This is a genomic window from Frigoribacterium faeni (genome assembly GCF_007988805.1).
Lineage (GTDB): Bacteria > Actinomycetota > Actinomycetes > Actinomycetales > Microbacteriaceae > Frigoribacterium > Frigoribacterium faeni.
In genome coordinates this window covers 113,131-162,566 of the sequence record NZ_BJUV01000003.1, presented here as the reverse complement: position 1 = coordinate 162,566, position 49,436 = coordinate 113,131, and the positions used below count along the sequence as shown (strand labels likewise).

Annotated in this window: 52 protein-coding genes and 1 pseudogene (1 of these 53 running past the window's edge); 24 read left to right on the top strand and 29 right to left on the bottom strand. The window is 73.3% G+C overall.

Annotated features, from left to right (window positions below):
* Positions 1-57: 57 nt before the first annotated feature.
* Both FFA01_RS02690 and FFA01_RS02685 read right to left on the bottom strand, forming a co-directional pair.
* The gene (locus FFA01_RS02690) at positions 58-672 is read right to left on the bottom strand and encodes a cysteine dioxygenase (RefSeq protein ID WP_146852704.1); all 615 of its coding nucleotides are present in this window, start codon (positions 670-672) and stop codon (positions 58-60) included.
* Positions 669-1,667 carry an amidohydrolase family protein gene (locus tag FFA01_RS02685; protein WP_244289664.1) on the bottom strand — a complete coding sequence of 333 codons (999 nt, stop codon included), beginning with the start codon at positions 1,665-1,667 and terminating at the stop codon, positions 669-671. The genes FFA01_RS02690 and FFA01_RS02685 overlap by 4 nt, the downstream gene beginning before the upstream one ends.
* Before the next feature lie 107 nt (positions 1,668-1,774).
* Between FFA01_RS02685 and FFA01_RS02680 the strand changes: the two genes are divergently transcribed.
* Both FFA01_RS02680 and FFA01_RS02675 read left to right on the top strand, forming a co-directional pair.
* Complete coding sequence (locus FFA01_RS02680) at positions 1,775-2,776, top strand: LacI family DNA-binding transcriptional regulator (RefSeq protein ID WP_146852702.1); 1,002 nt, start codon at positions 1,775-1,777, stop codon at positions 2,774-2,776.
* 74 nt (positions 2,777-2,850) lie between these two features.
* A complete protein-coding gene (locus tag FFA01_RS02675; protein ID WP_146852700.1) occupies positions 2,851-4,152 on the top strand; it encodes a PP2C family protein-serine/threonine phosphatase in 1,302 nt (433 codons plus the stop codon).
* 66 nt (positions 4,153-4,218) lie between these two features.
* Here FFA01_RS02675 and kdpC read toward each other — a convergent pair whose 3' ends face one another.
* The 6 genes from kdpC to FFA01_RS02645 all read right to left on the bottom strand — a co-directional run bounded on the left by kdpC (position 4,219) and on the right by FFA01_RS02645 (position 10,395).
* Positions 4,219-4,824, bottom strand: coding sequence for a K(+)-transporting ATPase subunit C (kdpC, locus tag FFA01_RS02670; protein ID WP_146852698.1), 606 nt, complete (start codon positions 4,822-4,824; stop codon positions 4,219-4,221).
* Between the two features lie 66 nt (positions 4,825-4,890).
* On the bottom strand, positions 4,891-7,038 hold the full coding sequence (gene kdpB / locus FFA01_RS02665; protein WP_146852696.1) for a potassium-transporting ATPase subunit KdpB: 2,148 nt from the start codon (positions 7,036-7,038) through the stop codon (positions 4,891-4,893).
* Between the two features lie 3 nt (positions 7,039-7,041).
* Positions 7,042-8,769, bottom strand: a complete 1,728-nt coding sequence (kdpA, locus tag FFA01_RS02660) for a potassium-transporting ATPase subunit KdpA (protein WP_146852694.1) — start codon at positions 8,767-8,769, stop codon at positions 7,042-7,044.
* Positions 8,769-8,858: a K(+)-transporting ATPase subunit F gene (kdpF, locus tag FFA01_RS02655; RefSeq protein ID WP_146852692.1), complete on the bottom strand. Its 90-nt coding sequence runs from the start codon at positions 8,856-8,858 to the stop codon at positions 8,769-8,771. Before kdpF ends, kdpA begins: the two co-directional genes overlap by 1 nt.
* Before the next feature lie 360 nt (positions 8,859-9,218).
* Positions 9,219-9,482 carry a hypothetical protein gene (locus FFA01_RS02650; RefSeq protein ID WP_146852690.1) on the bottom strand — a complete coding sequence of 88 codons (264 nt, stop codon included), beginning with the start codon at positions 9,480-9,482 and terminating at the stop codon, positions 9,219-9,221.
* A gap of 28 nt (positions 9,483-9,510) precedes the next feature.
* Positions 9,511-10,395, bottom strand: a complete 885-nt coding sequence (locus tag FFA01_RS02645) for an SDR family oxidoreductase (protein WP_146852688.1) — start codon at positions 10,393-10,395, stop codon at positions 9,511-9,513.
* A gap of 171 nt (positions 10,396-10,566) precedes the next feature.
* Between FFA01_RS02645 and FFA01_RS02640 the strand changes: the two genes are divergently transcribed.
* Together FFA01_RS02640 and FFA01_RS02635 are read left to right on the top strand one after the other, a co-directional pair.
* The gene (locus FFA01_RS02640; protein WP_146852686.1) at positions 10,567-11,808 is read left to right on the top strand and encodes a multidrug effflux MFS transporter; all 1,242 of its coding nucleotides are present in this window, start codon (positions 10,567-10,569) and stop codon (positions 11,806-11,808) included.
* 64 nt (positions 11,809-11,872) lie between these two features.
* Entirely contained in the window at positions 11,873-12,868 is a 996-nt protein-coding gene (locus FFA01_RS02635) for an NADP-dependent oxidoreductase (protein ID WP_146852684.1), read from the top strand.
* A 14-nt stretch (positions 12,869-12,882) separates the two neighbouring features.
* Here FFA01_RS02635 and FFA01_RS02630 read toward each other — a convergent pair whose 3' ends face one another.
* From FFA01_RS02630 to FFA01_RS02615, 4 genes are all read right to left on the bottom strand, one after another.
* Complete coding sequence (locus FFA01_RS02630) at positions 12,883-14,214, bottom strand: Y-family DNA polymerase (RefSeq protein ID WP_146852682.1); 1,332 nt, start codon at positions 14,212-14,214, stop codon at positions 12,883-12,885.
* Positions 14,207-14,638, bottom strand: coding sequence for a LexA family protein (locus FFA01_RS02625; protein ID WP_146852680.1), 432 nt, complete (start codon positions 14,636-14,638; stop codon positions 14,207-14,209). The genes FFA01_RS02630 and FFA01_RS02625 overlap by 8 nt, the downstream gene beginning before the upstream one ends.
* A 144-nt stretch (positions 14,639-14,782) precedes the next feature.
* A complete protein-coding gene (locus tag FFA01_RS02620; protein WP_208720837.1) occupies positions 14,783-16,360 on the bottom strand; it encodes an aromatic amino acid ammonia-lyase in 1,578 nt (525 codons plus the stop codon).
* Position 16,361: 1 nt separating this feature from the next.
* Positions 16,362-17,387 carry an ornithine cyclodeaminase family protein gene (locus FFA01_RS02615; RefSeq protein ID WP_208720836.1) on the bottom strand — a complete coding sequence of 342 codons (1,026 nt, stop codon included), beginning with the start codon at positions 17,385-17,387 and terminating at the stop codon, positions 16,362-16,364.
* Between the two features lie 154 nt (positions 17,388-17,541).
* Between FFA01_RS02615 and FFA01_RS02610 the strand changes: the two genes are divergently transcribed.
* On the top strand, positions 17,542-18,411 hold the full coding sequence (locus tag FFA01_RS02610) for a MurR/RpiR family transcriptional regulator (RefSeq protein ID WP_146852738.1): 870 nt from the start codon (positions 17,542-17,544) through the stop codon (positions 18,409-18,411).
* Positions 18,412-18,560: 149 nt separating this feature from the next.
* Here FFA01_RS02610 and FFA01_RS02605 read toward each other — a convergent pair whose 3' ends face one another.
* The 3 genes from FFA01_RS02605 to FFA01_RS02595 are packed head-to-tail and all read right to left on the bottom strand — an operon-like array spanning position 18,561 to position 20,260.
* Positions 18,561-19,121, bottom strand: a complete 561-nt coding sequence (locus FFA01_RS02605; RefSeq protein ID WP_146852678.1) for a TetR/AcrR family transcriptional regulator — start codon at positions 19,119-19,121, stop codon at positions 18,561-18,563.
* On the bottom strand, positions 19,118-19,771 hold the full coding sequence (locus FFA01_RS02600) for a sugar O-acetyltransferase (RefSeq protein ID WP_208720834.1): 654 nt from the start codon (positions 19,769-19,771) through the stop codon (positions 19,118-19,120). The genes FFA01_RS02605 and FFA01_RS02600 overlap by 4 nt, the downstream gene beginning before the upstream one ends.
* 57 nt (positions 19,772-19,828) lie before the next feature.
* Entirely contained in the window at positions 19,829-20,260 is a 432-nt protein-coding gene (locus FFA01_RS02595) for an Lrp/AsnC family transcriptional regulator (RefSeq protein ID WP_146852676.1), read from the bottom strand.
* A 150-nt stretch (positions 20,261-20,410) separates the two neighbouring features.
* Here FFA01_RS02595 and ocd point away from each other — a divergent pair, with 150 nt between their 5' ends.
* From ocd to FFA01_RS02580, 3 genes are all read left to right on the top strand, one after another.
* The gene (gene ocd, locus FFA01_RS02590; RefSeq protein WP_146852674.1) at positions 20,411-21,442 is read left to right on the top strand and encodes an ornithine cyclodeaminase; all 1,032 of its coding nucleotides are present in this window, start codon (positions 20,411-20,413) and stop codon (positions 21,440-21,442) included.
* An 8-nt stretch (positions 21,443-21,450) separates the two neighbouring features.
* Positions 21,451-22,476 carry a citrulline utilization hydrolase CtlX gene (ctlX, locus tag FFA01_RS02585; RefSeq protein WP_208720832.1) on the top strand — a complete coding sequence of 342 codons (1,026 nt, stop codon included), beginning with the start codon at positions 21,451-21,453 and terminating at the stop codon, positions 22,474-22,476.
* A gap of 64 nt (positions 22,477-22,540) precedes the next feature.
* A complete protein-coding gene (locus FFA01_RS02580) occupies positions 22,541-23,920 on the top strand; it encodes a hemolysin family protein (protein WP_146852672.1) in 1,380 nt (459 codons plus the stop codon).
* On the opposite strand, the gene FFA01_RS02575 is transcribed toward FFA01_RS02580, so the two are convergent.
* The 6 genes from FFA01_RS02575 to FFA01_RS02550 form a co-directional block, all read right to left on the bottom strand.
* The gene (locus tag FFA01_RS02575) at positions 23,885-25,003 is read right to left on the bottom strand and encodes a signal peptidase I (protein ID WP_146852670.1); all 1,119 of its coding nucleotides are present in this window, start codon (positions 25,001-25,003) and stop codon (positions 23,885-23,887) included. The two genes, FFA01_RS02580 and FFA01_RS02575, sit on opposite strands and share 36 nt — an antisense overlap.
* A 34-nt stretch (positions 25,004-25,037) precedes the next feature.
* Positions 25,038-25,646 carry a hypothetical protein gene (locus FFA01_RS02570; RefSeq protein ID WP_146852668.1) on the bottom strand — a complete coding sequence of 203 codons (609 nt, stop codon included), beginning with the start codon at positions 25,644-25,646 and terminating at the stop codon, positions 25,038-25,040.
* A gap of 203 nt (positions 25,647-25,849) precedes the next feature.
* Complete coding sequence (locus FFA01_RS02565; RefSeq protein ID WP_146852666.1) at positions 25,850-26,599, bottom strand: hypothetical protein; 750 nt, start codon at positions 26,597-26,599, stop codon at positions 25,850-25,852.
* On the bottom strand, positions 26,592-27,110 hold the full coding sequence (locus tag FFA01_RS02560) for a sigma-70 family RNA polymerase sigma factor (RefSeq protein WP_146852664.1): 519 nt from the start codon (positions 27,108-27,110) through the stop codon (positions 26,592-26,594). The genes FFA01_RS02565 and FFA01_RS02560 overlap by 8 nt, the downstream gene beginning before the upstream one ends.
* Before the next feature lie 282 nt (positions 27,111-27,392).
* Positions 27,393-29,189: a hypothetical protein gene (locus FFA01_RS02555; protein WP_146852662.1), complete on the bottom strand. Its 1,797-nt coding sequence runs from the start codon at positions 29,187-29,189 to the stop codon at positions 27,393-27,395.
* A 255-nt stretch (positions 29,190-29,444) separates the two neighbouring features.
* A complete protein-coding gene (locus FFA01_RS02550) occupies positions 29,445-29,735 on the bottom strand; it encodes a PLDc N-terminal domain-containing protein (protein ID WP_208720830.1) in 291 nt (96 codons plus the stop codon).
* 35 nt (positions 29,736-29,770) lie between these two features.
* Here FFA01_RS02550 and FFA01_RS02545 point away from each other — a divergent pair, with 35 nt between their 5' ends.
* The 5 genes from FFA01_RS02545 (at position 29,771) to FFA01_RS02525 (ending at position 32,005) form a co-directional block, all read left to right on the top strand.
* Positions 29,771-29,968, top strand: a complete 198-nt coding sequence (locus tag FFA01_RS02545; protein WP_146852660.1) for a hypothetical protein — start codon at positions 29,771-29,773, stop codon at positions 29,966-29,968.
* Between the two features lie 223 nt (positions 29,969-30,191).
* On the top strand, positions 30,192-30,620 hold the full coding sequence (locus tag FFA01_RS02540; RefSeq protein ID WP_146852658.1) for a hypothetical protein: 429 nt from the start codon (positions 30,192-30,194) through the stop codon (positions 30,618-30,620).
* Positions 30,621-30,694: 74 nt separating this feature from the next.
* Positions 30,695-31,231 carry a hypothetical protein gene (locus tag FFA01_RS02535; RefSeq protein ID WP_146852656.1) on the top strand — a complete coding sequence of 179 codons (537 nt, stop codon included), beginning with the start codon at positions 30,695-30,697 and terminating at the stop codon, positions 31,229-31,231.
* A gap of 74 nt (positions 31,232-31,305) precedes the next feature.
* Positions 31,306-31,731 carry a hypothetical protein gene (locus tag FFA01_RS02530; protein WP_146852654.1) on the top strand — a complete coding sequence of 142 codons (426 nt, stop codon included), beginning with the start codon at positions 31,306-31,308 and terminating at the stop codon, positions 31,729-31,731.
* A gap of 34 nt (positions 31,732-31,765) precedes the next feature.
* On the top strand, positions 31,766-32,005 hold the full coding sequence (locus FFA01_RS02525) for a hypothetical protein (RefSeq protein WP_146852652.1): 240 nt from the start codon (positions 31,766-31,768) through the stop codon (positions 32,003-32,005).
* On the opposite strand, the gene FFA01_RS02520 is transcribed toward FFA01_RS02525, so the two are convergent.
* On the bottom strand, positions 31,977-32,897 hold the full coding sequence (locus tag FFA01_RS02520) for a hypothetical protein (RefSeq protein ID WP_146852650.1): 921 nt from the start codon (positions 32,895-32,897) through the stop codon (positions 31,977-31,979). The genes FFA01_RS02525 and FFA01_RS02520 overlap by 29 nt on opposite strands.
* Positions 32,898-33,479: 582 nt before the next feature.
* Between FFA01_RS02520 and FFA01_RS02515 the strand changes: the two genes are divergently transcribed.
* Entirely contained in the window at positions 33,480-33,671 is a 192-nt protein-coding gene (locus FFA01_RS02515) for a hypothetical protein (protein ID WP_146852648.1), read from the top strand.
* A gap of 303 nt (positions 33,672-33,974) precedes the next feature.
* Here the strand turns inward: FFA01_RS02515 and FFA01_RS02510 are convergent, their stop codons facing one another.
* On the bottom strand, positions 33,975-34,397 hold the full coding sequence (locus tag FFA01_RS02510) for a hypothetical protein (RefSeq protein WP_146852647.1): 423 nt from the start codon (positions 34,395-34,397) through the stop codon (positions 33,975-33,977).
* 91 nt (positions 34,398-34,488) lie between these two features.
* Here FFA01_RS02510 and FFA01_RS16200 point away from each other — a divergent pair, with 91 nt between their 5' ends.
* A complete protein-coding gene (locus FFA01_RS16200; RefSeq protein ID WP_146852645.1) occupies positions 34,489-35,715 on the top strand; it encodes an NAD-dependent epimerase/dehydratase family protein in 1,227 nt (408 codons plus the stop codon).
* A 139-nt stretch (positions 35,716-35,854) separates the two neighbouring features.
* On the opposite strand, the gene FFA01_RS02500 is transcribed toward FFA01_RS16200, so the two are convergent.
* Positions 35,855-36,586: an alpha/beta fold hydrolase gene (locus FFA01_RS02500; protein WP_146852643.1), complete on the bottom strand. Its 732-nt coding sequence runs from the start codon at positions 36,584-36,586 to the stop codon at positions 35,855-35,857.
* Positions 36,587-36,863: 277 nt separating this feature from the next.
* Between FFA01_RS02500 and FFA01_RS02495 the strand changes: the two genes are divergently transcribed.
* A complete protein-coding gene (locus FFA01_RS02495; RefSeq protein ID WP_146852639.1) occupies positions 36,864-37,238 on the top strand; it encodes a hypothetical protein in 375 nt (124 codons plus the stop codon).
* A 122-nt stretch (positions 37,239-37,360) separates the two neighbouring features.
* On the opposite strand, the gene FFA01_RS02490 is transcribed toward FFA01_RS02495, so the two are convergent.
* The gene (locus FFA01_RS02490) at positions 37,361-38,017 is read right to left on the bottom strand and encodes a TetR/AcrR family transcriptional regulator (protein WP_244289663.1); all 657 of its coding nucleotides are present in this window, start codon (positions 38,015-38,017) and stop codon (positions 37,361-37,363) included.
* Positions 38,018-38,050: 33 nt separating this feature from the next.
* On the opposite strand from FFA01_RS02490, the gene FFA01_RS02485 reads away from it, so the two are divergent.
* The 7 genes and pseudogenes from FFA01_RS02485 (at position 38,051) to FFA01_RS02460 (ending at position 44,269) form a co-directional block, all read left to right on the top strand.
* Entirely contained in the window at positions 38,051-39,166 is a 1,116-nt protein-coding gene (locus FFA01_RS02485; protein ID WP_146852637.1) for a DMT family transporter, read from the top strand.
* A complete protein-coding gene (locus FFA01_RS02480; protein WP_244289662.1) occupies positions 39,163-39,879 on the top strand; it encodes a CHRD domain-containing protein in 717 nt (238 codons plus the stop codon). The genes FFA01_RS02485 and FFA01_RS02480 overlap by 4 nt, the downstream gene beginning before the upstream one ends.
* A 143-nt stretch (positions 39,880-40,022) precedes the next feature.
* Complete coding sequence (locus FFA01_RS02475) at positions 40,023-40,550, top strand: class F sortase (protein WP_244289661.1); 528 nt, start codon at positions 40,023-40,025, stop codon at positions 40,548-40,550.
* Between the two features lie 196 nt (positions 40,551-40,746).
* The gene (locus FFA01_RS02470) at positions 40,747-41,157 is read left to right on the top strand and encodes a TOBE domain-containing protein (RefSeq protein WP_146852631.1); all 411 of its coding nucleotides are present in this window, start codon (positions 40,747-40,749) and stop codon (positions 41,155-41,157) included.
* Positions 41,154-42,032 (top strand): molybdate ABC transporter substrate-binding protein, encoded by an 879-nt coding sequence (gene modA, locus FFA01_RS02465; protein WP_146852629.1) that lies wholly within the window; start codon positions 41,154-41,156, stop codon positions 42,030-42,032. Before FFA01_RS02470 ends, modA begins: the two co-directional genes overlap by 4 nt.
* Positions 42,033-42,169: 137 nt before the next feature.
* A pseudogene (locus tag FFA01_RS16195) lies at positions 42,170-42,931 on the top strand (ABC transporter permease); the annotation flags it as partial.
* Positions 42,908-44,269 carry a sulfate/molybdate ABC transporter ATP-binding protein gene (locus FFA01_RS02460; protein ID WP_244289667.1) on the top strand — a complete coding sequence of 454 codons (1,362 nt, stop codon included), beginning with the start codon at positions 42,908-42,910 and terminating at the stop codon, positions 44,267-44,269. The pseudogene FFA01_RS16195 and the gene FFA01_RS02460, both read left to right, overlap by 24 nt.
* A gap of 917 nt (positions 44,270-45,186) precedes the next feature.
* Here FFA01_RS02460 and FFA01_RS02450 read toward each other — a convergent pair.
* The 4 genes from FFA01_RS02450 to FFA01_RS02435 all read right to left on the bottom strand — a co-directional run bounded on the left by FFA01_RS02450 (position 45,187) and on the right by FFA01_RS02435 (position 49,091).
* Entirely contained in the window at positions 45,187-45,585 is a 399-nt protein-coding gene (locus FFA01_RS02450) for a fluoride efflux transporter FluC (protein ID WP_146852623.1), read from the bottom strand.
* Positions 45,582-46,076, bottom strand: coding sequence for a fluoride efflux transporter FluC (locus FFA01_RS02445; protein ID WP_244289660.1), 495 nt, complete (start codon positions 46,074-46,076; stop codon positions 45,582-45,584). The genes FFA01_RS02450 and FFA01_RS02445 overlap by 4 nt, the downstream gene beginning before the upstream one ends.
* Positions 46,077-46,246: 170 nt before the next feature.
* Positions 46,247-47,626: an SLC13 family permease gene (locus FFA01_RS02440; RefSeq protein ID WP_146852621.1), complete on the bottom strand. Its 1,380-nt coding sequence runs from the start codon at positions 47,624-47,626 to the stop codon at positions 46,247-46,249.
* 103 nt (positions 47,627-47,729) lie between these two features.
* Positions 47,730-49,091, bottom strand: coding sequence for a homoserine dehydrogenase (locus tag FFA01_RS02435; protein WP_146852619.1), 1,362 nt, complete (start codon positions 49,089-49,091; stop codon positions 47,730-47,732).
* Positions 49,092-49,292: 201 nt separating this feature from the next.
* Here FFA01_RS02435 and otnK point away from each other — a divergent pair, with 201 nt between their 5' ends.
* Positions 49,293-49,436: the beginning of a 3-oxo-tetronate kinase gene (gene otnK / locus FFA01_RS02430; protein ID WP_146852617.1), read on the top strand. Its footprint extends 1,110 nt past the window's final position; 144 of the gene's 1,254 nt are visible here — the first part of the coding sequence; the start codon lies at positions 49,293-49,295; its stop codon lies beyond the right edge, outside the window.

Genomic DNA, 49,436 nt, shown 5'->3' with positions numbered 1-49,436 from the left:
TCCGACCACTCGATCCCGGGGGGGGGGCGCGGGCGACGGGGCGCGGACTCGCGGGCGCTACGCGCGGTCGCGGGCGGCGAGCGCGTCGGCGGCGGCCTGCTCCTCGCGGTACTGCTCGATGACGCTGACGTCGTCCATCGGGCGCAGCTCGTCGGCGTAGCTGACCGACTGCCGACGCATCACGCCGTTGCTGCCGATCGAGTACTGGCCCATGCGCCAGAGCGGCGGCGAGTACGCGTGGATCGACACCGAGCCGTCGATGTGCCCGCCCATGCGGTGGATGTGGTCGGGCCCGAAGTGGAACGAGCGTCCTGCCTCGACGACGCGGCTGACCGGCTCGCCGCCCATCCGCGGGTTGGCCTCGTTCACGGCGCCCTCGACGACGGCGACCGCGCCCGACGAGATGTCGTGGTCGTGCCATCCGGTGTCGTCGGTGGTGTCCCAGCAGAGCAGCCAGACGTCGATGTGGCTGTCGCGGTAGAGCGACGCGAAGTGGCGCTGCCCGCCGCCGTGTCGCACCAGGTGCCGCCAGGCCTCGGGGCGGGTGGCCATCTCGTCGACCCAGGCCTTGAGCTCGGGACGGGTCAGATCGCGGCCGGGCAGGGCCGGGACGTCGGCGGCGGTCGGTGCCGAGGAGGCGCGGGTCGTCGAGTCGGGGGCCGTGAGGGTCATCGAGGTTCTCCGGTCAGCAGGGTGCGCGGGTTGGCGTGCACGTGGGCGTGGGTGAAGGCGTGGCCGAGCCCGGGGTCGCGGGGCTGGGCGTAGGGACGGTCGGAGCCGTGCACCACGGGGTCGACCCCGACGACGCGGACGACGGCGTCGATCGCCCGGGTGTCGTACGACGACGTCTCGTAGAAGACGTTCGGGTCGACCGAGCCGAACTCGCCGCCGCGGGCGACGAGGCGTTCGTGGTGCAGCGGGGCGAGACCGGCGAGGGCGACGAAGACGATGCGCAGCGTGGGGTGCGCGAGACGCCCGCCCTGGTGCCAGGCGAACCAGGCCGACTGCAGCTGGCTGACGTAGGGCACGACGGCGGGCCACCAGGCGGGGGTGTCGGCGACCGAGGGGGCGGGCCCCGGGTGCACCATGACGGGCTTGCCGGCGACGGCGACCACGTCGAGCACGGGGGCCATCCGCTGCACGGCGGCGGGGTCGAGCAGGCAGGTCGCGGGCAGCTGCAGCCCGACGACGCGCTCGTGCCGGAGGATCTCGGAGAGCCCGACCAGGTCGTGCTCGTCGACGGGGGTCGCGGCCCAGACCCGGAACGGGTCGCCGAGCTCGAGCGCGGAGCGGTGCCAGACGTCGATCAGGTCTCGGGCCTCGGCGCCCGGCAGATGCTCGATGCCGAGGGGGCTCGAGAGCGAGACGAGGACGTCGTCCTTGCCCTCCGCGAGCTCGCGGGCCCGGCGGCGCTCGACGTCGTGAGCTCCGGGGTCGACGGCGTAAGGGGCCTCGCCCTCGGTGAGCAGGGTCCAGCCGTCGACCAGGCGCGGCGTCGTGCTGCGGCCGCGGAGGGCCTCGACGAAGGCGGCGGGCCAGACGTGCTGATGCGTGTCGGTACGGCCGCCGACGACCGGGGTGCGCAGGGGCGGGCGGGACGGGACGGATGCGGGGTCGCCGACCCGCGCCTCCTCGGCCGTCGCCGTTCTGTGAACCGGTTCACTCATGAGAACAGTGAACCGGTTCACAGCACCTGCTGTCAAGGTGCGGATGTGACGATCCGGTTAACGCAGGGGGCGGGCCGTCGCGGTCACCGCGACGTATGCTGATCCGCGTGAAGGAGCCTCGTCGTCGCACGCTCCAGGACGTCGCCGACGCGGCCGGCCTGTCGAAGGCCGCCACCTCGTACGCGCTCCGCGGTCTCCGCGGCTCGCCCGAGACCCAGTCCCGGGTGCTCCGGGTGGCGTCCGAGCTCGGCTACACGGTCGATCCGGTGGCGCGGGCGCTGGCCGGCGGGCGCAGCAGCAACGTCGTCATCGTGGGCAGCCTGCGCGACCTCTGGCAGCAGGACCTCGCCGTGATGCTCAGCCGCGCCCTGGCCGAGCAGGCCCTGAGCGCCTCGATCGCCGACGTCGACGCCTCGCCCGCCCGGGAGGAGGCGGTGCTCGCCGCCCTCAACAGCCGTCAGGTCGACGCCGTCGTCGCGTTGCCGGTCGACCCGTCCGCGCTCTACTGGGCCGACGTGCCCGACGACATCCGCCTGGTGTCGATCGGCGACGCGCTGGCGCACCGACCCGACTCCCCCGTGGTGCTCTTCGACAACGCCACGGGCGTCGGCACGGGCCTGCGCCACCTGGCCGAGCTGGGGCACCGGACGGTCGGGGTGCTGGCCCCCGCGCTCCCCGCGACGCCGGGTCGGCCGGCCGAGATGCTCGCGACGTCGCTCGGCGCCGAGCTGGGTCTCGTCGTCACCGTGACGGCCACGCCGGCCGCCGTCGGCGAGGCCGCCGACGCGACCGAGCGGCTGCTGCGGACGGCTCCGCGGCCGACGGCCCTGCTCTGCCTCAGCGACTCGATCGCCTTCGGCGCGTACGCCGCGGCCCGGAGGGTCGGACTCGAGGTGCCGCTCGACCTGTCGGTGCTCGGCTACGACGACAGCGCGATGGCGCCCCTGGTCGAGCCGCAGCTCAGCACCTTCGCCTGGGACGAGACGGCGATCGTCGACGCCGCCGTCGACGCTCTGCGCACCCCGCTCGACGAGCTCGACGCCGAACCGCGGCGGCACGTCTTCCGGCCCGACTTCATGCCCCGAGGGTCGACCGCCTCGCCGGCGTGACCCGCGAACGGGCGGTTCCGTCGGCGGCCGAGGGCGGCTAGCGTCGCCGTACTATGACAGTCGCTTTTCCGCGTATGACCGTGCGGCGGGCGGCCACCGACGACGGTGCGCCACCGCTGATCCGCGCGGCGAACCGGGCGACGCCGTTCGCCAACCAGAGCGTGGTCGTCGTGATCGCCGTCGTCGCCGCAGTCTGCAGCGTGGTGCTCCCGTATCTGACCGTCACGAACGCGCTGAGCATGTGGACCGGGGTCGGTCTGGCGCTCCTGGGCCTGGCGTTCGCGGCGCTGCTCGTGCTTCGACCGGGCCTGGCCCGGTGGGAGCTGCTCGTGCCCGCTCTTGACTTCGTCGCCATCGGACTGCTGCGGTTCGGAACCGGCGACGCCCGCTCGCCGTTCCTCGCCGCGGTGCTCCTGCCCGTGATCTGGATGGCCGCCCGACCGGGTCGTCGGAACATCGTCTACCCGCTGCTCGGCACGGCCGCGACGTTCCTCGTCCCGATCGTCGTCGGCGGCGTCGCGCTCACGGCCCCCGAGGCCGTGCGACTCGTGTTCGTCGTCCTGGTCTTCGCGGCCGTCGCCTGGGTGACCAACGAGCTCGCCCGACAGTCCGGCAACCGCCTCCAGGACGTGCAGCAGCACCGACGGGTCGCCGAGGACGAGATCAGCGAGGCCGCGCTCGTCCAGCAGGCGCTGCTGCCCACGTCATCCGACGGCATCCCCGCGCAGTTCACCGTCCGGGCGGCGTGCCTGCCGACGCGCTCCGTCGGCGGCGACTTCTACGACTGGTTCCCCACGACGGACGGCGTCGCCTTCACCCTGGGAGATGTGATGGGCAAGGGGGTGGGGGCCGGGATGATCGCCGCCGTCGTCCGCTCGACGCTCCGGGCGACCCTGCGCACCGGAGCACCGGAGGAGGCGATCGCCCGCACCTCGATCGGCATGGACACCGGCATGAACGAGTCCGCGACCGAGCAGTTCACGACGTGCTTCCACGTCCACCTCGGCACGGACGGCGTGGCGCGCTGGGTCGACGCCGGACACGGATTGGCGTTCGTGATCCCCGCCGACGGGGGTCTCGAGTGGCTGCGGAGCACGGATCTGCCGATCGGCGTCGGCACGACCTGGTCGATGCACGAGACCCGGTTGCAGGCCGGGGACCTCCTCGTGACGGTCAGCGACGGCGTTCTCGACCTGTTCGGCGAGGAGCTCGAGGCCCTCGACGAGCTCGCCGCGTTCGCCGTCGCCCACCCGGAGCCCGACGATCTCGTCGCCCGGATCGAGGAGCTCGGCCACGCCGTCCAGCACGACGACGACGTCACCGTCCTCGCCATCCGCTACGACCCCTCCGCAGCCCCGCTCGCCGCCTCCGCGTAGTCCCCGACGGGAGCCGACGCCGGGGGCGGCGCCGAGCAGCGCCCGCAGCCGCCCCCGTATCACGGGTCAGCGCCCCCGCTCGGCCAGGGCCGCGTTCAGCTCGAGCACGTTGACCGTCGGCTCACCGAGGTAGCCGAGGTCGCGGCCCTGCGTGTGCTCGTCGACCAGCGACTCGACGTCGCTCGCCGAGAGCCCCCGCGCGGTGGCGACCCGGTCGACCTGCTCCAAGGCGTACGCGGGGCTGATGTGCGGATCGAGACCCGACCCCGACGCGGTGAGCGCGTCGACGGGGACGCTCGCGGGATCGACCCCGTCGCTCTCGGCGACCGCGGCGCGGCGCTCCTGGACGGCCTCGATGAGGTCCTCGTTCTCGGGGCCGTGGTTGCTGCCACTGGAGGCGGCCGCGTCGTAGCCGTCTCCCGCAGCCGACGGCCGCGACTGGAACCACTCCGGCAGAGCGGCTCCGTCGGCATCGGTGAAGGACTGCCCGATGAGGGAGGACCCGACGACGTCGCCGTCGGCCTCGACCGCCGAGCCGTCGGCTCTCGCGGGCACGACGAGCTGCCCGATGCCGGTGATCACCGCGGTGTACAGCAGGCCCAGCACCACGGTGAAGACCACCATGGCCCGGAGGGCGACGCCGTGCTGGCGGAGCGTGGAACGGAGGTTCATGTCGGTTCTTCTTTCGAGAGGCGGTGCGAGGAGCGGAGGAGGCGCGGTGCCGGCCGGGACGGCGGCTCAGAAGCCGGGGAGCAGGCTGACGACGAGGTCGATGATCTTGATGCCGACGAACGGGGCGACGACGCCGCCCAGGCCGTAGACCAGGAGGTTGCGCGACAGGATCGACGACGCGGACGCCGCTCGGTACCTCACGCCGCGGAGGGCGAGCGGGATGAGGACGACGATCACCAGGGCGTTGAACACGATCGCGGAGAGGATCGCCGACGCGGGCGAGCTGAGCTGCATGATGTTCAGCAGTCCCAGCCCCGGGAAGACCCCGGCGAACATCGCGGGGATGATCGCGAAGTACTTCGCGACGTCGTTCGCGATCGAGAACGTGGTGAGGGCCCCTCGGGTGATGAGCAGCTGCTTGCCGATCCGCACGATGTCGATGAGCTTGGTCGGGTCGCTGTCGAGGTCGACCATGTTGCCGGCCTCCTTCGCGGCGGAGGTGCCCGTGTTCATGGCCACCCCCACGTCGGCCTGGGCGAGCGCCGGGGCGTCGTTCGTGCCGTCGCCGGTCATCGCGACGAGCGCCCCGCCCTCCTGCTCGCGGCGGATCAACGCGAGCTTGTCCTCAGGGGTCGCCTCGGCCAGGTAGTCGTCCACACCGGCCTCGGCCGCGATCGCCTTCGCCGTCAGCGGGTTGTCGCCGGTGATCATGACCGTGCGGATGCCCATGGCGCGCAGCTCGGCGAACCGCTCCCGGAGGCCGGTCTTGACGACGTCCTTCAGGTGCACGACGCCGAGCACGCGGGCTTCGCCGGACGTCGACTTCGTCGCCACGACCAGCGGGGTGCCGCCGCCGTTCGAGATCTCGTCGATCCTGGTCTGCAGCTCGTCGTGCTCGGAGCTCGCCAGGCGGCGGTCCTCCTCCACCCAGGCGATGACCGAGCCGCCGGCGCCCTTGCGGATCCGCGTGCCGTCGGGCAGGTCGAGACCCGACATGCGGGTCTGAGCGGTGAACGGGACGATCTCGCCCTGCCGGCCCGTCGCCGTGCGCCATCCCGTCGTCGACGCGAGATCGACGATGGACTTCCCCTCGGGAGTGGGGTCGCTGAGCGACGAGGTCGCGGCCGCATCGACCAGCTCCGCCCGGGCCACGCCGTCGAGGGGCGTGAACTCGGCCGCCTGGCGGTTGCCGTAGGTGATGGTGCCGGTCTTGTCGAGCAGCAGGGTCGTGACGTCGCCGGCCGCCTCGACGGCGCGGCCCGACACGGCGAGCACGTTGCGCTGCACGAGGCGGTCCATGCCGGCGATGCCGATGGCGCTGAGCAGGGCCCCGATCGTCGTCGGGATGAGGCAGACCAGCAGGGCGATGAGCACCGGCACGCTGACGGCCGCGTCGCTGTAGCTCGCGATCGGGTTGAGCGTCAGCGTGACGACGACGAAGACGATGGAGAGGCTCGCGAGCAGGATGTTCAGGGCGATCTCGTTCGGCGTCTTCTGCCGCGACGCCCCCTCGACGAGGGCGATCATCCGGTCGACGAAGGTCTCGCCGGGCTTGCTCGTGATGCGCACCACGATCCGGTCGGACAGCACCCGGGTGCCCCCGGTGACGGCGCTGCGGTCGCCGCCCGACTCGCGGATGACGGGAGCGGACTCGCCCGTGATCGCCGACTCGTCGACCGAGGCGATGCCCCAGACGATGTCGCCGTCGCCGGGGATCAGCTCCCCCGCGACCACGACGACCGTGTCGCCCAGCGTGAGGTCGGCGGACGAGACCGGTTCGAGCGCGGCGTGCTCGGCGGCGGCGTCCGCCGCCGGGTCGTAGCGCGTGACGCGTCGCGCCGTGGTGCTGGTGCGGGTGGCCTTGAGCGTCTCGGCCTGCGCCTTGCCCCGCCCCTCGGCGACCGCCTCGGCGAGGTTGGCGAAGACCACCGTCAGCCAGAGCCAGATCGCGATCGCCCAGGTGAACGACCCGGGGACGGCCGATCCGCCGGACGTCTGCGGACCGGTGAACAGGCCCGCGACGGCGAGGATCGTCGTGTACGCGGCTCCGACCTCGACGATGAACATGACGGGGTTGTGCCACATGTCGCGCGGGTGCAGCTTGCGGAACGCACCCGGCAGGGCGGCGACCATCTGGGAGGGGCTGAACGCGCCTCCTCGGGGGGTCTGCGGGGTGGGCTGCTCCGTCTGCGGAGCGTCGGTGAGTGTGGTCATGGTCTACTGCAGCCCTTCGGCGAGCGGCCCGAGCGCGAGCACGGGGAAGTACGTGAGGGCCGTCACGATGACGGAGACCCCGATGAGCAGGCCCACGAACTGCGGGCGGTGGGTGGGCAGGGTGCCGGCCGTGGCGGGCACCCTGTCCTGCACGGCGAGCGAGCCGGCCAGGGCGAGCACGAGCACGATCGGCACGAACCGACCGAGCAGCATCGCGACGCCGAGGGCGGTGTTGAACCACGGGGTGTTGGCCGTCAGCCCGGCGAACGCCGAGCCGTTGTTGTTCGACGCCGAGGTGAACGCGTAGAGCACCTCGCCGAGCCCGTGCAGCCCCGGGTTCCAGATCGACGTGCTCTCGACGTCGGCCCGCACGGCGGGGATCGCGAAGCTCAGCGCCGTGCCGGCGAGCACCAGCGTCGGCGTGACGAGGATGTACAGGCTGGCGAGCTTGATCTCGCGCGGCCCGATCTTCTTGCCGAGGTACTCGGGGGTGCGCCCGACCAGCAGACCGGCGACGAACACGGTGATCACGGCGAGCACGAGCATGCCGTAGAGGCCCGAGCCGACGCCGCCGGGGGCGATCTCGCCCAGCATCATGTTGACCATCGCCATCATGCCGCCGAGCGAGGTGTACGAGTCGTGCATCGAGTTGACGGCACCCGTCGAGGTGAGGGTCGAGGTGGAACCGAAGAGAGTCGATCCCCAGATGCCGAACCGCGCCTCCTTCCCCTCCATCGCCCCGCCGGCGAGCTGGGGCGCGGTGCCGGCGCCCCGCAGCTCGAACCAGGTCATCGCGGCGAGCGAGACGGCGAAGATCGTCGTCATGACCGCCGCGACGGCGACGCCCTGCCTGGTCGAGCCGACCATGCGGCCGAACGTGCGCGGCAGCGAGAACGGGATGGCGAGCATCAGCACGATCTCGAAGAGGTTCGTCCAGGCCGTGGGGTTCTCGAACGGGTGCGCCGAGTTGGCGTTGAAGAAGCCGCCGCCGTTGGTGCCGAGCATCTTGATCGCCTCCTGCGACGCGACCGGCCCGCCGGGGACCGTCGCCGTGCCCCCGGTGAGGGTGGTCACGTCGGTGAAGCCGGCGAGGTTCTGGATCACCCCGCCGAGCATCAGCACGATCGCCGCGACGACCGCCAGGGGCAGCAGGAGGCGGACGACGCCACGGGTCAGGTCGACCCAGAAGTTGCCGAGCATGCCCGTCCTGACCCGGGCGAGGCCGCGGATCAGAGCGACGGCGACCGCGATGCCGACGGCGGCCGAGACGAAGTTCTGGACGACGAGGCCGAGCACCTGGACTCCATAGCCCATGGTGAGATCGGGCGAGTACGACTGCCAGTTCGTGTTCGCCACGAACGAGGCCGCGGTGTTGAACGCGAGGCCCTCGGGAACGGCCGGGAACCCGAGCGACAGCGGCAGCACGGCCTGCAGCCGCTGGATCGCGTAGACGAGCAGGACTCCGACGAGCGAGAAGGCGAGCACGCCCCGCAGGTAGGCGGGCCAGGTCTGCTCGGAGGCGGGATCGACTCCGATCAGGCGGTAGAAGCCGCGCTCGACCCGGAGGTCGCGTCGGGCGGGTGCGGTCGACGTGGCGCGGGGCGAGGGCGTCGCGCTCGCCACGGGCGCCGTCGAGTAGACGCGGGCCATGTAGTCGCCGAGCGGCCGGTACAGGACGACCAGCACGACGACGACCGTGAGGATCTGGAGGAGGCCGAAGAGGGTGTCCATCAGAACCGCTCGGGCTTCACGAGGGCGTACACGAGGTACGCGACGGAGGCGACCGCGAGCACCGCGGCACCGATCTCGAAGACGATCACAGCTTCTCGACCCCCTTGGCGACGAGGGCGACCACTGCGAACACAGCGATGACGGCGAGGATGTACACGAGGTCGAGCACGACGACTCCTGAGGAACGACTGGCGGCGGGGCCGCGGCCCCGGTGCCCTGCACGGGCACAGCGAGTCAGTAGACACCCCGCCTCGACGGCGTCCGGGGGGCCCTAACGACTTCCTCACGGCGGCCGGCGGCATCCTTACGGATCCCGCACGCTCACCCTCGCGTGGCGACCTCGAGTGGTCGGAAGATGCTCTTCGGCGAGCGACGACGAGCATCTTCCGACCACTCGAGCGCCGCGACGGCGGCTACGACGGCGACCAGGGGGAGGCGCGGCCGGCGACTCAGGGTCGGGTGCGGCGTGCGTGCCGCCGCGTGACGGACCAGATGACGAGCTCGACGCCCGCGGCGACGACCGCGTACCCGATGACCGCCGCCCACAACGGGAGCTCCGCGTACAGGACGGCCGACCAGAAGAGACCGCCGACCCCGAAGACGAGCGCGACGTTGACCACGATGCGCCACCACGGCGGGGCGCTGGTGACCTTCTCGACGTAGGCGTGCGCGTCCAACGGGGTCGCTGCGGGCAGGCCGTCCTCACGCGTCATGGTGCGAGTATCGCGCACGACCACGCCCTCAGAGCCCGAAGCCGCCGTCGGACGTCAGGACCTGGCCGACGACCCAGCTCCCCTTCGACGTGGCCAGCCAGCCGATCAGCTCCGCCGGGTCCTGCGGCCTCCCGACGCGTCCGAAGGGCGTGCTGGCGACGTACGCGTCGAGATCCTCGAGCGATCGGTCGGTGGTCTCGGGATCCATGTAGCCGGTGTTCACCGGTCCGGGGTCGATCGTGTTCAGGATGATCCCGAGCTCCAGCAGCTCGGCGGCGACCGTGGGCGTGACCCCGGCGAGGGCCGCCTTGCTGGCCGCGTAGGCGACCTCGCCGCGCATCGCACCGTGGATCTGACCGGACGTCATCCAGAAGACGTGACCCTGCGCCTCCTCGTAGGGCCCGCTCCCGACGATCCGGTCGCCGGGCCGTCGCGCCTCGTCCGTCCGGGGCGCACGGAGCCGGGCGAACTCGGCCGTGAGCAGCAGGGTCGACCGGGTGTTGACCTCCCAGAAGGCGCTGAGCCGCTCGGGGGTCATGTCGAGGATGCTGCCGTCGTCCCCGCTCTTCGCGTGGTTGCACACGAGCACGTCGAGTCGGCCGGTGAGCGAGGTCGCCGTCGCGATCACGTCGGCGATGGCGGAGGGAGCGGACAGGTCGGCGGCGATGTCGGCGAACCGCGCGCCGTCGGTCAGCTGCCCACGGATCCCGTCGCGGACGGCGTCGAGGTCGTCCCCGCCCCACGGCAGGTCGAGGTCGTGAGGGCGGTGGTGGTGGATGACGACGTCGGCGCCGAGCGAGGCGAGTGTCGTCGCGACGGCGAACCCGATCCCCCGGCGGCGCGAGACGCCGGTGACGAGGGCGGTCCTGCCGCGCAGGGGCAGGGACGGAGACGAGAGCGGGGATGCGGACATGCTGGACCTTTCGATCGCGCCGGAGAGGCGCAGGAGCGGGAATCGAGGAAAGGTCAGCAGCACTGCATGCGCCCTACCGTATCGAGCACCGCCTCCATCGGCAACCGTCGGAGAGAGGCGCCGACGCCGACGGACGACCCGGGCGGACCGTCCGGCCCTAGGCTCGTGCCGATGAGAGACGACGACGTCCCGACCGACCCGGACCGCGCCTCCTGGCTGTCCCGCCGAGGAGCCGTGCTGACGGTGGCGCTCATCGTCGGCATCTCGCCGTTCGCGACCGACATGTACATCCCGGCGCTGCCGGCGATCGCGCGGGACCTCGGCGCGACGACCGCGCAGGTGCAGCTCAGCCTGACGGCGTTCCTCGTCGCGTTCGCGGTGGGCCAGATCGTCATCGGACCGGTCAGCGACGGGACCGGCAGGAGGCGCATCCTCCTGGGCGGGACGGCTCTGTTCGCCCTCGCCTCCCTCGCCTGCGCGGTGGCGCCGGATGCCGCGACCCTCGTCGTCGCCCGCGTCGCGCAGGGGCTCGGCGGCGCGGCCGGCTCGGTGGCCGCCCGCGCCATGGTCGGCGACTCGACCACCGGCGTCGTCCGCAGCAGGCTCTTCGCCACCCTCGCGGCGATCAACGCCGTCGGGCCCGTCGTCGCGCCGCTCGTCGGCGGAGCCGTGCTGTCGGTGTCGACCTGGCGGGCGACGTTCGTCGTGCTCGCTCTGCTCGGCGCGGGGCTGACGGCCGCCGCCGCGCGCCTCCTGCCGGAGACCCTGCTCTCCCCCGAGCCGGGCGCCGGCTCGCTGCCGGCGTCGCTGCGACGGATGGGGCGCCTCCTCGCCATGCCCCGCTTCCGCTGGTACCTCGTCACGGGCTGCGCGGCCACGATCGGCTTCTTCTCGTACATCGCCACGTCGTCGTTCGTGTTCCAGGAGCAGTACGGCTTCGGGGAGGGTCTGTACACGCTCGTCTTCGCCTCGAACGCGTCGTGCATGATCGTCTCGACCCTGGTCTTCCGCCGCCTGGTGGGCCGGTTCAGCGAGGACGGCCTCTTCACCGTGGGCCTGGCCACCTGCACCGTCGGCTCGGCCCTCGTGCTGGCCGGAGCCCTCACCGGGATCGGCCCCGCCCTGATCTGGCCGGCCCTCGCGCTCGTCACCGCCGGCTGGGGGTGGGTGATCCCCGGCTCGATCACGCTCACCCAGGCCCTCGGGCACCGGTCGCCCGGCACCGCCGCGGCACTCGCCGGCGGACTGCAGTTCGGGCTCGGCGGCGCCGCGACCCCGCTGGCCGGCGCCCTCGGAGGCACGGCCACCGTGATGGGCGCCCTCATGCTCGGGTTCATCGCCGTGGGGCTGACCGTGCAGGTCGTCGCCTCGTCGCGATCGCGGTCCGACGGTGGGCATAGCGGTCGTTCTTAACACGCGTAGACAGCACACCCAGTATGGGAACCGGTCGACACGAGACTCACCCGGGAGAACCACCATGCGCGCCTTCGTCCTCGACGCCTACGGGCGGCCCCTGAACGAGGCGGACGTGCCCGAGCCGATCGTGGGCGACCGCGACGTGCTCGTCCAGGTGGCGGCGGCCGGGCTGAACCGGCTCGACGCGAAGATCCAGCAGGGTGCGCTGAAGCTGGTCGTCCCGTACACGCCACCCGTCGTCCTCGGCCACGACGTCGCCGGTCGGGTCGTCGAGGTCGGCTCGGCCGTGCGCTCGTTCGCCCCGGGCGACCGGGTCCTCGCCCGCCCGCGGGACCCGCGCATCGGCACCTTCGCCGAGCGCATCGCCGTCGACGAGGCCGACGTCGCGCCGACGCCGCCCGCCATCACCGACGTCGAGGCGGCGTCCTTGCCCCTCGTCGCGCTGACGGCATGGCAGGCGCTCGTCGAACGCGGCCGTGTGCGGCCCGGCCAGCGGGTCCTGATCCACGCCGGGTCCGGCGGCGTCGGCACGATCGCCATCCAGCTCGCGAAGCATCGGGGGGCGCACGTGGCGACCACCGCCTCCTCGGCCCACGCGGCGTTCGTCCGAGAGCTCGGCGCCGACGTCGTGATCGACTACCGCACCCAGGACTTCGTGAGGGAGCTGGCCGGGTACGACGTCGTGCTCGACAGCCTCGGCGGCGAGAACCTCGAGCGGTCGCTGCGGGTCCTCCGCCCCGGAGGCGCGGCCATCGGCATCCAGGGTCCGCCCGACCCCGCGTTCGCGAGGGAGGCGGGCCTGAATCCCCTTCTCCGCGTCGGCGTCTCCGGGCTCAGTCGGAGGATCCGAGGCCGGGCCCGGAGGCTCGGCGTCTCGTACGAGTTCCTCTTCATGCGCGCGGACGGAGCGCAGCTGCGCGAGATCGCCGCCCTCGTCGAGTCCGGGGCGATCCGCCCGGTGGTCGGCGCCGTCCACCCGTTCGCCGACACGGCCGCGGCGCTGGCCGGCCTCGGGACGACGAGCATCCGCGGCAAGACCGTGATCACCGTCCCGTAGCCGCACGGGGCGGCTCAGCGGGCCGAGACGGTGGCCAGCTCGTCCCAGTGGGTGGTGGCGCGGGGCGAGACCATGTCGCGCTTCATCGACCAGCCTCGGCGGTGCCGGAGACCGGCGACGCCGAGCCCGAGGGCCTCCTCGCCGAACTTCCCGGCGATGAGGTCGAGGACGGCTCCGTGGGCCGGTGGGGCACCGTCGCCCTCGTCGAAGACGTCGAGGCTCGCGTGCTCGTCGCGGGGCGTGAGCTCCATCAGCGTCACGCCGGCCCGCACGTAGAGCCGGCCGCTCTCGAGCTGCGGGCCGAGGGCGGCGATGGCCGCTCGGTACAGCGTGGCCGCGTCGTCGGTGGGCTCGGGGAACGCGACCGACACCGTGTGGTTCGTGTGCGCGGCGCTGTCGGAGAAGGGCGAGGTCGCCGCGAAGCAGCGCATCATCCGCGTCAGGGAGCCCTGCTTGCGCAACCGCGCCGCGGCCCGCTGCGTGTAGACGGAGAGCACCTCCTCCAGCTCGGTGACCGTCGTGATGGGCACGGCGAACGACCGGGAGTGGTGGATCTGCGCGCGGTCGGGCTGCACCTGCTCGATCGGCAGGCAGTCGACGCCCCGCAGCTCGTGCACGACGCGGGCCTGGACGACGCCGAACCGCGTGCGGATGCGGGCCGCGTCCGTGTCACGGAGGTCGGCCGCCGTGTGGATCCCGAGGGGGGCCAGCTTCTTCGCCGTGCGCCGCCCGATCCCCCAGACGTCGCCGACGTCGACGCTCGCGAGGATGGCGGTCTGCTGGGCCGGGGCGTAGCCGCCCAGGTGGCAGACGCCGTTCAGGGCCGGGTTCTGCTTGGAGCCGCGATTGGCGAGCTTGGCGAGGGTCTTGGTGGGCGCGATGCCGATGCTCACCGGCAGACCGATCAGCTTGCGCACGGCCCTGCGGATCTCGCGGGCCTGGGCGATCGTCTCGTCGAGCGTGCCGGTCAGCTCGATGAACGACTCGTCGATCGAGTAGACCTCCTGATGACTGGTGTACCGGCTGAGGATCTCGGCCGACCTCGCCGACATGTCGCCGTAGAGCTCGTAGTTGCTCGAGACGGCGACGACCCCCTGCATGGCCGCGATCGGCGCGATGCTGTGCCAGGGCGCGGCCATGTCGACGTTGAGCGCCTTGGCCTCCTCCGACCGGGCGATGACGCAGCCGTCGTTGTTCGACAGCACGACGACCGGCCTGCCCTCGAGCGCGGGGTCGAACACGCGCTCGCACGAGACGTAGAAGTTGTTGGCGTCGACGATCGCGATGCTGCGCTCGGAGGCGGGGCGTGTGGAGGCGGGGCGCTCGGAGGCGGCGCGTTCAGACACGATGCAGGCACCTCGTCACGACACCCCAGATGACGGCCTCGTCGCCGTCGGACAGGACGATCTCGGGGTAGGCGGGGTTCTCGGGGCTCAGCACCATCAGCCCCGCCCGGTACGAGAGGCGCTTGACGGTCAGCTCGGCGTTGACGACGGCGACCACGACGCGCCCGTCGTGGGCGTCGAGCCCGCGGTCGACCACGAGCTCGTCGCCGTCGAAGATGCCCGCGCCCGTCATGCTGTCGCCGCTCACCCGCACCAGGAAGGTCGCCGTCGGGTCGCGCATGAGGTGCCGGTTGAGGTCGACGGGGCCGTTGTAGTACCCCTGGGCGGGCGAAGGGAAGCCCGCATGCACGGCCTCGGCGGCCTGCAGCGGCAGCAGATGGTCGGGTCGCTCCGCGCCGCCGACCGGCCCGACGACGTCGATCACCGCGCGACCGCCCGTCGGACGACCCGCACCCGTGACGAGGGGTCGCCGAGGAGGCACGTGTCCGCACACGCGGACGGCCTCCGCCGGTCACCCATCACGCCTCCCACCCCTGGACGATACGTGACGCCACCGACACCGAGACGACTAGCCCCCGGCGACGAGCGCTCCCGCCTCGAGCGCTCGCACGAGCGACGCGACGTCCCGCCCGAACGGGCGGTCGAGCACACCGGGCGGCAGCACGGAGTCCAGCCCGGCGAGCTCGTCGTCGAGGGGCGTCGCCGCAGCCGGTTCGACGCCTGCCGAGTCGAGAGCGACCCGGTCGACGCCGACCACGTCACCCCCGACGGCGGCGAGCACCCCGCGCAGCCGCCTCGCGTGCAGCACGGCGAGCAGCTCGCAGGCCGTGACGTCCCGCCATCCCGCGAGCGCGCCGTCGAGCAGCTCCGCCGCCTCGAGCGAGAACGACTGGGCGTCCTCCTGCCCGAGGGAGGTCTCGATGATGCCGAGCGACGCGGGCCGCGCCGCGGTCAGCAGCCCGTGCACGGTTCCGACCGCTCGCTTGTGCACGGTCACCATGCCGGCCTGCGCTCCCGGCGCCGACGACAGCTGCCGCGGCAGGCCCGACACCGTCGGGTCGAGCAGCCGGTGCAGACGGGCCGCGCCCAGCTCGGTCAGGTGCAGCACCGCGAACCGCACGGCGTCGAGGGACGCCGCGAGGTCGAACCCGTCGAATCCGGCCGTCCCGACGAAGGCACCCGCGACACCGCCTGCATCCGCTCCGACGAACGCCGGCGAATCCGTCACCCCGTCCAGCGCCCGCGAGACCGCCGCATCGAGCGCGTCGAGCGTGCGCCCGAGATGCGCCAGCCCCGGCCCGCTGACCCGGAACGACACCGGAGACTGCAACGCCGCCGATCCGCGCTCCGGTCCGAGCAGACCGTGCAGCCGACCGAGCACCTCGGCCAGCGCCGGGTCGGCCCGAGCGACCACGGGCCGGAACGGATCTCGATTCGCCCCGACCAGCTCCAGCTGCGCCGCCAGCACGGCCAGCGACTGCTGCCGGAGGCGCCGCGCGGCGTCCGCGAGGACGATCGCCCGCGCCGTGGTCACGGGTACGCCCTCGATGAGGGCCACGCCCTCCTTCGCGCCGAGGAGGTGCGGGTCGAGTCCCGACGCGACCAGCGCCTCCCGGGCGGGCAGCACCGCACCGTCGGGGCTCAGCAGCTCGCCCGACTCCGCCCCGGTCAGGGCGGCGCCGAGGTGCGCCAGCGGGACGATCTCGCCGGCGGTGCCGAGCCTCGTCGCCGGCACGGCCGGCACGAGGTCGAGCCGCAGCACGTCGACCAGCCGCAGACAGAGCGCGGACGAGACGCCCGCGTCACCGGTGAGGAACGTCCGGAGGCGCACCGCCAGAGCCGCCCGCACCTCCCGTCGCGGGAGCCAGGGCTCCGATCCCGTGGCGCGCGCGATCAGGAGGCGGGCCTGGTGGCCGGCCCGCGCCTCCTCGTCGAGGACGATCGTGCTGGCGGCGCCCATCCCGGTGCTGACGCCGTAGACCGGCCCGCCGGCGTCGAGGGCCGCGACGACCTCGGCACGTCGGGCGTCGAGCGTCGTGACGAGCCGCTCGGTCAGGTGGACCTCACGACCGTCGGCCACCTCGAGGAGGGCCGCCGCGTCGAGGTCCGACGCCCGATCGACGATCAGCGGTGCTGACGGCGCCACGTCAGCGGTACCGCAGCATCGTGCCGACCTCGGCCTCCTCGGCGGTCCGCAGCACGAGGTGGGCGAGCGCGACGTCGAGGATCGACAGGCCGCGGTGCCAGAACAGGATCCGCTCCTCCGCGGTCTCGCGTCCGGCCTTCGCCCCGCTCGCGATCTCGCCGAGCTGGGCCCAGAGCGTCTCGGGGCTGAGCAGTCCCGTGTCGACGTGGTGCCGCAGCGCGCCGAACCGGCCCGACCGCGACTCGGCCCAGTCGTCGACGACGACCTTGTCGATCACGTCGAGCAGCTCGGGCTCGACCGCGCTGACGGTGCCGTACGGCACGACGAACGCGCCGGGACGGATGTGCTCGCGGCGCAGGAGCGGCGCCGGCTCGGTCAGCCGGGTCGCCTCGACGATGATGTCGGCCCCGTCGAACGCCTCGTCGGCGGTCCCGACCACGACGACGGGGGTGTCGGTCGCGGCGCGCAGCTGCTCGCCGAAGGCCTCGCGCGATTCGGGTCGACGACTCGTCACGCGGATCTCGTCGAGGTCGAACAGGCTGTCGAGCATCGTGACGTTCGAGAAGGCCGTGCCGCGGGCGCCGGCGTGCGCCAGGACCTTCGAGTCGGGGCGGGCCAGGTACCGGGCGCCGACGGCGGTCATCGCGCCGGTGCGCGCCTCGGTGACGAACGTGGCGTCCATGACGGCGAGCGGCGTGCCGTTGTACGGATCGAACAGCGTCGCCATCGCCATCTCGCTGGGCAGACCCTCGAGGTAGTTCGGCACGAAGTCGCCCACCACCTTGACCCCGCTGACCCCCCGCTCGCCGAGGGTCGACACGTGGCCGCGCAGCACGTTGAAGTGCCCGACGCCGCCGTTGTCGGGCACCAGGTGCGTGCGGGGCTCGAAGACCGTCTCGCCCCGGCCGTGCGCGGCGACGACCGAGTCGATCGCCTCGACGACGGCGGCGGTCGGGATCTCGAGCGAGTCGATGTCGGGCCCCGACAGGTAGCGCAGCCAGATCTGTCGGTCGGTGCTGGTGGTCACGGGTCTCCTCGGTTCGGGTCGGTGGGTCCGGACTACTCGTGAATTGTTCCATGCGCTGTGTGTCGATTGTGTTTAATGATGTTCAGGAGGCGCGGATCCGGCTCCGAGCGCCGCTACGGTGGCCAGCACCTCCCCGAAAGGCCCGACCGTGACCATGCCGCAGCTCGACGACCATCAGCTCGAGGGCGTGCGCGGCTGGCTGATCGGACTCGTGCACGAGCACCGCCTCTCGCCGACGCAGCGCCGGGTCGTGCAGCACATGCTCGACTCGATGCCGCAGGTCGCGTTCGCGTCGACCATCGACATGGCCGAGGCCGCCGGCGTCAGCCAGCCCACCGTCACCCGGATCGCGACGGCGCTCGGCTTCTCGGGCTACGCCGAGTTCCGCAACGCCGCCCGGGACGCCGTGCTCTCGGCCACACCGCCGCCCGCCGCGAGCACGACGGGTCCGCCGCCGACGACCCCCGGGGCCGCGCTCGCCCACGAACGTCAGAACCTCCGCACCGTGGAGGCGACCATCGCGTCCGACGCGATGCGTCGCGCCGTCGACCTGATCGCCGACAGCCGTCCGCTCGGCATCGTGGGGCTGCGGGTGTCGGCGGCGCTCGCGAACTACGTCGGCTACCTGGCGCAGCGGATCATGCCCGACGTGCACGTGCTCGACGACGCGGCGGGGCTCGACGACGACCTGACGCAGCTGCACCTCGACGGCGCCACCACCCTGCTCGTCTTCGCGATGCCGCGGTACCCCGACGCGACCGTGCGGGCGCTGGCCCGGGCCCGCGAGCTGGGCATGACGACGGTCGGCATCGTCGACACCCCGTTGGCCCCGTTCGCCCACCTGATCGACGTCTGCCTGGTCGCCCCCGTCGGGCAGGACCTCGTGTTCGACTCGCACGCCGCCGCCGTCACCCTGTCGATCGCGTTGCTCGAGGGGGTCGCCGCGAGCGACGCCCGCCGGACCCGCACGCGCCTCGAGGCGCACGAGGAGCGCGTCGCCGAGTGGGAGTACCGCGCGCCCTGACCCGCGCCCGTCCGACTCCTCGCGCGCACCTCGCACCCGCGCGTCAATCGAGTGGTCCGACGACGCTCGTCGCGGCCACGGGAAGAGCGTCTTCGGACCACTCGAGGGCGAGCGGGCGAGCGAGCGCGAGCGGGCGCGGGAGGCGCGGGTCAGGGGCGCGGGACGTCCGCGGTGATCCGGGCCACCGCCTCCTCGGTGAAGGCCCGCGACGGGGGCTCGGGGTCGAGCACCCGGTGGATCGAGAGGCCCTCGATGAGCGCGTCGACCCGCCGGGCGGTGTCGGGGTCGAAGTGCCGCTCGAGCTCGACCCGACTGCGGCGCATCCACTCGCGGGTGATGCTGCGGAAGCGGGACTCGCGCGCGGCGAGCGTGTAGAGCTCGTACGAGAGCACCTGGTCGCGCAGGTGGTCGTCGCCCGTGAGGTCGTCGTGGATCAGGTCGACGATGGCGACCCGCGCCTCGTCGGGGGTCGTCGCGGCGCCGAGACGCTCCTCGAAGCGGGCGACGATCGACTCGGCGAACCGGGTGAAGGCCTCGTGCAGCAGCTCGTCCATGCCGGCGAAGTGGTACGTCATGGAACCGAGCGGCACGTCCGCGCGGGTGGCGATCCTGCGGTGCGACGTGCCGGCGACGCCGCCCTCGGCGATCAGGTCGAGGGTGACGTCGATCAGACGGTCGCGCCGCTCGGGGTCGCTGCGCCGAGCGGTCACGCCGACTCCCCGGAGAGCGCGTCGCGCGCGGGGCCGCCGGGGCCGACCCCGTCGAGGCCGGGCGCGGCACCGGCGCGCGCGTCCGCCGCGATGCTCCGCACGACCCGGGCCGGGTTCCCGACCGCCACGACGTCCGCCGGGACGTCCCGGGTGACCACGGCTCCCGCGCCGATCACGCTGTTCTGCCCGATCGTGACGCCCGCCAGCACGATCGCGCCGCCGCCGAGCCAGACGTTGTCGCCGATCGTGATCGGCTCGGCCGACTCGATGCCGGCCCGGCGCAGCTCCGGGTCGACCGGGTGCGTCGGGGTCAGCAGCTGCACGTTCGGGCCGATCTGGCAGTGCGCCCCGATCGTGATCGGCGCGACGTCGAGCGCGGTGAGGTTGTAGTTCACGAACGTGCCGGCCCCGATGCTGATCCGACTGCCGTAGTCGACGAACACCGGCGGGCGCACATGGGCGGTCTCGTGCAGGTCGCCGAACAGCTCGCGGCCGGTGCGCTGGGCGGCGTCGACGTCGTCGCCGAACTCGGCGAGGAACCGCGCGGCGAGCGTGATGGCCCGCTGCTGCGCGGCCGCGATCTCGGGGTCGTCCGACACGTAGGGGTCGCCGGCGAGCATGCGTTCGTAGTTGCTGCGGGTGTCCGTCATGCGTCCCACCCTAACCGGCGTGTGTACGTCCGTACACAGTGCGCCCGGCTCGACGGGCTACCGCAGCACCGAGCTCAGCAGCAGGCTCGTCTCGGAGTTCACGACCCCCTCGACGCTGCGGATCCGCGCCAGCACCCGGTCGAACTCGCCGAGCGACGAGGTGCGGTACTCGGCGACGAGGTCCCAGCCGCCGTTCGTCGTATGCAGCGACACCACCTCGGGGAACCCCCGCAGCTGGCGGATGACGTGGTCGGTCGACCGCCCCTCGATCTCGATGAACCCGATCGCGCGGATCAGGTCGGGGTCGCGCTCCTCGCGGACGCGCACCGTGTAGCCGAGCACGGTGCCGGAGGCCTCGAGCTTGTCGAGCCGGGAGGTCACGGTCGCCCGGGTCACCCCGAGTCGCCGGGCGAGACTGGCGGCCGACTCGCGGGCGTCGACCCGGAGGGCGGCGAGGAGGCGGCGGTCGAGTTCGTCGAGATCGGCCATGCCCCGAAAGCTATCGCACAAACGCTCGATCGCACTGCGCAGACCGTCGATCTCGGCGTGCGAAAGGGCGCTGGATGGTGATTGCCGCTGCACATCGCCCAGTCCTAGCGTGGACGCACCACCGGACGACGATCGAGAGGGGAGGCGCTCATGGTGCGCTTCGTAGACGTGCAGAACATGATCCGCTGGGTGACCGACCGCGGGGTGGGCCCGATCACCGCCGGCATGGTGACCGCCCTCGAACGCGACTTCGCCCGCTGGCCCGCCTTCGACAAGTCTCCGCGGGTGGCCTCGCACTCCCCCATCGGCGTCATCGAGCTGATGCCCGCGAGCGACAGCGAGACCTACGGCTTCAAGTACGTGAACGGGCACCCCTCGAACCCCGGCCGCGGCTACCAGACCGTCACCGCGTTCGGCGTGCTCGCCGACGTCGACACCGGCTACCCGACGTTCCTCGCCGAGATGACGATCCTCACCGCCCTGCGCACCGCGGCCACCAGCGCGATGGCCGCCAAGCGCCTCGCGCGGGCCGACTCGCGGGTGCTCGCCCTGATCGGGGCGGGGTCGCAGGCGGAGTTCCAGGCGCTGGCGATGCGCGCCTCCCTGGGGATCGAGACCGTGCGCGTGTTCGACGTCGACCCGCGGGCCACCGGGAAGTTCGTCCGCAACCTCGCCCCGCTCGGCTTCGACATCACCGTGTGCCACAGCCCGGTCGAGGCCGCCGACGGCGCCGACGTGATCACCACCTGCACGGCCGACAAGCAGAACGCGATCGTGCTGCCCGACGAGGCCGTGCGCCCGGGTGCGCACGTCAACGCGATCGGCGGCGACTGCCCCGGCAAGACCGAGCTCGACCCGGCCACCCTGCGCCGCGCCGACGTGTTCGTCGAGTACCCCGAGCAGACCCGCATCGAGGGCGAGATCCAGCACCAGAGCGCCGACTTCGCCGTGACCGAGCTCTGGGAGGTCGTCGCCGGCCGCCGCGACGGACGCACGAGCGACGAGCAGATCACGATCTTCGACTCGGTCGGCTTCGCCATCGAGGACGTCTGCGCCCTCAAGTACCTGCGTGACGACGTGGTCGGCACCGACTTCGCGGTCGAGATCGACCTGGTCGCCGACCCCGACGACCCCAAGGACCTGTTCGGACTCGTGGCGGCGCGCCACCCGGTCGGGGTCTGAGGGTCGACGTGACCAGCGTCGCCCCCTCGCGCCGCGCCTCCTCGTCCGCCTCGCCGAGACCCGTCGCCCCGACGGCCCGGGCCGCGGCACCGGACGCCGAGGAGGCACGACTCGCCCGGCAGTCCCCCGCCGCCGTCGTGATGGTGCGACCCCGCCACTTCACGCCCAACCCCGAGACCGCCGCCGACAACGCGTTCCAGACCGACCCGGCCGAGGTCGACGCGACCCGTGCCGAGATCGCCGTGCGCGCCTCCGCGGAGGTGACGACCGCCGCCGAGGCCCTGCGGGACGCCGGCGTGCGGGTGCACCTGGTCGACGACGAGCGCGCCGACCGGCCCGACGCCGTGTTCCCGAACAACTGGTTCTCCACCCACGCCGACGGACGCGTGCTGCTCTACCCGATGCACTCGCCGAACCGGCGCTCGGAGCGGCGGGCCGACGTGGTCGAGCTGCTCCGCGCCTCCTACCGGGTCGACGCGGTCGTCGACCACTCGGCGCTCGAGGGCGTCGGGCTGCACGTCGAGGGCACCGGTGCGCTCGTGCTCGACCACGTCGGGCGGACCGCGTACGTCGCCCTGTCCCAGCGCGCCGATCGCGCCGCCGTCGACCTCGTCTGCCGCGACCTCGGCTACGACGTCGAGGCGTTCGTCGCGACCGACGCCGACGACGTGCCGATCTACCACACGAACGTCATGATGAGCGTGGCCTCGCGCGTCGCGCTGGTCGGCCTCGACTCGATCGCCTCGGCGAGCGGACGGAGGCGCGTCGCCGACCGCCTCATCGCCTCGGGTCGCGAGCTGGTCGCCCTGAGCCGCGCCCAGCTCGCCGAGTTCGCCGGCAACGCGCTCGAGCTGCGGGGCGCCGACGGGCCCGTGCTCGCGCTGTCGTCGCGCGGCTGGGACGCCCTCACGCGCGCGCAGCGAGCCGTCGTGTCACGGCACGCGCGCCCTCTGCCGCTCGACGTGCCGACGATCGAGCTGGCCGGCGGCTCGGTCCGCTGCATGCTCGCCGGGGTGCACCTGCCTCCGAGGTGAGCCAGGCGGACGCTCGGCTGATGCTCGGCACCTTCACGGCGCGTTCTTTCATAACGTTGAGGGCATGGATCTGGATTCTCTGCTCAACATCGGCCTCGTGGTGCTCTTCGTGCTCATCGGCGGTGTCTTCGCAGGGACCGAGATGGCCATCGTCACCCTGCGCGAGAGCCAGGTGCGGGCGATCGAGGCGCAGAACGAGCGCGGCCGGCGCATCGCGTCGCTCGTGCGCAACCCCAACACGTTCCTCTCGGCGGTGCAGATCGGCGTGACGCTCGCCGGGTTCTTCTCCTCGGCCTACGGCGCCTCCACGATCGCGCCCGACCTCGAGCCGCTGCTCGTCGGACTGGGTCTCTCCGAGGCGGCCGCGGGCACGGTGGCGTTCATCGGACTGACGCTGGTGATCGCCTACCTCTCGCTCGTCTTCGGCGAGCTCGTGCCCAAGCGGATCGCCATGCAGCGGTCGGTGGCGTTCACCAAGGTGCTCGCTCCCCCGCTCAATGGTCTCGCGAAGCTGATGCGCCCGCTCATCTGGCTGCTCTCGGTGTCGACCAACGGCGTCGTGCGCCTGCTCGGGCTGAACCCCGACGACCGGGCGGAGGAGGTGTCCGCCGACGAGGTCCGCGACCTCATCTCGAGCAACACCGAGATCGACAGCGACAGCCGCGCGATCCTCACCGACGTGTTCCGGGTCGACGACCGCCGGGTCGCCGAGGTGATGCGGCCGCGGCCCGACGTGGCGTTCCTGACCGGGGCGACCAGCGCCTCCGACGGCTACCGCTCGGTGCTCGAGCTGCCGCACTCGCGCTACCCCGTGGTCGGCGACAACCGCGACGACGTGCTCGGGTTCGTGCACGTGCGCGACCTGATGGGCGCCGTCCCGGCCGCGGGCGGCGGCGGAGCGACGACGGTGGCCGACATCACCCGCCCGATCCTCGCGCTGCCCGGCACGACCAAGGTGCTCGCCGCCCTCAGCACGATGCGCGCCGACGGACATCAGATCGCCGTCGTCATCGACGAGTACGGCGGCACCGACGGCATCATCACCCTGGAGGACCTCCTCGAGGAGCTCGTCGGCGAGATCTACGACGAGTACGACACGGGCCTCGGCGAGCACGACGTGCTCGAGATCGGCGAGACGCGCGACGTCGACGGCGGCCTGATCGTCGAGGAGCTCGAGGAGTTCGTGGGCGTCACCCTGCCCGACGGCCAGTACGAGACGGTCGGCGGGTACATGTTCGACGTGCTCGGCCGGTTGGCGGTGGTCGGCGACACCGTCACCGTCGACGGCGTCACCCTCGAGGTGATCGAGATGGACCGCTACCGGATCGCCAAGGTGCGGGTCAGCCCGCTGCAGCACGCCCACGAGCCCGAGCCCGCAGGAGGCGCGGCGCACGATGCCGAGTCGACCTCACGGGTAGCAGCGGACGGTCCCCAGCAGAAGTGACGTGACGCGGATGTTCGTCGACGCCGTCGACACCTTGCTCCACGCGTTGGGGGCGACTCCGAGGTTCGTCCGCAGCGTCACGGCGTAGGGCGTGCCGAGGCTCAGGTTGAGCAGGCTCGTCCGGTCGTAGGTGAGCGACGTGGCCGTCCCCGGAGCGCTGGCGAGCACGGTCGTGCCGTACATCAGGTCGAACGAGTCGGCCGGGACGCCCGAGTAGGTCCACGAGATGACCGGGCTGACCGTCCCGGAGGCGTCCGCGCAGCTCAGAGTCGTCGCCGCCTCCGCGGTCGCGGCGGTGAGGTTCGACGTCGGGTTCGACGTCCTCGCCGCGAAGGGGGCCGCGACCGCGGCGGGCGGCAGCAGGAACCCGATGCCCGAGGCGGCGACCACGATCACGCTGAGTCCGGCGACGCCGCGGACGACCCGATGACGGCGGTCGGCGACCCGGCGGTGTCGGTGACGCGATCGGCCGGAGCCGACCCGCGCCTCCTCGGGATCCGTCGCGGCTCCGGGCGCGGGCTCCGGTCGGCGACGCAGCGGGCCGTCGATCAGGGTGAGCGCCAGCACCACCGCGAAGGCGAGCCCGGCGAGCACGACGCGGGGGACGTCGCCCTGGTGGAGCCAGACGATCGGCAGGCCGAGCAGCGGGACCCTCAGCACCCCGACGCCGTGCACGTCGGCGCTCGACACGGGACTCGAGTCGACCGCGGGGTTCGCGTCGCCCTTGGTGACGAGCGTGCCGCCGGGCTCGATGGACTCGACCCGGTGCAGGCGCAGATCGCCGGCACGGTCGGGGTCGTCGAAGAGCAGCACCTGGCCCACCCCGAGCTGGCTCGGTGCGGCCGGTCGCGCGAGCACGATGTCGCCGACGGCCACGCGCGGCATCATCGACCCGGTCATGACGGTGGTCGGCTGCCACCCGAGGAGGGCCGGCGCGGCCGCCCAGAACGCCATGCCGAGCAGGGTCGCGATGAGGCCCCGGGCCACCGTGGCCACGACGATGCGCGACCAGTCGGCCAGCGTGGCGACGTCGATGCTCGACGCCCGCGGTGCCACCGCGACGTGAGCATGCGACGTGGACACGACGACCTCCCCTTCGGAACGCCCGGGGGCCGGATCAGTTGTTCTGGGCCTCCCACGTGAAGCCGAGGGCGGCGGTCCCGCCCTGGACCGTCGACGGGGCGTTCGCGGGCAGCGTGTACGTGAAGCGGAAGGCCTTCGACTCGCTGCCGCCGCTGGCGGCGGCGGCGGGCGACCAGGTCGCCAGGCCGTTGGAGAAGCTCGTGTACGTGGTCCCGAACGAGGCGACCGTGCCGTTGTACAGCGTCGCGCCGGTCGCCTGGGGGACGAAGCTCGAGCAGCTGGCGAAGGTGCCGCCGGTGCCCTGCTCGACCGTGAGATTCAGGCTGCCCGCGAGCGCGTTCGTCGTGGCCGGGTTCGTGCCGTACAGCTTGACGTCGGAGGCGAGCGAGCCGGTCGACGTGACGAGGATGCACTTCTGGCCGGTCGAGCCGGGCTTCAGCGCCGTCGCCGTGAACAGGGCCGTGTTGCTGTCGTCGTCCGCGAGGAAGACGTTGCCGGCCGTCCAGTTGCTCGTGGGGTTCGTCGTCGTGGCCGAGAAGGCCGAGTACGACGCGGTCGAGACGAGCACGCCCGACGCGACGAGGGCGAGCGGGACGCCGATGAAGGCGGCGAGACGGGCGGCGCGGGTGGCGGCGATGGGCATGACGGTGCTCCTGATCCTGACGAGGACGGAGCGTCACGGGGACGGCGGGAGGCGCGGCGCGAGTGGTGAGGTCGCGGCGCCCGGTCGCTCGGGCCTGGTGAGGACCCGATGACGCTCCGTTGGTACGAAAATGAAGATACGTCAGTCTGCGAGGGTGCACAACCCGTTCGGGTGACCCCCGTTCGCGGGTCGGCGAGCGCCGCCTACGCCTCGACGGCGGGCACCTCGGCGACGGCGATGTCGGAGCCGTCCGCCCCGCGGATCTCGACGGCCGAGACGTGCTCGCGCAGCACGGCGGCGTTGAGGCTGCAGTCGATGGTGACGTCGCTGCCGAGGAACGTGCCCGACGCGTACTCGCGACCGTCGTCGCCGACCACGACGACGGTGAACGGGTCCCCGGAAGGCAGCCCCTCGACGGTCAGCACGGTCTCGGTGCCCCAGGTGTGCGCGACGACGTCGCCGTCCACCTCGACGCCGCTCGGGGCACCGACGAAGGAGACGTGCTCGATGGCGCCGAGGGTGCCGGCCGGACCCTCGACGTGGCTGTCGCGCGGCGTCGCGATCAGGGCTCCGGCTCCGGCGCCGACGGCGAGGCAGGCGGCGGCTCCGAGCACGGCGAGCAGCGCCCGGCGGCGACGGGTCGGAGCGACCCGACCTCGGGGCGCGACCGGGTGCGGGGTGGTGAGTCGCGCCTCCTCGGGGCCGGCTCCGGGGACGCCGATCGCGGCGATGCGGCGGCGGAGGGCGTCGTCGGGCTCGGCCTCGTGCCAGCCGTCGACCGCGCCCAGGTCGGCGAGGCGCCCGGTCACTCCGGCGAGCGCGGCGAGCTCGGCGTCGATGCCGGGGTCGGCCGCGCGCAGCGCGTCGAGCTCGACCCGCTCGTCGGGTGAGAGGTCGTCGGCGAGGGCCGCCCCGATCAGCTCGTCGCGGCGAGAGGGCGTCGGATCAGTCATCGGTGCTCTCGCCTTCGGCGTCGAGGTGGGTGCGGAGGGCGCGGAGGCCGTAGTGGACACGGGTGCGCAGGGTGGCGATTGGCACGCCCGTGGCGGCGCTGACGTCGCCGTAGCTCCGGCCGCGCAGGTGCACCGCGACGACGGCCGCGCGCTGTTCGTCGCTCAACCGGGCCAGCCCCTCGAGGAGGCCGAGACGGTCGAGCGGATCCGGGTCGCGGGTGGCCGTGGCGGACTCGGGCGCGTCCTCGGCGGGGACGAGCGAGGGGGTGCGCGCCCGCGCGCGGTACGCGTCGAGCACGATGCGGCGCTCGATGGCGAAGAGCCAGGTGCGGAGGGAGGCGCGGGTCGGGTCGAACCGGTCGCGCGCCCGCCACGCGCGGAGGAACGTCTCCTGCACGCAGTCCTCGGCCTGGCCGCGGTCGCCGAGGGCGTTGACGGCGAACCCGAGGAGCGCCGAGCCGTGCTCGGCGAACGCCGACTCGACGTCGAAGCTCGACGGAGGTGCGGTCATCGGGCTCCGCTCGTCGGTCGGGTGCGGGTGCTGCGGGTGCGGGTCGTGCGGAGGATGCGGGTCGTGCGGAGGATGCGGCGAGCGCGGGCGGCTCGGCGGCCGGAGGACGGTCGGGAGGGACGTCATCGGCGCTCCTCTCAGCCTAGGGTGCGGTGCGGTCAGCGGGGGATACGTCGCCGAGCGCGGTTCCGTTCATCGACGTCGACGGGAGCGCGACGACGACCGCCCCGCCGGGTGGGCACCCGGCGGGGCGGTCGTCGTGGCAGGCGGTCGACGGGACGGTCAGGCCGCGGGACCCCGGAGGGCGCGGCGTCGTCGCGAGACCACGACCGCCCCGAGGCCGAGGGCGACGAGCAGCGCACCGATCAGTCCGACCGGCCCGGCGCTCTCGGCACCGGTGTAGGCGAGCGAGCCGTCGGCGTCGCCCGCGGCGACCGACCCGTTCGTCCCCGAGCCGATCACGGTCGCACCCCCGGTGCCGACGGTGGTCGACCCCGGTCCGGCGGCGGCTCCCCCGCCGACCGCCGGGTCGAGGGCGGAACCGGGCAGCACGACCGACACGCGCGTCGTGATCGACGGCGAGCCGGCGGTCACGCCCACGGTCCCGGACGGGCTCACGACGGGCTCCTCCTTCTGGCGCAGGGTCAGGACGTACTCGCCGGGCTCCAGGTAGGCGAGGGCGCGCCAGGTGCCGTCGGCGCCGACGGCGGCGTCGCTCAGGCCGAAGCCCTCGGTCGTGCCCCGTCGCGCGTCGATCTCGATCGTCGCGCCCGGCGTCCCCGTGCCGACCAGATCGCCGACGAAGGCGGGACGCGGGCCGAAGATGGCGTCCTGCGGGTACCGGCCGTCGGCGACGAGGACGCCGCCGTCCGCGACCGAGGTCAGCGTCGGCGCCGCCAGGGTCACCGGGCGCACGGTGAAGTCCCGACCGCCCGAGACCGCGGAGCGCGAGCTGATGCGGCGGCCCGTGTCGTCGACCAGGTACTGACGGGCGCTGAACCGCCACTCGCCCGTCGGGATCGTCGCGACGTGCGTCAGCACGCCGGAGGCGGGCACGGTGATGTCGCCGGAGGGGCCGGCTTGGCGCCCCTCGCCGTCGCGCCAGGACATCTCGGCCTTGGCGCCGGGGATCCCCTCGACGACGATCGTGACCGGGCCGCCGAGACGCGTGGCGCCCTGGGCGCTCGACGGCTCGTAGAACGCGCCGACGGTCGGCGAGACCACCGACACGGGGGCCGGGGCCGCCTGGTAGGCGACGACGTGCTGGAGCCTCGTGCGCAGCTCGGGCGACGGGTCGCCGGTCGGCTGGCCGTCGGCGCCGGCGACGTACTGGCGCACGGTCGTGACCCAGACGATGTCGCCCAGCTCGACCGTGGCCGTCCAGCCGCCGTCGGCGGCGACCGGGGCGACCGCGTACCTCGTCGGGGAGTACCAGCCGTGCAGGGGGTCGAGGCGCACCTTCACGACGGCGCCGGGCTGACCGGTGCCCGTGAAGGTGACGGGAGCGCGGAAGTCGCTCTCGCCGCGAGCGGCCGAGCGCACGACGGCGCCGGCGGCGGGGCTCGTGAGCACCGGAGCGGTCGGGATCGCCGCGACGGCCTGCTCGCCGTCGGCGACGGGTCCGGCGGCGGAGGTCTCGACGACGGGAGCGTCGGCGACCGGCTCGGCGGCGACGGGCTCGTCGGCGACGGGGGCCTCGGTCGCCGGGGCCTCCGCGGCGGGCTCGGCGACCGGTGCCTCCGCGAGGGGAGCGTCGACGGCGGGCTCGCCGGCCACGGGCTCGTCGGCGACGGGCGGGGTCGTGACGGCATCGGTAGCGTCGGTCGCGTCGGTCGGAGCCTCGTCGTGCGCGGCCTCTTCCGCGACGGGCTCGATCGACACGACGGCCTCGGTCGGCTCCTCCCCCGGAGCCTCGGTGACCGCCGCCGGCGTCGGGTCGGCGACCCGCGCCTCCTCGGTGACGGATGCGTCGGGCGTCGCGGCGGTGGCCGTCGGGACGACCAGCAGCACCCCTCCCACGGCGATCGCGAGCGTGGTCGGGATCGCCGCCGCCTTCTTCCAGGTCGTGTGCGTGTGCACGGTCGTGCCTCTCTGCGTGGGTCGTTCACGCCCGATCCGCTCTGACCCACCCCCGAGCGCCGGACGACCGGCGTGGTGATCTCCCTGCCGACATCGCCGACATTAGGGGCGTCGAGAAGGCCGAGAACGCCCCGATACCGTTCCGTGATGCAACATCGTTCCAGAGGATGACGGGGCCTCATCTATCCAGATGACAACGGACCCCGGATGAGCCCCACGGCCGTCGACCGGAGCCGAGGAGGCGCGGGTCGGGACCTACCGCTGCGTCCCGCGGCCGCGTGGCCGACGCGCGCGCGACCGGCGGGCGTCGTGGCCGAGCACCGCCCAGCCGATGATTCCGACAGGGGGCAGGACGACGATCAGGACGAGCCACAGGAGCTTCGCCCGATCGCTGAGCGCCGAGCGGAGGACGGTCACGACGGCCAGCGCGAACGCGGCCACCACCGCGACGATCATCGACGTCCACAGGATGTCGGTCGACGCGGGATAGACGACGGCCGTTCCACCGGGAGTGCCGACGGCGAGGACCGCGAGAGAGCCTGTCATGGCAGCACGATAGCGCGGGGCGTAGCGTCGTGGGCATGACCGACAAGACCCAGAACGAGCCCATCATGGACGGCAGCGACGACGCGACCAACGGCGAGAAGCTGCACGGACTCATCGAGCAGGTCGAGAACGACCACGGCCACGAGGGCGCCGGCGCGATGGCCGACCACCTCCGCGACCGGATGGACGAGACGAAGGTCGAGCCCGAGGACGGCGGCGACGTCGAGGACTGACTCCCCGGCGCTCCCCGCGCCGTCCCGACCATGCGACCCCGCGACCCGGTCGACGCCGTCCTGACCCCCGATGCGGACAGCCGATAAGGTGCTGGACAGGGGGTTCTGTCGACGACGCGTCGGCGTCTCCCGACGTCGGACTGTCCGACGCGGTGCGGGCGGCGGATGACGTCGCGCGGGCCGACAGCGACGCCGTCCTGCGGCGTGATCACCAGGGGGAGACATGGCAGCACAGGCGACAACACGGAACAGGATCATCGGGGCCGTCGTGGCGATCGTCGTGGCGATCCTCGTCGCGGTCGGCGTCCGGTTCGCGTTCGACGCCTTCGGGGGCGACTCGAAGGAGGACCAGATCGCCGAGACCGTCACCGAGGTCAAGGAGCAGTACGAGCTGCCGCAGCAGATCGATCAGGTCACCGTCCTCGACGACATCACCGCCGAGAGCGACGCGATCCACTACCACTACACGCTGGACGGCGAGGGCGTCGAGACCGTCACCGAGGAGGCGCTGGAGGCGTCGGTGCTCCCCCAGCTCTGCAGCACCGAGGAGACGCGTGCGATCCTCGACCGCGACATCGGCATGAAGTACTCGTACGACGTCGCCGGCGAGAGCGACGCGCTGCAGCTCGCCTTCACGAAGGCCGACTGCTAGGGCACGACCGCGCACCCGCACGCCTCGGAGGCGCCCGCCGACCTCGGCGGGCGCCTCTCTGGCAGAGTGGGCCGATGAGCGAGCACGCACGCGACGAGAACACCCCCTCCACCGGCGCGGCGCACGACGCCGCCGATCTCGATCCGACCGCCGTCGACGACCTCTTCGACCGCACCGAGCGACGCGACCGGGTCGTGCAGCTGGGCGTCGTCCTCGGCTGCGCGGCGCTCTGTCTGGTGAGGCCCGCCTCCCTGGCGACTCCCGCGCGCGTGGCGTACCACCTGGCCATCGCCGGCCTGGCCGGAGCGAGCACCGCCAGCGGCCTCACCCGCGAGCCGTTCGCCGACCGGACCATCGCGGCAGGAGGCGCGGCGGCGGCCGTCGGGACCGTGCTCGGTCTCGTGCGCACCACCGAGCGACTCGACGAGCGCCTCCACACCTCGCTGGTGCGCGGCGGCATCAGCCACCCGAGGGCGATCACCGCCGGGATCGGCCTCGTCGCCGGGGCCGGGTCGCTCGCGCTCGACCGCGTGCTCACGACGCGTCGGCGCGCCCTCGTCGAGGCGGAGGCAGCCGCCGCGACCGCACCGGCCGGCTCCTCCGCCGACTGACCCGGCCGGGCCCTGTCGCCGACCGACCCGACCGGGCCCTGTCGCCCGCTGCCGGCATGCCCTACGGTCGAGCCATGAACGACACCTGGATCGCCACGTGGGGGTGGGTCACCCTGGCCCTGATCAACGCCGGGCTCGCCGAGCAGAAGAACCGCTCGCGCGTCGTCTGGTTCGTCGCCTCGCTCGTGATCGGGCCGGTGGCCACGGCGCTGATCGTGATCCAGGCGCCGGCGCCCGCCCCCGCCTCGTCCCTCCCGGAGGGATCGGCCGACGACGGCGACCGCCCGGGCGTGCTCCTGCTCGGCGCCGGTCTCGTGCTCGTGGTGGCCGGGGCGGTGACCGCTCTGGCGGCGTCCGCCTACGCCTCCTGGATCCTGTGGACCCTCGCGGCGGTGGGGATCGTGGCCGGTGCGGCGCTCGTGGTGCTGCACGTCCTGGTGCGGCGTCGCGAGCGCGAGCTCGACCGGACGCCGCTGCCCGTCGCTCACCCTCACGACTGAGGTGCGGGGTCGCCGCACCCCGTAGCGTGGAGCGATGCACTCCACCTTCGGCGGCGGCTTCGACGCCGTCTCGCTCCTGTTCACTCTCGCCTCCGTCGCGCTCGTCGCCCTCGCGGTCGTGATCGGCGTGCTCCTGATCCGCACCCTGCTCTGGGTGATCCGGGCGCTGCAGTCGATCGTGCGCGAGCGCGAGCTGCGCATCGACCTCCTGGTCGCCGGTGACGACCCCGAGGGCCCGGCGCCCGTCACTCCCCCGACGACGCCTCGCGGTTGATCGTGTCGCCGTCCCAGGAGAGCTTGTCGGCCTCGCCGACCCCGTAGCTCTCGAAGCGCGGGTCGGCCAGCACGGCGTCGATGAGGCGGCGGTCGCCGGCGACGATGGTGGAGTCCCAGTCGATCTCGCTCGCCAGGACCCAGGCGTGGTCCTCGGGCCAGAGCAGCTGCAGCGAGGGGTCGCGGTGACCCATGGCCCAGCCGAGCCCGTCGCGGTATCCCCAGTCGGGATCGGCGAGCCGCTGCACGTCGGTTTCGAACAGCACGAATTCGCGCCCGGGGATCTCGAGGTGGGGGCCGGCGGTGCGCGCCTCCTCGTAGCCGGACTCCTGGGCCTCGCGCCGGGCTCGCTCGCGCTCGGCGAGCATCGCGAGGCCGCTCTCGTGCAGGGCGTCCCGCTCGGCGGTGGCGGCGATGTCATCGGTGGCGTCGTCGTCGTCGACCGCCCTGAAGTAGATCGCCTCGCCACCTCCCCAGCCGATCCAGACACCGGCCACGAGGTCGTCGGGAGTCGTCGTGGCCGCGCCCAGCAGGGTGACGAGCTCGCCGAGGAGGCGCGGGTCGAGCCAGCCCTCCCGGCTCTGCGCCGTGGACCAGCCGTCGGGCCAGTCCATCCGCCTCTCGTCGGCCGTCAGGCGTCGCCACTGCACGAGCGGGTGCATGACCTTGCCGTTGCGGCGGGCGACCTCGGCCCACGGCCAGCGGGCATCCTCGACGTGGAGCGGGTACCCCCATTCGTCTCGGCGTTCGAGGTCGGACCGCGAGGCGTCGATCGGGTGCAGGATCCGCGCATAGGCCTCGAAGCCGCGCCCGGCGACGCCGCCGACCTCGGCCCAGCCGCCGATGCGGTCGACGAACCACGCCCCCCGGGCCATGTCGGTGACGATGCGCATGCGCCGAGTATGCCGCAGCGCGCCGCCCCGGCCCCGCGTCACCGCACCGCCCCGCACCGCGTTCCGACCACTGCACCGCGTTTCGACCACTGCACCGCGTTTCCACCACTGCACCGCGTCTAGCCTCGGTGCGGTGCACGAAACCCGATGCGGCGCATCGCGGCTCCGATCGCGACCGCGATCGCTCCGCCCCGCTCATCCCGGTCGACGCCGCACCGCACCGCATCCCGCACGCCGCACCGCGTCCGCCCCCGGCGCACGACACCGCACCGCGTTCCGACCACTGCACCGCGTCTAGTCCTGGTGCCGTGCACGGAAGCCGGTGCGTCGTCCTCGCGCGCCGTCGCGAGCGACGGCCGACGCACGTCGGACCGCAGCCGCGGAGGCGCGGCTCAGGCCCGATACACCGCACCGCGTTCCGACCACTGCACCGAGTTCCGGGCAGCCGCACCGCATTCCGCACACCGCACCGCGTCCGGCCCCGGAGCACCGCACCGCGTTTCGACCACTGCACCGCAACTAGTCCCGGTGCGGTGCACGCGACGCGGTGCCGCCCTCGCGCTCGACCGGTAGACACGAGAAATGAAGTCGAACAGCCCGTTCGGGCGTGCCCTGTTTCTCATCAGCATCGTCGTCGCGATCGGCATCGTCGTGGTCATGTGGACGGTCATCCCTGACGTCCCCCTGATCGGTCGGGTGCTCTTCACCGTCTTCGCCGCGGGCAACGTGCTCTGGAACGCGCGTCTCGCCTACGGCTCCGACCGTGACCGCTGAGCCCCGCTCGTCCCGGTCGACTCCGCACCGCGTTCCGACCACCGCACCGCGTCTAGTCCCGGTGCGCTGCACGGAACCCGGCGCGGTGCACGGAACCCGGTGCGATGCACGAGACACGGTGCGGTGCAGTCTCGGGGCCCGGCCTCGCCGCAAACCCGCCGCCCTGCCCGCACCGCACCACGATCCGGACACCGCACCGCGTTTCGACCACTGCACCGGGTCTAGTCCCGGTGCGGTGCACGGAACCCGGTGCGATGCCGTCGCGCGCCGCCGCGCGTCGGACGGCAGCCGAGGAGGCGCGGCTCAGGCCCGGTACGGAGCCCAGACCCGAGACTTCCGCACCCGTCCGTCAGCACCCACCGTGTACGAGTACCACTGCGTTCCGGCGGGCGACGGCAGCGCCGGGCGCTGACCGAACACACCGGCGAGGAGCGTGGCGGCCTGTTGCACGAGACCCGGCCCAGGCACGCCCTCGACCAGGATCGTGGTGGGACGCGTGATCGTGATCCCCACCCGACGAGCCAGAGCCCGCTCGCGGATCGGCACGAGCTTCGGATGCAGCGCGCCGGCGTCGACGCTCGAGCCGGACCCGGCAGAGGAGACGCCGTCGGCACCCAGGCCGGCACCGGTACCCGGGCCGGCACCGGCACCTGGGTCAGCACCGGCACCCGTGGCCGGCGAAGCGCCCGTGGTGGTCGACCGGTCGGCTGCGGCGTCGTCGCTCATGCCTCGACCCTACGCACCGGGCGGTCGACGTCAAGGTCTGCTGGTAGCGAACCCCGCGCCTCCTGGGCTCTCGGGCTGGCAGCGTGTGGGCATGAAGCTCCTCGTGCTCGGCGGAACCGCGTGGCTCGGCCACCTCATCGCGACGACGGCGATCGACGCCGGTCATGACGTCACGTGCGTGGCCCGCGGCTCGTCGGCGCCCGACGGCGCCACCCTCGTCAGAGCGGACCGCGACCACGACGACGCCCTCGCCCCGGTGTCGGACACCCGTTGGGACGCCGTGATCGACGTCGCCCGCGAGCCCGGTCACGTGCGGCGGGCCGTGCGCGACCTCGAACCCGTGGCCGACCACTACCTGTTCGTCTCGACCACCAGCGTCTACGCCTCGAACGAGCGGATCGGCGCCGACGAGACGGCCGAGCGCCTCCCTCCCCTGACCGCCGACCGGATCACCGCCCCCGACGACTACGGACCCGCCAAGGCCGCCGGCGAGGACGCCGTGCTCGCCGGCTTCGGTCCGGACCGCTCGCTCATCGCGCGCGCCGGCCTCATCGGCGGCCCCGGCGACCCGACCGGCCGCACCGATTACTGGCCCTGGCGCTTCGCGCACCCCGCACCCGCCCCGGCACCGGCCGCCGCGCCCGCCACCGCGTCAGCGCCCGCGCCCACCACCGCACCCGCCCCCGCGTCAGCGCCCACACCCACCACCGCGCTCACCCCCGCACCCGCCACCGCGTCAGCACCCGCATCAGCCCCGGCCGCGACGCCGTCGTCCGACGATGCCACCTCCCCGGACGCGAGCGCCGAGGTCACCCCCGGCCTCGTCCTCGCCCCCGAGGCGCCCGGCCTGCCGACGTCGGTGATCGACGTGCGCGACCTCGCCGAGTGGCTGGTGCGCTGCGCCGAGCAGGGCACCCGCGGCGTCATGAACGCGATGGGCCCGGTGACGCCCTTCGCCGAGCACCTCGTGGCGGCTCGCGAGGCGGCGCGAGACTCCGCCGACCAGCGCGCGGTGGGGCCGACATCCGCCGACCCGGTCGTCGTCCCCGCATCCGCCGACTGGCTCCTCGCCCACGACGTCGGTCAGTGGGCGGGTCCGCGCTCGCTCCCGCTCTGGATCGCCGACCCCGCGTGGCACGGGATGAACGCGCGGTCGATCGACCGGGCGCGGTCTGCGGGACTGACCCACCGCCTCCTCGTCGACACCCTCCGCGACGCCCTCGACCATCGTTCGAGCCGGCCCGACGCCGACGACCGGCCGAGCGGGCTGTCCGACGGCGACCACGCCGCCCTGCTCGCGGAGCTCCTCGCGCCCTGACCTCATCGCCCCTCGGGCGGATGCGATCGACCGGTCGGAAGACGTCCCCCGTCCGCTCGCGAAGAGCATCGTCCGACCACTCGATCGGGTCAGGCCAGGGCGAGAGCGTGGGCGAGCACGGAAGCCGAGGAGGCGCGTCTCACAGCAGGTCGCGCACGACCTCGTACGTCCGATCTGGTGCTTCGAGGTGCATGTCGTGATGCACGCCTGGGAGTCGGCGCAGCTCCCACCCGACGGACTCGAGCCTCGTCGCGAGGGCGTCGGGCAGCACGGAGGGCGAGTCGTCGGACAGCACGATCGTCGACGGGACCGCGGGAGCCTCGACCGCCACGGGGTGGAACGCGACGTCGCGGAACACGCCGAGGGCCATGCGCTGGTCGAACTGCTCGTGCGCGTGGTCGAGGGAGGCGCGGATCTCCGGGGCGTAGCCGGCCCGCGTCCGAGCACCGCGGCGGGCCTGCAGGGCTCCCGCGACGCCCATCGTGAGCTGCGGCACGGCCCAGAACAACCGCCCGCCGAGGCCCGTCGTCGGCAGGGCGAGGCCGAACCCCGGGTCGAGGTAGACGGCCCGGGCAGGGCGCAGCCGTTCGACGGCGCGGACCAGCACCGATCCGCCCAACGAGTGGCCGACGACGGCGTCGAGCCCGGTCGGGAACGCCGACACGACGTCGTCGGCGAAGTCGTCGAGCCGGTACGAGGCCGAGCGATCGCTGGCGCCGTGGCCGCGGAGGTCGAGCGTGGTGACCGTGTGGTCGCCTGCGGCGAGAAGCCGGTCGACGAGGGGCCGCCACGTCTCGCCGTCGGCGCCGAGGCCGTGCACCAGCCCGATGTGCCGCTCGCCCTGTCCGGTCGTGGTCGTGTGGAGACGCATGCGGCCAGTCTCGCGCCCCGACCTCCGACGCCGCCGAGTGCCCCGCGCTCGCGCGCTCTCGCTCCCCCGCGCTCGCGCGCTCCCGCGCTCCGGCTCATCGACTGGTCGGAAGATGCTCTTCGCGGGCGATGGAAGAGCATCTTCCGACCACTCGATCCCCGAGACCCAGGTGCGAGGGGACGGTCGCGAGAGCGACGGACGCGACGCCCACGCCCGCGCGCGCCCGACGGGCGCGACGAGGAGACCCCCGAGGCCCCCACGGCGGTAGGTTCGACCCGTGGACGACATCGACTACGAGCGACTCCGCCGGGCCGAGGCGGAGGTCGCCGCTCTGCCGGCGCGCGAGCCGATCGAGGCGAGCCCGAGCTCGCTCGAGGGCACGGCCCGCGGGTGGCTGCTGGCGGTCGCGGCGCTCCTCCTCTGCCTGGTCACCGCCGCGTCCGAGACGGCCTGGCTCGGCTCCGACAGCCCCGTCGTCCAGATGGCCGCGATGTCCATCGTCTTCCTGCTTCCGGGGAGCGTCATCCTCGCGATTCTGGCGGGGTCGCTGGTGGGGCGCGTCGGCCGGGTCCTCGGCGTCATCGGCGGTGTCGCCATGCTGCCGCCCGTGTCGTTCCTCGTCGCCTGGCCCGTCGCGACGGCCTTCGGCTGACGCCGACCACGAGGACGAGCCCGCGACGGGATCGACTGGTCGGAAGATGCTCTTCGCGGGCGATCGAAGAGCATCTTCCGACCACTCGATCCCACGACGCGCGAACGAGCGACGCGCGCGCGTCAGGCGACGCGCGCCTCGAGCACCGCACGGGCGGCGTCGCGCGCGACGGCCAGCGGCCGGGCGAACGTCTCCATGCCGATCGTGACGAGACCGCCCTCGTAGAGCAGCATCAGCAGGCGAGCCGTGTCGTCCGCGTCCGCCACCCCGGCCGCGCGGCAGAGCTCCGCGAACACGTCGAGCATCCAGACCTTCTGCCGTGACACCTCGGGGAACACCGGGTGGCCGTCGTGCCCGTCGCCCACCTCGGCGCGGGCGTTGATGGCGCTGCACCCCTTGGGGCTGTTCGCGTCCATCCACGAGATCGCCGCGTCGAACACGGCGAGCACCCGGTCCACGCCGGGCTCGGGCACCCGGGCGAGCTGGGCGGAGACGTGGTCGCGCCATCCTGCGTCGCGATGCCGCAGGTACGAGACGACCAGCGCCTCCTTCGATCCGAAGCGGTCGTAGAGGGTCTTCTTCGTCACCCCGGCCTCGGCCGCGATCGTGTCGACGCCGACCGCGTGGATGCCCCGGTCGTAGAACAGGCGCGACGCGGCGTCGAGCACGCGACGCGCGGCGGGGGTCAGCGCCGGGAGGTCGGCGGGGGCGAGGAGCACGGCGAGCGGCCCGGAAGGAGGCGCGGCGGAGGCCCCGGAGACGGCAGCGGATTCGGTCACCCGCCGATTCTACCGACCTGTATAGTCGGCCGCATGAGTAAACAGATCGGTGTACTCGGTGCCGTGGTCACCGTGCTCGCCTCCGCCGCCTTCGTCGCGTCGTGGAGCTCGGGCTTCGTCATCGCCAAGATCGCCACCGTCGACACGCCCGCGACCACCCTGCTCGCCTGGCGATTCGCCCCGCTGGCCGTCGTGCTGATCGTCGTGGCCCTGGCGACCGGCGCCTTCCGCGGCGTCTCGCGCACAGAGCTCCGACAGCAGGCGACGATCGGCCTGTTCGCCCAGTTCGGCTACTGCGCCTTCGTCTACGCCGCGGTCGGCGCGGGCATCGCGACGGGCACCACCGCGCTCATCGACGCCGTCCAGCCGCTCGTCGTCGCGACCCTGGTCGGGCCGCTGCTGGGCCTGCGGGTGCGGGGCGGCCAGTGGGTCGGCCTGGCACTGGGCGCCGGCGGGGTCGCCGCGGTGGTCGGATCGCAGCTCGGCGGATCCGACGCGTCGGCGGCGGCGTATCTGCTGCCCGCGGCGGCCATGGCCTGCCTGATCGTCGGGACCTTCGCCGAGCGACGCGCCCCGGCCCGGCTCCCGGTCGTCACCACGCTGACGATCCACGTGTCGGTCACCGCGGCGGCCCTGATCGTGCTCGCCGTCGCCACGGGGACGCTCGCGCCACCCGCCGAGGCCGGCTTCTGGTTCGCCGCCGTGCTGTCGGCCGTGCTCCCCACCCTCGTCGCCTACGGCCTCTACTGGTGGCTGCTGCGCCGCGTCGGCATCACCGCCCTGAACGCCCTGCTGTTCCTGGTCGCGCCGACGACCGCGCTCGCGGGCACCGCCCTCCTCGGCGAGCCGCTGACCGTCGTGACCGTCGTCGGGTTCGCGCTGTGCGCCTCCGGGGTGGCGCTCGTGCTCCGCTTCGACGGCGCCCGGGCGATGCCCGCCGACGAGCGACCCACGGGAACGCCGGACGGCGCGGGACCGGACGCCGTGCCTCCCGCCGATCGCCCGGCGGCGACGCCCGCCGACGAGCGACCGGACGAGAAAGTCCGATCCGCCGTGAACGGACCGCGCCTCGTCGACGTAAGCCCCTCCAGAAGCGCCGTCCGACCGGGCCGCGCCCAGCGAGAGGCAGAGGAAGCATGTCGAAGATGAACCGTTCCGTCCGCACCCTGACCATCGGCGGCGCCGCAGCCGCCGCGATGACCCTGCTGGTCGCCGCGCCGGCGAACGCCGAGACCGAGGTCGGCGAGCCCGACTCCTTCACCAGCGCCTTCACCGTCATGGCCACCCCGGACCAGGTGATCGACAACGACGGCGTCGCGACCCCCGGCCAGGAGGGCGCCACCGGGACGTTCGACTTCCGGATCAACTCCGAGCTCGAGATCATCTGCTACGACATCACCCTCTCGGGAGTGTCCGGCGACTACGAAAGCCCCGCCAAGACGGCGACCCACATCCACGAGGCCGCCGCCGGTCAGGCCGGCCCGCCGCGCATCGCGTTCCCGAACCCGGTCGACGACGGCACCGGCGAGCGCACGAGCAGCGGCTGCCTGCAGGGCCCCTTCACCACGGGCGTCACGAGCGATGCGGGCAGCGACACCGGCGAGGGCTTCACGCTCGCGCAGATCGAGGCGAACCCGGCCGGCTTCACCGGAGACTCGCACACCGTCGACTTCGCCGCCGGCGTCGTGCGCGGGCAGCTGACGCAGGTGCCCGTGGGCGGCGTCGACACCGGTGCAGGAGGCGCGGCGAACGCCTCGACCGACACCTCGGCCCTCATCGGAGCGGGCGCGTTCGGCGCCCTCGGACTGCTCGGAGCCGCCGGCCTCGTCGCGGCCCGACGCCACCGCCGCCAGGAGTCCTGATCTCCGGCGGTCGCACGACGGCGGGCGGGCTGCGCGAGCAGCGCGCCCGCCGTGCGGCCGCGCCCGCCCTCGCGCTCGCGGCCCTGCTGCTGACCGCCTGCTCGACGGGAGGAGGCGCACCCGCGGCCCCGAGCGGCGCCGGCGTGCCGACGACGACGAGTCCGACGCCGACCGTCGCCGCGCCTCCTGCGGCATCGTCGGCGCCCGCGGCCCCCGCGATCGCCGAGGGCGTCGCCCCGACCCGCGTGTCGGTGCCCGCCATCGACCTCGACGAGCCCCTGATCGACCTCGGCATCGCCGCCGACGGCCGGATGGAGGTGCCGGTCGACTTCGACGACGTCGGGTGGTTCACGGGAGGCGGCAAGCCCGGCGGCCGCGGACCGACCGTCATCGCGGCGCACGTCGACTCGACCACGGGGCCCGCCGTCTTCGCTCGCCTCTCGGAGGTCGTCGCGGGCGACGAGATCAGCGTGACCGATGCCGAGGGCACGATCGCCCGGTACGTCGTGACCGAGATCGCGGACGTCGCCAAGGCGGAGTTCCCGACCGCGCGGGTCTTCGGCGCGACGGCGGACGACGAGCTGCGGCTCATCACCTGCGGCGGGTACTTCGATCGCAGCGTGGGGCACTACGACGACAACCGGATCGTCTTCGCCGAACGCACCTCGTAGTCGTCGCGCCTGCCGATCGAGTGGTCCGTCGATGCTCGTCGCGGCCGCGGGAAGGACATCTTCCGACCACTCGATCGCGTCGCCGGTCGACGCGCGTCGGGCCACGAGAGACGCGCGACGGATGACGGGCGGGGAATCCGCTCGTGCGTCGCGGACGACGGGTTACGTCCGCAGATCGGGCGCTAGGATCCATTCCATGCCTCAGATACGGATCCGCGACGCCGCGGTGTTCCTCGGCGTCAGCGACGACACCGTCCGCCGCTGGATCGCCGACGGCACGCTCGAGAGCGAGCGCGACGCGTCGTCGCGCACCGTCGTCGACGGTCTCGCCCTCGCCCGACTGGCCCGTGAGAACGCCGTCCTCCCCGACGACCCCTCGGGTGTCGGCCGGTCGGCCCGCAACCGCTTCGTCGGCCTGGTGACCGACATCGTCATGGACACCGTCATGGCGCAGGTCGAGATCCAGTGCGGTCCGCACCGCGTGGTCTCGCTGATGAGCAGCGAGGCCGTGCGCGAGCTCGGCCTCGAGCTCGGCTCGGTCGCCATCGCCGTCGTCAAGGCCACGACCGTCATGGTCGAGACCCCTCTCCGAAAGGCCGACGCATGACCCGCCCCTCCGCTCCCCGCTCGGACCGCCGCTCGACCGGCCGCTCGGCCGCCCGCCGCTCCGCCTTCCGCGCCGCCCCGCTGCTCGCCTCGGTCGCGCTCGTCGGCCTCGCCCTGGCCGGCTGCGCGTCGGGCGGCGGCGCCGACGCGCCCCCCGGGAACACCGACACGGCAGCCGGGACGCCCGTCGCCGGGCAGCTCTCGGGCGACATCACCGTGTTCGCCGCCGCCTCGCTCAAGGGCACCTTCACGCAGCTGGCGTCCGACTTCGAGGTGGCGAACCCGAGCGCGAGCGTCGAGCTGACCTTCGCCGGGTCGTCCGACCTCGTCACGCAGATCACCGAGGGCGCCCCCGCCGACGTGTTCGCCTCGGCCGACACGAAGAACATGACGAAGGTCACCGACGCCGACCTGGCCGAGGGCGACCCCGTCGACTTCGCCACGAACGTGCTCGAGATCGCCGTGCCGCCGGGCAACCCCGCCGGCGTCGCCGACCTGGCCGATCTCGCCGACCCCGACGTCGCGCTGGTCGTCTGCGCCCCCGCGGTGCCCTGCGGCTCGGCGACGGTCGCGGTCGAGGAGGCGGCCGGCATCACGCTCTCCCCGGTCAGCGAGGAGTCGTCGGTCACCGACGTGCTGGGCAAGGTCACCTCGGGCGAGGCGGACGCGGGCCTGGTCTACGTCACCGACGTGGCCGCGGCGGGCGACGCCGTCGAGGGCATCGAGTTCGACGAGTCGAGCGAGGCGGTCAACACGTACCCGATCGTCGCGCTGAAGGACTCCGACTCGGCCGACGTCGCCCAGGCGTTCGTCGACTACGTGACCAGCGCCGCCGGCCAGGACGTGCTCTCGGCCGCCGGCTTCGGAGCGCCCTGATCACGTCGCGTCGCGCCGCCGCGCCCGACCGAGCGGCCGCGCGCGACCGTGCGGCGGCCGCCGTCGATGCCCCGGCCGGAGCGCCGGATCGCGCCGCTGTCGGAACCCGGGCACGGGGCGCCGCTCGGGCCCCGACGATCTCGGGGCTCCCGCGGTGGGTGGTCGTCGTCGCCGCGCTCGGCGGGGCGTTCGTGCTCCTGCCGCTCGTCGCGATGGTGCTGCGTGTGGACTGGCCGCGGTTCGTCCCGCTGGTGACGTCCGAGTCGTCGGTCGACGCGCTGCTGCTCAGTCTCCGCACCTCGGTGTCGGCGACGGTGCTCTGCATCGTGTTCGGCGTGCCGATGGCGCTCGTGCTGGCGCGGGCGAGGTTCCGCGGGCAGCAGGTGCTGCGGGCGCTCGTGCTGCTGCCCCTGGTGCTGCCGCCGGTCGTCGGCGGCATCGCGCTGCTCTACACCTACGGCCGCCGCGGGCTGCTCGGCGGCACGTTCGAGGTGCTCGGCGTGGAGATCGCGTTCTCGACGACCGCGGTGGTGATCGCGCAGACCTTCGTGGCCCTGCCGTTCCTCGTGCTGAGCCTCGAGGGGGCGCTGCGAACCGTCGGCACGCGCTACGAGCAGGTCGCCGCCACGCTCGGCGCCCGCCCCACCACGGTGCTGCGTCGGGTCACGCTGCCCCTCGTGCTGCCCGCCGTGCTGTCGGGGGCGGTGCTGTCGTTCGCCCGGGCGCTCGGCGAGTTCGGCGCGACGCTGACCTTCGCGGGCAGTCTGCAGGGAACCACCCGCACCCTCCCGCTCGAGATCTACCTGCAACGCGAGACCGATCCCGACACGGCCGTCGCCCTCTCGCTGGTGCTCGTCGTCGTCGCGGTCGTCATCGTGGCGGTGGCCCATCGGACGGGCGGGCCGGCGTGGGCGAGGACGACCCGCGCCTCCTCGGCCTCCCGGGTCTCCTCGGACTCGGCTGCGCCTCCCGCCGCTGATCGCCGCGAGCCCTCCGCGTCCGGCCGCGAGACCGGACGCGGATCGGGCTCCGAGGCGGACCGCTCGACGCACCCCGTCCCGGCTGCGGCGGCGCGCGCCTCGATCGAGTTGCGCGTCGAGGCGCGCGACGTGGAGCTGTCGCTCGAGATAGCGGCGGGCGAGACCGTCGCGGTGCTCGGCCCGAACGGTGCCGGGAAGTCGACGCTGCTCGACGTCGCCGCGGGTCTCGTGCACCCGGATCGCGGACGCGGCACGCTCGACGACGCGGTGCTCTTCGACCTCCGCCGTGACCGGGGCGGGCGGCCGGTCTGGCGGGCACCGCACCTCCGGCGGGTGTCGCTCCTCGCGCAGCAGGCGCTGCTGTTCCCGCATCTGACGGTGCTCGAGAACGTGGCGTTCGGTCCGCGCAGCGCGGGCGCCGGGGCCGAGGAGGCGCGGGTCCTCGCCCGACGCTGGCTCGCGGAGGTGGACGCCACGGCTCTCGCCGAACGTCGCCCGGCCGATCTCTCGGGTGGGCAGGCGCAGCGCGTGGCGGTCGCGCGCGCGCTGGCGTCGGACCCGGGGCTGCTGCTGCTCGACGAGCCGATGGCGGCCCTCGACGTCGCGGTGGCGCCGGCGCTGCGGCGCGTGCTGCGTCGGGTGCTCGCCGGGCGGAGCGTGCTGATCGTGACCCACGACGTGCTCGACGCCTACACGCTGGCCGATCGGGTCGTGATCGTCGAGGGTGGACGCGTCGTCGACGTCGGGACGCCGTCCGAGGTGCTCGATCGCCCGCGATCCGTGTTCGCCGCCGAGCTGGCCGGGCTGAACCTGGTGTCGGGGGTGCGACGCGACGGGGAGGTGCGGGTCGACGACGCGACCGGGTTCCGGCTCGGCGCCGGGCTCGGTTCCGCGGGTCTCCGTGCCGGGGGTCCGACTGCCGGGGGTCCGCCCGCCGGAGGTCCGTTCGCCGAGGGTCCGGCTGCCGGAGGGGAGACCCTCGCGGACGTGACAGAGGGAGGCGCGGTCTCGTTCGCCGTGCCTCCTGCGCTGGTCACGGTGACCGTCGAGCGTCCCGGCGATCCGTCGCTCGAGAGCGTGCGTCGCGAGCTGCTCGACCTCGAGCCGCGTGGTGACGTGGTGCGGGCGCGGAGCGAGCTGCTGTCCGCGGATCTGAGCCCGCGACTCGCGGCGGAGCTGGACGAGCGGGTCGGCGAGCCGGTCTGGTTCTCGTTCGCCCGTGATGCGGCCGCGGTCTATCCGACCCGCTCGTCCTGAGCGGCGGTTCGCGCTGGTTCCCCGGGGGATGCGTGCGGCTCGCGCCGGTTCCCCGCGGCATGCGTGCGGATCGCGCCAGGCCCTCTCGTGCTGTGCGTGGCTCGCGCCGGCCCCTCTCGTGCTGTGCGCGGCTCGCGCTGCCGCGCGCACTCCGCACCACCTCGCGTCTCGTCGTGCCCCGGCCGTTCCGCACCGCCGCCGCTGCGTCGGCCCGCGAGATCCGGGACGAGACGTCCGGTGCGAGACGTCCGAGGGCGGGGCCGTGTGCGCCGTCGCGAGCTATTACGCATCGAAACGTAATAGCCCCGGCACGAACACCACCCCGAGGTCCCCTCCGCCAGGCCCTGCCCTGCCCGGCCCTGCCCGGCCCGGCCCTGGCCTACCCGGCCCTGCCCTACCCGGCCCAGCCCAGCCCAGCCCAGCCCAGCCCAGCCCAGCCCAGCCCGCGAGATCCGCGGCACAGGGCCGCACGTCCCATCGCAAGCTATTACGCATCAAAACGTAATAGCCCCGCGACGAACGACACCCCCGACGTCCCCTCCGCCCTGCCCTGCCCGGCCCTGCCAGCCTGCCTGCCTGCCCTGCCCGGCCCGGCCCGCGAGATCCGCGGCACAGGGCCGCACGTCCCATCGCAAGCTATTACGCGTCAAAACGTAATAGCCCCGCGACGAACGCCACCCCCGACGTCCCCGCCGCGAGGCTCACCCCCGGAGGTCAGGCCCACGACGCCCGGGGGCTCCATCGCGGACTGTTACGCATGAAAACGTAATAGCTCGCGCGCGAACACTCTTCTCCCCACGGCTCGTGAGCCGCCCGCACCAGCCGCCCGCACCAGCCGCCCAACCCACCGCACCGCCCCACCCGCCTGCAACGCCGAGCCCGCACCGCCCCCGTCCGTCCGTCCGAGGAGGCGCGACTCAGCCTCCGACGACGAGCCCCAGCAACGCAGCCCCCACCGACAGCACCAGCACTCCCCCGCCGTTCAGCAGACCCGCACGCCACCGGCCCTCGAGCAGCAGCCGGACCGTCTCGACGCTGGCCGTGCTGAAGGTCGTGTAGCCGCCGACCAGGCCGCCTCCGGCGATCAGCAGCCACTCGCGCGGCAGACCGTGCGAGGCGGCGAGGCCGGTGAGCAGACCGAGCGCGAACGAGCCCGTGACGTTGATCACCGCCGTGCCGACCGGGAACCCGGCCAACGCCCGCGGCCGGCCCGGGCGCGAGACGACCGACCGGACCAGGCCGTCGACGACGAGACGAAGGGCGGCCCCGAGCCCGCCGGCCAGGGCGATCGCAAAGAAGACGAGCGGCGAGGTCACGACGCGCCTCCCGGACGATCGGAGGCTCCCCGTCGGGACCGGCGTCCGTGCAGCCGCGCCCCGGCTACGATGCCGGCCCCCGCCGCGACGGCTCCGAGCACCACGGACCCGACCGCGTAGCCGATCGCGACCGCCGGGGCGCCGTCGGTGAGGGCGGCGACGTCGACCGCGAACGCGCTGTAGGTGGTGAACCCGCCGATCAGACCGGTGCCGAGCAGCAGGCGGGCGGTGCGTCGTGCGCCCTCGTCGGGGCCTCGGCGGACGAGCGTCTCGAGCAGCAGCCCGAGCGCGAACGAGCCGACCAGGTTGATCGCGAAGACGGTAAGCGGGAACCCCCCGGGAGGCGCGGGGAACGTCAGGGCGAGTCCCTCGCGGATCGCCGTCCCCACCGTGCCACCCAGCGCGACGAGGCCGATCGAGCTCCACCGGAGGTGCACCGGCCGCGCCCGACCGCTGCCCTCGGACGCGCGGGCCGTCGTGTCGTCGGTCACCGCGCCTCCTTCCGTCGTCAACCCGCGGGCCCGTCCCGCTCGCCGAGGCTACCCGCCCGCCGCGCCGGACGACGGGCACGGCGCCGAAGGACCGCACGACGACAGAAGATGGGCACGGCACCAGGGGAAGACCTGGTGCCGTGCCCATCTCGTGGCGCCGTGCCCGGCCGCTACCCACCCAGGAACGGCACGACGAACAGCAGCAGAGTCGCGACCGGGCCGATGACGACCATCGACAGCCCCCACGCCGTGAGGTGGCGGTAGAGGCGGGGCCGCTCCTCCTCGACGCCCGACGCCACGATCGTCGCACCGGTGGTGCCGAACGGCGCGCAGTCGACCAGCGAGGCGGAGATCGCCAGGGCGTAGATGAAGCCGGTCATCTCCAGACCGCCGCCGGGCACCAGCAGAGGCACGGCGAGCGGGATGAGCGCACCGAGGATCCCGATGGTCGACGCGAACGCCGAGACCAGGCCGGCGATCACGCAGATCACCAGCGCTGCGAGCAGCGGGGTGTTGACCGAGCGGGCGACCTCGCCGAGCTGGTCGATGGCGCCGAGACGGGTGAGCACGCCGACGTAGGTGATGATCCCGCCGAGCAGCAGGATCGTGTTCCAGTCGATCTTGCCGAGGGCCTGACGACCGACGTCGGGCTTGACGAAGGCGAGCAGCACCGCGAGGGTCAGGGCGACCGCGCCGAGGTTCAGGTCGATCTCGAGCAGAGTGATGGTGAAGAAGCCGACGATCAGCACGGGGATCGAGGCGAGCACGAGCACCTGGTAGCCGGAGAGGCGGTCCTGGGCGGTCTCGGTCAGCACGGCCGTCCCGCCGCCCTGGCCCGCGGCGACGTCGCGCGACACCGAGCGTCCACGCGATCCGCCAGCGGAGCCGGAGCCGGGGCCGGAGCCGCCCGACCCCTTCGCACCGCTCGCCGCTCCGACCCCGCGGCTGCGGGCGATCAGCTCGCGTCCACCGAAGAGGAAGAACGCGATGAGCACGACGACGGTGTTGATCCCCACCGAGAGGCCGAACATCAGAGCCGGGTTGTAGGGGATGCCGGCGGTGCGGGCCACGGTCATGACCGTGATGCCGTTGATGCTCGTCGGGGCCAGCGCGCCACCGACGATCGCCGAGCTCATGACGATGCCCATCATCGTCGAGTGGATGCGGTGCTTGTGCGCCAGGCTCATCGCGATCGGCACGATCGTGAAGGCCGCGTGCGACGTTCCGAGGCAGGCTACGAGGGTGCCGATGACGAACATCGCCCACGGGATGAGCGCCACCCGGTCGCCGATCAGGCGCACCGAGCGGTCGACCAGCCAGTCGATCGTCCCGGTGACGCGGGCGATGCCGAACAGGTACGTGATGCCGAGCAGGATCAGCAGCGCGTCGACGGGGAACCCGCCGAGCACGTCGTCGAAGCTTTCGCCGACGACCAGCACGCCGACGATGCACGCGGCGACCAGGGCGAGCGCGCCCATGTGGACGTTCCGGACCGCCGAGACGGCGAACACGGCCACGAGCACGACGAGGGCGACGACCTCGACGCTCACGAGCGCGTCTCGACTCTCGGGCGGTGGGGGTGATGGGGTGCGAGGTTCATCGTCGTCGATCTCCTGTACGGGTGGGGTGGGATGAGGGTGAGGGAGGCGCGGCTCAGCGACCGAGCGCGAGACCGGTCCGGTAGGCGGCCGCCGCGCCCTCGGGGACGCCGTCGAGGTCGGCGAACCGCACGAGCGCACCCGCCACCACGTCGGCGCGGAGCGTAGCGCCCGAGAGCAGGTAGTACGGCGCGATCTCGCCGGCGTCGGGCTGGAGGATCACAGGGGCGACCCCGGCGATCTCGTGGTGGTGGCCCTCGACGCGGAACGTCGTCCCCGCCGGGAGGTCGGCCGACGCCCGAGCGGCGAGCACGGTGTGCTGACGAGGCTCGGACACGACCGAGGTGCCGTCGACGGCCGCGGCGACCGTCAGCGGGGTCTCGACGCCCATGTAGTGGTACGGCCAGAAGATGCAGGCGTAGCGGCCGTCGCGACTGACGACGTGGCCCTTGCCGCGGAGGGTCTCCCAGGTGACCGGGTCGCCGGTGCGGACGATCACGAAGACGCCGCCGGCGAAGCTCGCCTCGCCCGGCAGCCGCAGCATCGAGAAGACGTCGACGACGCCGGTGCGGTCGAGCAGCCCGCCGTCGGCGCGGGAGGCGAACATGTCGGCCAGCTCCGCCGGACGCGCGACCGGGTAGTGCATCGACTCGACGTCGACGCCCGCCCCGGTGTAGAGCGACACGACGTTCATCTCGCAGTAGTCGGCCGCGGCCGACCGCTTGAGGGCCGCCACCTGGGAGGCACGGGCCGCCACGGTCGCGAGCGGATCGTCGCCGAGACCCAGCAGCCCCGCGAGGCCGGGGGCGTCGACGGTCACGCCGTTCTGGTCGACGGTGCCCGACTCGGGGTCGAAGACGAGGTCGTACTCGCTCGACTTGCCGAGGGCGACGATGTCGAAGCCGCACTCGAGCACCCAGGCGACGAGACGCAGCAGGTTGGCCGGCTGGTCGCCGTCGCCCGGAAGGTAGCGCAGCCCCTTCTCGCGGGCCGTCCGGCTCAGCGCGACGCCGGCGACCGAATCGATCTCCTTGCTCACCATGACGACGTGCGTGCCGTTCTCCAGCGCGGTCGAGGCGTAGGCGTGGCCGGCGTCGATGCGCCCGGTGGCCTCGACGAGCACGTCGACGCCGCTCCAGTCGATGGCCGATCCGTCGGCGAGGACGGCGATGCGACCCTCCGCGAGCGCAGCGGCCGTCTCGGCCGGAGACGAGGGCGTGGCGATGCCCTCGTCGGTGACGCCCAGGTCGACGAGCAGGGCCGAGACGCCGGCGACGTCGGGGTCGACGAGCTGCGTGGCGGTCATGTCGGGGAGGCGGCGGAGCTGGTCGAGCAGGGTGCGTCCGTAGCCGCCGTTCGCGCCGGTGACGAGGATGCGGATCGGCGACGGGCGCCGGGTCGGGCTGGAGAGGATCATCGTTGTTCCCGTTCGTTGAGGGGCTCGCCCCGCGAGGAGGCGTCGTCGGGTGAGAGCTGAGGCGAGCACAGCAACCATAGCGAGACTTCACAAATTGTCAAACATTCTCCCAGATCGTCACATAGACTGATCCGGCCAGCCCCACCGACCGCCCGATCGACGCTCCGCCGTCACCTCGGGCCGCAGCACCGAAAGGCCCCCATGCTGATAGGCGCCGTCGCAGACGACTTCACCGGAGCCACCGATCTCGCGACGACCCTGCGCGTCCGCGGCTTCCGCACCGCCGTGGTCATCGACGACCACGACCTCTCCCCCGCCCACCTGTCCGAGCTCGATGCGGTCGTC

Bases quoted from the DNA above. Each gene is read 5' to 3' on its own strand.
- FFA01_RS02525 (WP_146852652.1), top strand. From the start codon at position 31,766: ATGCACTCCACCTTCGGCGGCGGCTTCGACGCCGTCTCGCTCCTGTTC.
- kdpC (WP_146852698.1), bottom strand. From the start codon at position 4,824: ATGAACCTCCGTTCCACGCTCCGCCAGCACGGCGTCGCCCTCCGGGCC.
- FFA01_RS02675 (WP_146852700.1), top strand. From the start codon at position 2,851: ATGACCGTGCGGCGGGCGGCCACCGACGACGGTGCGCCACCGCTGATC.
- FFA01_RS02640 (WP_146852686.1), top strand. From the start codon at position 10,567: ATGAGAGACGACGACGTCCCGACCGACCCGGACCGCGCCTCCTGGCTG.
- FFA01_RS02485 (WP_146852637.1), top strand. From the start codon at position 38,051: ATGAGTAAACAGATCGGTGTACTCGGTGCCGTGGTCACCGTGCTCGCC.
- FFA01_RS02480 (WP_244289662.1), top strand. From the start codon at position 39,163: ATGAACCGTTCCGTCCGCACCCTGACCATCGGCGGCGCCGCAGCCGCC.
- FFA01_RS02690 (WP_146852704.1), bottom strand. From the start codon at position 672: ATGACCCTCACGGCCCCCGACTCGACGACCCGCGCCTCCTCGGCACCG.
- FFA01_RS02435 (WP_146852619.1), bottom strand. From the start codon at position 49,091: ATGATCCTCTCCAGCCCGACCCGGCGCCCGTCGCCGATCCGCATCCTC.
- FFA01_RS02610 (WP_146852738.1), top strand. From the start codon at position 17,542: ATGCCGCAGCTCGACGACCATCAGCTCGAGGGCGTGCGCGGCTGGCTG.
- FFA01_RS02470 (WP_146852631.1), top strand. From the start codon at position 40,747: ATGCCTCAGATACGGATCCGCGACGCCGCGGTGTTCCTCGGCGTCAGC.
- FFA01_RS02545 (WP_146852660.1), top strand. From the start codon at position 29,771: ATGACCGACAAGACCCAGAACGAGCCCATCATGGACGGCAGCGACGAC.
- FFA01_RS02570 (WP_146852668.1), bottom strand. From the start codon at position 25,646: ATGCCCATCGCCGCCACCCGCGCCGCCCGTCTCGCCGCCTTCATCGGC.
- ocd (WP_146852674.1), top strand. From the start codon at position 20,411: ATGGTGCGCTTCGTAGACGTGCAGAACATGATCCGCTGGGTGACCGAC.
- FFA01_RS02580 (WP_146852672.1), top strand. From the start codon at position 22,541: ATGGATCTGGATTCTCTGCTCAACATCGGCCTCGTGGTGCTCTTCGTG.
- FFA01_RS02510 (WP_146852647.1), bottom strand. From the start codon at position 34,397: ATGAGCGACGACGCCGCAGCCGACCGGTCGACCACCACGGGCGCTTCG.
- FFA01_RS02645 (WP_146852688.1), bottom strand. From the start codon at position 10,395: ATGTCCGCATCCCCGCTCTCGTCTCCGTCCCTGCCCCTGCGCGGCAGG.
- modA (WP_146852629.1), top strand. From the start codon at position 41,154: ATGACCCGCCCCTCCGCTCCCCGCTCGGACCGCCGCTCGACCGGCCGC.
- kdpA (WP_146852694.1), bottom strand. From the start codon at position 8,769: ATGGACACCCTCTTCGGCCTCCTCCAGATCCTCACGGTCGTCGTCGTG.
- FFA01_RS02565 (WP_146852666.1), bottom strand. From the start codon at position 26,599: ATGACTGATCCGACGCCCTCTCGCCGCGACGAGCTGATCGGGGCGGCC.
- FFA01_RS02685 (WP_244289664.1), bottom strand. From the start codon at position 1,667: ATGAGTGAACCGGTTCACAGAACGGCGACGGCCGAGGAGGCGCGGGTC.
- FFA01_RS02530 (WP_146852654.1), top strand. From the start codon at position 31,306: ATGAACGACACCTGGATCGCCACGTGGGGGTGGGTCACCCTGGCCCTG.
- FFA01_RS02550 (WP_208720830.1), bottom strand. From the start codon at position 29,735: ATGACAGGCTCTCTCGCGGTCCTCGCCGTCGGCACTCCCGGTGGAACG.
- FFA01_RS02560 (WP_146852664.1), bottom strand. From the start codon at position 27,110: ATGACCGCACCTCCGTCGAGCTTCGACGTCGAGTCGGCGTTCGCCGAG.
- FFA01_RS02535 (WP_146852656.1), top strand. From the start codon at position 30,695: ATGAGCGAGCACGCACGCGACGAGAACACCCCCTCCACCGGCGCGGCG.
- FFA01_RS02595 (WP_146852676.1), bottom strand. From the start codon at position 20,260: ATGGCCGATCTCGACGAACTCGACCGCCGCCTCCTCGCCGCCCTCCGG.
- FFA01_RS02600 (WP_208720834.1), bottom strand. From the start codon at position 19,771: ATGACGGACACCCGCAGCAACTACGAACGCATGCTCGCCGGCGACCCC.
- kdpB (WP_146852696.1), bottom strand. From the start codon at position 7,038: ATGACCACACTCACCGACGCTCCGCAGACGGAGCAGCCCACCCCGCAG.
- FFA01_RS02520 (WP_146852650.1), bottom strand. From the start codon at position 32,897: ATGCGCATCGTCACCGACATGGCCCGGGGGGCGTGGTTCGTCGACCGC.
- FFA01_RS16200 (WP_146852645.1), top strand. From the start codon at position 34,489: ATGAAGCTCCTCGTGCTCGGCGGAACCGCGTGGCTCGGCCACCTCATC.
- FFA01_RS02635 (WP_146852684.1), top strand. From the start codon at position 11,873: ATGCGCGCCTTCGTCCTCGACGCCTACGGGCGGCCCCTGAACGAGGCG.
- FFA01_RS02540 (WP_146852658.1), top strand. From the start codon at position 30,192: ATGGCAGCACAGGCGACAACACGGAACAGGATCATCGGGGCCGTCGTG.
- FFA01_RS02515 (WP_146852648.1), top strand. From the start codon at position 33,480: ATGAAGTCGAACAGCCCGTTCGGGCGTGCCCTGTTTCTCATCAGCATC.
- FFA01_RS02500 (WP_146852643.1), bottom strand. From the start codon at position 36,586: ATGCGTCTCCACACGACCACGACCGGACAGGGCGAGCGGCACATCGGG.
- FFA01_RS02650 (WP_146852690.1), bottom strand. From the start codon at position 9,482: ATGACGCGTGAGGACGGCCTGCCCGCAGCGACCCCGTTGGACGCGCAC.